At 70.9% G+C, this 57,671-nt stretch carries 34 protein-coding genes and 1 pseudogene (2 of these 35 running past the window's edge); 13 read left to right on the top strand and 22 right to left on the bottom strand.

From position 1 onward, the window contains the following. On the bottom strand, positions 1-1,805 hold the 5' portion of the coding sequence (locus AB0F29_RS27755; protein WP_361877255.1) for an amino acid adenylation domain-containing protein. Its footprint begins 8,674 nt before the window's first position; 1,805 of the gene's 10,479 nt are visible here — the first part of the coding sequence; the start codon lies at positions 1,803-1,805; the stop codon falls past the left edge of the window. A gap of 425 nt (positions 1,806-2,230) precedes the next feature. Between AB0F29_RS27755 and AB0F29_RS27750 the strand changes: the two genes are divergently transcribed. After that, the gene (locus tag AB0F29_RS27750; RefSeq protein WP_018961674.1) at positions 2,231-2,539 is read left to right on the top strand and encodes a hypothetical protein; all 309 of its coding nucleotides are present in this window, start codon (positions 2,231-2,233) and stop codon (positions 2,537-2,539) included. Between the two features lie 157 nt (positions 2,540-2,696). Here the strand turns inward: AB0F29_RS27750 and AB0F29_RS27745 are convergent, their stop codons facing one another. From AB0F29_RS27745 to AB0F29_RS27700, 10 genes are all read right to left on the bottom strand, one after another. After that, positions 2,697-3,353, bottom strand: a complete 657-nt coding sequence (locus AB0F29_RS27745) for a fasciclin domain-containing protein (RefSeq protein WP_361877252.1) — start codon at positions 3,351-3,353, stop codon at positions 2,697-2,699. Between the two features lie 534 nt (positions 3,354-3,887). Then, the gene (locus AB0F29_RS27740) at positions 3,888-4,412 is read right to left on the bottom strand and encodes a class F sortase (protein ID WP_361877249.1); all 525 of its coding nucleotides are present in this window, start codon (positions 4,410-4,412) and stop codon (positions 3,888-3,890) included. Between the two features lie 200 nt (positions 4,413-4,612). Next, a complete protein-coding gene (locus AB0F29_RS27735) occupies positions 4,613-6,262 on the bottom strand; it encodes a DUF4331 domain-containing protein (RefSeq protein WP_361877246.1) in 1,650 nt (549 codons plus the stop codon). 275 nt (positions 6,263-6,537) lie between these two features. Continuing rightward, complete coding sequence (locus AB0F29_RS27730; protein ID WP_361877243.1) at positions 6,538-6,984, bottom strand: hypothetical protein; 447 nt, start codon at positions 6,982-6,984, stop codon at positions 6,538-6,540. Between the two features lie 169 nt (positions 6,985-7,153). Beyond that, a complete protein-coding gene (locus tag AB0F29_RS27725; protein ID WP_361877240.1) occupies positions 7,154-7,492 on the bottom strand; it encodes a hypothetical protein in 339 nt (112 codons plus the stop codon). Further along, positions 7,474-8,454, bottom strand: a complete 981-nt coding sequence (locus AB0F29_RS27720) for a hypothetical protein (RefSeq protein ID WP_361877237.1) — start codon at positions 8,452-8,454, stop codon at positions 7,474-7,476. The genes AB0F29_RS27725 and AB0F29_RS27720 overlap by 19 nt, the downstream gene beginning before the upstream one ends. Before the next feature lie 279 nt (positions 8,455-8,733). Next, complete coding sequence (locus tag AB0F29_RS27715) at positions 8,734-10,470, bottom strand: nickel transporter (RefSeq protein ID WP_361877234.1); 1,737 nt, start codon at positions 10,468-10,470, stop codon at positions 8,734-8,736. Then, positions 10,467-11,822, bottom strand: a complete 1,356-nt coding sequence (locus tag AB0F29_RS27710; RefSeq protein ID WP_361877231.1) for a tetratricopeptide repeat protein — start codon at positions 11,820-11,822, stop codon at positions 10,467-10,469. Before AB0F29_RS27710 ends, AB0F29_RS27715 begins: the two co-directional genes overlap by 4 nt. 106 nt (positions 11,823-11,928) lie before the next feature. Beyond that, positions 11,929-13,539 (bottom strand): DUF4331 domain-containing protein, encoded by a 1,611-nt coding sequence (locus AB0F29_RS27705; protein ID WP_361877228.1) that lies wholly within the window; start codon positions 13,537-13,539, stop codon positions 11,929-11,931. A 509-nt stretch (positions 13,540-14,048) separates the two neighbouring features. Next, on the bottom strand, positions 14,049-14,240 hold the full coding sequence (locus AB0F29_RS27700) for a hypothetical protein (protein ID WP_361877225.1): 192 nt from the start codon (positions 14,238-14,240) through the stop codon (positions 14,049-14,051). Positions 14,241-14,566: 326 nt separating this feature from the next. Between AB0F29_RS27700 and AB0F29_RS27695 the strand changes: the two genes are divergently transcribed. The 4 genes from AB0F29_RS27695 to AB0F29_RS27680 all read left to right on the top strand — a co-directional run bounded on the left by AB0F29_RS27695 (position 14,567) and on the right by AB0F29_RS27680 (position 26,802). After that, positions 14,567-22,069, top strand: coding sequence for an amino acid adenylation domain-containing protein (locus tag AB0F29_RS27695; RefSeq protein WP_361877222.1), 7,503 nt, complete (start codon positions 14,567-14,569; stop codon positions 22,067-22,069). 258 nt (positions 22,070-22,327) lie between these two features. Next, positions 22,328-24,658 (top strand): ATP-binding cassette domain-containing protein, encoded by a 2,331-nt coding sequence (locus tag AB0F29_RS27690; protein WP_361877219.1) that lies wholly within the window; start codon positions 22,328-22,330, stop codon positions 24,656-24,658. Between the two features lie 349 nt (positions 24,659-25,007). Then, the gene (locus AB0F29_RS27685) at positions 25,008-25,232 is read left to right on the top strand and encodes an MbtH family protein (RefSeq protein WP_361877216.1); all 225 of its coding nucleotides are present in this window, start codon (positions 25,008-25,010) and stop codon (positions 25,230-25,232) included. A gap of 451 nt (positions 25,233-25,683) precedes the next feature. Continuing rightward, positions 25,684-26,802: an acyl-CoA dehydrogenase gene (locus tag AB0F29_RS27680; protein WP_361877213.1), complete on the top strand. Its 1,119-nt coding sequence runs from the start codon at positions 25,684-25,686 to the stop codon at positions 26,800-26,802. Between the two features lie 193 nt (positions 26,803-26,995). Here the strand turns inward: AB0F29_RS27680 and AB0F29_RS27675 are convergent, their stop codons facing one another. Continuing rightward, positions 26,996-27,175 (bottom strand): hypothetical protein, encoded by a 180-nt coding sequence (locus AB0F29_RS27675; RefSeq protein WP_361877210.1) that lies wholly within the window; start codon positions 27,173-27,175, stop codon positions 26,996-26,998. 278 nt (positions 27,176-27,453) lie between these two features. Here AB0F29_RS27675 and AB0F29_RS27670 point away from each other — a divergent pair, with 278 nt between their 5' ends. Next, positions 27,454-27,684, top strand: coding sequence for a DUF5132 domain-containing protein (locus tag AB0F29_RS27670; RefSeq protein ID WP_361877276.1), 231 nt, complete (start codon positions 27,454-27,456; stop codon positions 27,682-27,684). Between the two features lie 12 nt (positions 27,685-27,696). Here AB0F29_RS27670 and AB0F29_RS27665 read toward each other — a convergent pair. After that, positions 27,697-27,807, bottom strand: a pseudogene (locus AB0F29_RS27665) (IS5/IS1182 family transposase); the annotation flags it as partial. A gap of 256 nt (positions 27,808-28,063) precedes the next feature. Between AB0F29_RS27665 and AB0F29_RS27660 the strand changes: the two are divergent. Then, entirely contained in the window at positions 28,064-29,893 is a 1,830-nt protein-coding gene (locus AB0F29_RS27660; protein ID WP_361877208.1) for an alkyl sulfatase dimerization domain-containing protein, read from the top strand. Beyond that, positions 29,890-30,747, top strand: a complete 858-nt coding sequence (locus AB0F29_RS27655) for a TRIC cation channel family protein (RefSeq protein ID WP_361877205.1) — start codon at positions 29,890-29,892, stop codon at positions 30,745-30,747. The genes AB0F29_RS27660 and AB0F29_RS27655 overlap by 4 nt, the downstream gene beginning before the upstream one ends. 88 nt (positions 30,748-30,835) lie before the next feature. Here the strand turns inward: AB0F29_RS27655 and AB0F29_RS27650 are convergent, their stop codons facing one another. From AB0F29_RS27650 to AB0F29_RS27625, 6 genes are all read right to left on the bottom strand, one after another. Continuing rightward, complete coding sequence (locus AB0F29_RS27650; RefSeq protein ID WP_361877202.1) at positions 30,836-31,513, bottom strand: GAP family protein; 678 nt, start codon at positions 31,511-31,513, stop codon at positions 30,836-30,838. Positions 31,514-31,515: 2 nt separating this feature from the next. Further along, positions 31,516-32,835, bottom strand: a complete 1,320-nt coding sequence (locus AB0F29_RS27645) for a DUF1254 domain-containing protein (protein ID WP_361877200.1) — start codon at positions 32,833-32,835, stop codon at positions 31,516-31,518. A 318-nt stretch (positions 32,836-33,153) separates the two neighbouring features. Next, on the bottom strand, positions 33,154-34,296 hold the full coding sequence (locus AB0F29_RS27640; protein WP_361877197.1) for a glycine amidinotransferase: 1,143 nt from the start codon (positions 34,294-34,296) through the stop codon (positions 33,154-33,156). 45 nt (positions 34,297-34,341) lie between these two features. Further along, positions 34,342-34,551, bottom strand: a complete 210-nt coding sequence (locus AB0F29_RS27635) for an MbtH family protein (RefSeq protein ID WP_361877195.1) — start codon at positions 34,549-34,551, stop codon at positions 34,342-34,344. Positions 34,552-34,614: 63 nt separating this feature from the next. Further along, positions 34,615-40,938, bottom strand: a complete 6,324-nt coding sequence (locus AB0F29_RS27630; protein WP_361877193.1) for an amino acid adenylation domain-containing protein — start codon at positions 40,936-40,938, stop codon at positions 34,615-34,617. A 155-nt stretch (positions 40,939-41,093) separates the two neighbouring features. Next, complete coding sequence (locus tag AB0F29_RS27625) at positions 41,094-41,894, bottom strand: alpha/beta fold hydrolase (protein ID WP_361877190.1); 801 nt, start codon at positions 41,892-41,894, stop codon at positions 41,094-41,096. 214 nt (positions 41,895-42,108) lie between these two features. On the opposite strand from AB0F29_RS27625, the gene AB0F29_RS27620 reads away from it, so the two are divergent. Further along, positions 42,109-43,176: a diiron oxygenase gene (locus tag AB0F29_RS27620; protein WP_361877187.1), complete on the top strand. Its 1,068-nt coding sequence runs from the start codon at positions 42,109-42,111 to the stop codon at positions 43,174-43,176. Between the two features lie 90 nt (positions 43,177-43,266). Here the strand turns inward: AB0F29_RS27620 and AB0F29_RS27615 are convergent, their stop codons facing one another. The 3 genes from AB0F29_RS27615 to AB0F29_RS27605 are packed head-to-tail and all read right to left on the bottom strand — an operon-like array spanning position 43,267 to position 46,313. Beyond that, complete coding sequence (locus AB0F29_RS27615; RefSeq protein WP_361877184.1) at positions 43,267-44,205, bottom strand: hypothetical protein; 939 nt, start codon at positions 44,203-44,205, stop codon at positions 43,267-43,269. Continuing rightward, a complete protein-coding gene (locus tag AB0F29_RS27610) occupies positions 44,202-44,540 on the bottom strand; it encodes a PadR family transcriptional regulator (protein ID WP_018961692.1) in 339 nt (112 codons plus the stop codon). Before AB0F29_RS27610 ends, AB0F29_RS27615 begins: the two co-directional genes overlap by 4 nt. A gap of 60 nt (positions 44,541-44,600) precedes the next feature. Then, on the bottom strand, positions 44,601-46,313 hold the full coding sequence (locus tag AB0F29_RS27605) for an AMP-binding protein (RefSeq protein WP_361877181.1): 1,713 nt from the start codon (positions 46,311-46,313) through the stop codon (positions 44,601-44,603). 264 nt (positions 46,314-46,577) lie between these two features. On the opposite strand from AB0F29_RS27605, the gene AB0F29_RS27600 reads away from it, so the two are divergent. The 4 genes from AB0F29_RS27600 to AB0F29_RS27585 form a co-directional block, all read left to right on the top strand. Further along, positions 46,578-49,811, top strand: coding sequence for an amino acid adenylation domain-containing protein (locus tag AB0F29_RS27600; protein ID WP_361877179.1), 3,234 nt, complete (start codon positions 46,578-46,580; stop codon positions 49,809-49,811). Beyond that, positions 49,808-56,314 carry an amino acid adenylation domain-containing protein gene (locus tag AB0F29_RS27595; RefSeq protein WP_361877176.1) on the top strand — a complete coding sequence of 2,169 codons (6,507 nt, stop codon included), beginning with the start codon at positions 49,808-49,810 and terminating at the stop codon, positions 56,312-56,314. The genes AB0F29_RS27600 and AB0F29_RS27595 overlap by 4 nt, the downstream gene beginning before the upstream one ends. 198 nt (positions 56,315-56,512) lie before the next feature. Next, positions 56,513-57,601 carry a guanitoxin biosynthesis L-enduracididine beta-hydroxylase GntD gene (gene gntD, locus AB0F29_RS27590; protein WP_361877173.1) on the top strand — a complete coding sequence of 363 codons (1,089 nt, stop codon included), beginning with the start codon at positions 56,513-56,515 and terminating at the stop codon, positions 57,599-57,601. A 32-nt stretch (positions 57,602-57,633) separates the two neighbouring features. Further along, a protein-coding gene (locus tag AB0F29_RS27585; protein WP_018961899.1) for an SDR family oxidoreductase crosses the window boundary here: on the top strand, positions 57,634-57,671 show its start. 733 nt of this gene lie beyond the right edge of the window; the window shows 38 of its 771 coding nt (coding positions 1-38); its start codon is at positions 57,634-57,636; its stop codon lies beyond the right edge, outside the window.

The raw sequence follows: 57,671 nt of genomic DNA, 5'->3' as shown, positions 1-57,671 counted from the left end.
GCCGTCGAGGGGTCGATGCGCGGGACCGTACCCCGAGGGTCGATGCGCGGGACCGTACCCCGAGGGTCGATCGTGCCCGCCGATGACGCGGTCGCCACCAGGACCACTGGCCGGGAGTCGTCGATCATGAAGGCGAGCCGGTCCGCCGGGTAGGACGGGTCGAGCGGCAGATACGCGGCCCCCGTCCGCATCACGGCGAGCATCGCCACCACCAGGTCCGTGGAGCGTGGCAGTCCCACCGCGACGCGGGTGCCGGGCCGGGCGCCCCGCGAGGCGAGCAGGGTCGTCAGGCGGCTCACCCGGTGGCCGAGTTCCTCGAAGGTGAGGGTCGTGCCGTCGCAGACAACGGCAGTGTGGTGGGGGGTGGTTCGCGCCTGCCGGGCGAACTGCTCGGTCAAGGGGGACGGTTCCGGGGCGTCACTTCCCGGCGGCTGAGCGGCGCCGAGGCCGAGCACTCGCCGTTGTTCGTCCTCGGCGACGGGGCTCAGCGCTCCGACCGTCCGCTCCGGGTCCTCCACGAACGCGTCGAGAACCCGGCACAGGCGTTCATGCGGCCCCACGAGGTCCTGCTGACCGTAGCGCGCGGCGTTGCCCAGCAGATCGACGTGCATACCACCGTCGCCGAAGGAGGCGTGCACGGCCACAGCCAGGTCCTCCACCGGGCCGATCGACAGGTTGTGCAGGGTCGCCGGGTGAGGGCCGAACCGCAGGGCGTCGTCGAAGGCGAGGATATTGACGGACGGTCCGGTCAGCGCCGTCGTCGTCCCGGTCAACCCCAGCTGGTGGCGGAGCACCTCGGCCGGCCGACGCTGGTGACGCAGTACGGAACGGGCTTCGGCGGAGGCCCGGCGCGCCAGATCGGCCACCCGGTCGGCGGGGGAGACGGCGAGTCGCATCGGCAGGATCGAGCTGAGCATGGCGGGCGTCGAACGTGCCGCGGGAGTGCGCCGACCGGTGACCGGCAGGCCCAGCACGACCTCGCCGAGGCCCTTCTCCCGGTGCAGGCACAGCGCCAGCGCCGCCATGACGAACGTCGGCCAGCCGGTTCCGGCCCGCTTGGCGGCGGCCTTCAGCCGTGCCGTCTCCGCCCGGCTGTAGACCCGTCGCACCGACTCCGTCCCGTACTTCCTCCTCGTACCTGAGGGTGCGGGGGCTTCGGGCGTCACGGCGCCGACGAGGTGCCCGGCCCAGAACCTCTCGTCCCGGGCGCCCTGTTCGGACGCGAGGTAAGCGTCCTCCTCCTCGATGAGCGCGGCGAGAGAACCCGCGGGACGCGGCTCGGGAAGGACATCCGGGGCGTGGACGAGAGCGGTGTAGACCTCGGCGATACGGGAGAGAGCCAGGGCCGCCGCGTAGCCGTCGAGCGCCAGGTGGTGCACCTGCTGGTGGAAGAGGTGGCGCGAGGGAGAGAGCCGGTAGAGGGTGACACGGACCAGCGGCCCGGCCGACAGGTCGGCCGGCTCGGCCAGACACACCCGCATCCGCCGCAGAGCCTCCGCGTGCGGGTCGACCTCGTCGGAGAGGTCCACCCGCGGCATGGATATGGACGCACCCTCCTGCACGCGCTGGAAGGGAACCCCGTCCCGCTCACCGAAGACGGTGCGCAGAGCCTCCATCTCGGACGCGGTGTGGCCGACCGCGCGGCGCAGCAGTTCCGGTTCCACAGGGCCCTGGATATCGGCGTACTCCGCGATGTTGTACGCCGGATCCGCCGGGTCGAGCCGCTGCGCGAACCAGACTCCCTGCTGAGCGGCGGTCAGGCGCAGGGTGGTCGTCGGGGTTCCGGTGTGCGGTACGTCGGTCACGCGAATTCACCTCGGTGGGGGAGACCTGCGGCATGGGCCGGGGCGCGCATGTGCGGCAGGGCGGAGCGGGACGGGTCGGGGCCGGTCGCGGGAACTGCCGGTCCCGGTCGAGCGCGTACACATCGCGATCGCGAAGCGTCCGCTTCTTCAGGCCGGTGCACGTTGACAGCCTCCGTTGCGCTGACGTCGCCCCAACGGGGCCTTCACACCAGTCGTTCGGAGTCACATCAGCCTCGGATTGCTCATGTGGCGCACGGCACATCAGTGGGCCGATCTTTTGCAGTTAGCTGGCGCGTATCAGCCAATCGGCAGGCGGCTTCACGCCAGACACCCATCCGTGGAGGGCTCCGTACCGAAGTGGTGATGTCCGGACGTTCGTTCGGACACTGCGTTTCCACGTCCCGGAATGCGAAAAGGAGAACATGATGAAGATGCCTGTTCCCGCTCTGCGGTGGCAGCTCGTCGGAGCCCTCGTCGGCACCGTGCTGCTGGCGTCCGCACCCACGGCCTCGGCCGCCGCCTCTTCGGAGGTCGCGCCCCGCCAGGCGCCTACCGCGCGCGAGGGCGGGACTTCTCCCGGCCCGTTCGCCCGCTACCGGGGAATACAGGGCGGAAATCTCTGCCTGCTGGCCCGGTGCACCGTCGGCGAATCCGGACCCGGCGGCCACACGGGTCCCAGCAACACCCAGGGATTCAACCTCTGCCTTCTCGCCCTGTGCACTGTGCGTCCGTGAACGCAGCTGGACCTGGAGCGTCGTTGCTCCAGGTCCAGAGGTGACCGGTGATTCCGAGGCCGGAAGGGTCCGCTTGCCGGCAACCTTGGTCGGCCTGCGCCGAGCCCCGAGTCCGTTGGAGGCGACTCGGGGCTCGGCGTGCAGGCCGCGGGAGTGGTCAGGCCTTGGGCATCAGAACGGTGTCGACGATGTGGACGGTGGCGTTGGCGGTGGGCACGTTGCCGCAGACGACCTTGGACGTGTCGTTGACGGTGTAGTTCTCGCCGGAGCCCTTGGTGGCGAGGGCGGACTTCTGGAGGGTGTCGTAGGTTCCGCTTTCCAGCTGCTCGGGGGAGAGCTTCTCGCCGACGACGTGGTAGGTGAGGATGTTGGTGAGCATCTCCTTGTCGGCCAGGACCTTGTCGAGGTCGGCCTTGGGGATCTTGGCGAAGGCATCGTTGGTCGGCGCGAACACGGTGATGTTCTGTGCGTTGTTCAGGGTGTCGACGAGGCCGGCCTTCTTGACCGCGGTGACCAGCGTGGACAGGTCCGGGTTGTTGGAGGCGGCGGTGGCGACCGGGTCCTGGGCCATGCCGTCGAAGGAGCCCGCGCCGTCCTGGGGGACGGACGCGCAGGCCGGCCCGAACGGGCCGTCCGCGGCGGCGGCGCCGTCAGCCGCCGGGCTCGACTTCTCGTCGGCGGGGGCGGAGCTGCTCGCCTTGTCGGCGGCCGTGTCGGAGGAACTGTCGTCCCCGCCACAGGCGGTCAGCGTGAGGGGCAGGACGGCGGCGGCGGTGACGGCGATGGCGGCGCGGCGGAAGCGGAAGGCGTTCACGGACGTTCTCCTGTGTGCTCGGTCGGTTGCGCTGGGTGTCGACAAGGGGCGTGGGTGAGGCATGGCTCGGGCGTGGTGAGGCATGGCTCGGGCGTGGCTCGGGCGTGGCGAGCGCTGACGTCAGGTCAGGCGTCGGGACACAGAGACGACGGTCAACGCAGTCGACCGTGCAGTGCGCCGAAGGTGGTGCTCGCGCCGCGCCGGTGCCGCCTTGATCGTCATGTCTGCTATTCGGGGCTGCCGCGACAGCGGATTGGTCCGAGGGCGAGAAAGTCCGAGCCCGGGACATCCATTGAGCCGTCCGGGTGCAGTGCGCGGGACGACCAATCCGGCGCGCGGGCGGTGGCGAATGCCCCATGTGAGCGGCTGTTCGGAGGAAGCACCGCACACGTCGAGGCATCCATCGGGGATGGACGCCTCATCCGTTCCCCACGGTGGAAGGCCCGTGGAGGACAGCTGTCGCGGGGCGCTACTCTCCTGGGCGCCCCGCGACGGACCTCACCGCGAGCAGATGGCCGGGGCGGCGGGGAGAGATCAACCGGAGAGGCTCGCGTCGTCGAGCGTGGCGTAGACGACGAGGTTGTCCCGGTACTCCCGGCGGCTGCGGTCGTAGGTGCCCGAGCAGGTGATCAGGTGCAGGGCGGGTGGTCCGCCGGTCGTGTAGACCTCGCTGTCGGGGAAGGCGTCCTTCCCGTACTGGCGAAGCGCCCGGACGGTGAAGGCGATGGTGGACCGGTCCTCCTGGACCATGGTCACCTCGTCGCCCGGGTCGAGCGTGGAGAGTCCGTGAAAGGCCCCTGGGCCGGTGGCCGAGTCGACGTGGCCGACGACGATCGTCGCGCCGGGGCCACCGGGGCGGGGGCCGTCGCTCCACCACCCCACGTCTCCCGGTTCGCCGGGAACGCCGAGACGGCCGTCCTGCTGGACGCGCAGGCTGATCAGGGGCTGGTCGAGCGAGATGGCGGGTATGCGTATGTGGGTCGGCGCCGCGGGCGTCCGGCTCTCGGAGGACGCCGGTCGACCGGAACCGGAGTGAACCGGCAGGCTGCCTCGGTCCATGCGTGTCGGCGTCCCCCCGGGGCCCGTTCCCAGCGCTGAGACACCGACCCAGGCCAGGGCCGTCCCGACGGCGACGGCGGCGAACCCCGCGGCATGACGCCGACCGGGTATGCGTCGTGGCCGGCGGCCGGCGGCCGTGCCGTGGCCCGGTCGTCCGGCCCGCCACCGGCGGGCCGGACGACCGGGGAGGAACGGGCTGCTCATGCCTGGTCGGCGCCGCGTCGTCGGCGCAGTGCCAGCACCCCGGCCACGGCCAGGAGCGCCCCGCCGCCCAGGGCGGCGGCGGGCGCGACGGGGAATCCGTCGCCCGAGGCGAGGCCGCCGAGGCCGGCGCCGACGCCACCGTCGGGGTGGAGCGAGTCGGCCTGGTTGACGGCCGCGGTGTTGGGGAGCGCGACGTAGGGGAAGCTGTCGCCCGGCTCGCGGTAGGGGGTGTCGACGGCGTCGCCGGCTGCCAGGGCGGGCACGATCTTCCCGGTCTGCGCGGCGCCTTCGAGTGCCTGGATCTCGATGTCGACGACGTCGTCGTTGAGCCGGCGGCCGTTGGGGAAGCCCGCCAGGTCCTTGCCGAGGACGCTGAGGCGGTTGGGCTTGGCGGCCGGCGGGACGGACATGTTCAGGCGCAGCGTTTCCGCGGGGACGACCGCGGACTTGTCGACGTCCTGGTTGAGACGCTGCGAGTTGAGGTCCGCCTTGATGGGGCCGCACTCCTTGCAGATCCCGGTGAGGAAGATCTCGACGAGGTCGTTGCGCGGCGTGGCGGGGGCGGGGACCTTGTAGATGCCCTCGATGAGCTTGGGGACCATGGGGTCCTTGACCTTGTCGACGACCGGCGTGACCGTGGCGTCCTTCTCCGGGCTGAGCGCGTTGAAGGCGTCCTTGAACTTCAGCGGCACGACGACCTCGTTGACGAGCGGGTTGCCCAGACGGGACACCTGCCGCCACTCGTCGGTGTTTCCGTCCTTGGCCCGCGCACCCCGGGCCCCGGTCGCCTTCGCGTCCTCGCTGTCCTTGCCGTCGGCGCCCGTGACGTCGGCTCCTCTACGGTCCGTGGTGGACCACACGCCGATGACGGGGTTGCGCTTGGCGTCGCCCTTGAGCGCCAGCGTCGACTTGGGCACCTGGATGGCGAGGGTGTTGATGTTGTAGCCCGCCAGCGTGTTCTGGCCGGTCTCCGAGAGGTCGCCCCCGTACAGGAGGTCGAAGATCCGCAGGTCCAGGAAGAACGGGTCGGACGCCTGGCCGGCGAAGGTCGTCCCGCCGCCCGGCAGCGGAACCACGGCCTCCTTGCGCAGGGAGGCGTAGTCGGGCATCGAGGCCTTGCCGACGTTCGAGGGCGCTACCGGGGAGTCCTTGAGGAGCGTCTTGGTGGTCCCGCTGCTGTCGGTGACCTTCAGGCTGTAGGTCTGGCGGAAGTTCAGGGTCTCGTCGTTCACCGACTTCACGACACCGGTGTTGTAGAGGAACTGGTCGGCGTCGTCGCGGACGTGGTCGGTGAACTCCCACGTGTACGTCGTGTCCGGCTTGCCGTCGCCGTCCGCGTCGATCTTGATGTTGTGGCGGGCGTCCTCGGCGAACGGGTAGAAGTTCGGTCCGCCGTTGGGCTCCTGGAACGGGAGCCAGTTCGCCACCAGGGTGACGGTGTCGGGCTTGTCCGGGCTGGTGAAGGCGTAGACGTCGGTGTTGTCCGCCCTCGGGTCCCCGGCGATCAGCGGCGCCTCGCGGTGACTGGAGGCCGAGCTGGAGGCGGGAGCGAGGCCGGTGGCCGCCGCCGCGGTCAGCAGGGCCAGTGCGCCGGTGGCGGCGAGGGTGCGTTCGGCCCGACGGGACGCGGGGCGGCGTCGGAGCATGCGGGGAGCGTGCATGGGGGTCCGTTTCCGGTGAGAGCCGCTTGCCCTCCGGTAAGTCCAGGTGGGGCGGCTGGGAGCTGAAGCTTCCGAGCGCCGTATGGGCCCGCGTGAGCTCGTCCTGAGCAACGAGGAGAGCGCCGCCGAAGTCCCATGATGTGACGCTGGGCTGCCCTCAGGTCACCATGCGTGTGTTGCGCCCGCAACGACGGCTGAGCTGAACGGGCGCGCCCCGGTCAGGGCCCGGCCCGGCCGGATGGAATCGCTGCGGCGGAGGCTCAGGCGTGCGCCATCTCTCCCGCGGTTGCCAGGGGCAGGGAGCGCAAGGCGTGCACCAGGTCGGGCCAGGCGGAGATGTGGGCGGCGATGACAGGATCGCCGGCTACGAGAAAGGCGAGATGACGAACGGCGTGCGCTACGACGTGGCCGACTTCCAGGTCCGGTGGGGACGGATGGCCCGGCCTCGGGGAGCGGGCGATCCGGTGCGGGTCCGGGAGCGGGGTGCCGGGCCGGTCCGGAGCGGGGTCCGGGTGGACGAGGTAGGTCAGCGTGACGCCGCCCTCGGGAGTGGCGCGCCAGCTGGTGGAGTGCACCATATGCGTCTCGTCGTGTTCGCCGAGGAGCGCGAGACCCCTTGCGGCACGGTCCGGGCTCACTCCCCTGCCGAGCGCCGTGATCAGCCGGCGATAGGCGAAGCCCTCGCTCGGGTCGTGCCGCAGCAGCACCACTTCGACGGCGACGGGCGGCGCATCAGGCGCTTCGTGGGGGGGCGAGCGGCATCGTGCACGGCTCCAACATCGGCGGGATGGTCCGGAGGGCAGGGACCCTCTGCCGATCTTATTGCAAAGACTATGTAAGTGCGCAAATCGTCCTAAAAGGGCTCGATGGTGGTCTCTATGCCTGCGGACGTGAGCCGGTCTGCTGGTCGTCGGTCTCTTCCTCCCACCGCCATTCGCTGCCCTCCGCGGTGTCGTGCAGCCGGACGTCGCCGTCCGCCACGGCTTCGCGCACGTCGTCCGCCAGGTCGTAGGCGCCGTCCGCACGCAGCCTCCTGCGTAGGTCGAGAAGGGGAACCAGGATCCGCCCGAGGGTGCGCTCCGGCTCACTCAGACCGCGTCCGGCGGCCCGGGCGAGACGGCGGATCAGGCCGTGCAGGACCGTGCGGGCCCACTCTCCGCCCTGGTCCTCCTCCATGTCGGCGCTCCACGCGGCGATCACCGACTCGAGCTCCACCGCCACCTCGGCCATGGCCCCGGCGTCCCGCGCCCCCTGCGCCGAGTCGAACCGCGACTCCGCTGCCGCGACGGCCTCCCGCAGTGTCGCCGCACCCCCGGCGCCGGCCGTGGTGGCGCGGCGCCGACACCGCCATCGCTATCGGTATCGGTATCGGTATCGGCAGGACGGCGAGGCAAGGGGACCACCGCGGGTTCCGTTCCTGTCACCAGGTCGCGCAGTTGCTCCGGGGGCAGCGTGGTGCCGCCGGGCACCAGGAGGCCGGCTCCCCGCCGCCGGATCGTCATGACACCTCGGCCCCACACACGTACCAGCGACGTACTGAGATCGAGGATGACAGCCGTGTGCTCATCGATCCCGAGGACGGCGCTCTCTTCGGGGAGTTCCTGCTCCAGGGCGGCGAGGCGGGGTTCGCCCAGGTAGCAGAAGCGGGTGTCGTGCGTGCCTCCCTCGGCGTTGTCGTAGTGCGGGATCACCGCGACCGGCAGGCCGAGCGCCCCGAGCAGATCCAGCCCGGTGAGCCATGCGGGAGGATGTCCGGCCTTGTACACCTCGTAGACGGGCAGCGCCGCGAACCCCACGGTGCACGCCGCCGCGGAGGCCATCACCGTCACGCCGTACCCGCGTGCCACCCGCTCGCGCAGGATCTCGCCCAGACGCAGGGTGTGCCAGCGGTTCAGTGCGTACGACGGGCTGCCGGGCCCCGAGAACACCCAGTCCGCCCTGCGCACCAGGTCGCGTACCTTGTCCGCATCGTCGGCGCCCGGCGCACCGATCGAAGGGGCGTCTGCGCTCGTGTCCGGAGCGACCACTGTCGCGAGGCCCACGGAGCGTCGGAAGTATTCGCGGGCACGGATGGAGATGTCGTCGCGGTTGACCTGAAATCCGTACGGTGTCTCCAGGATCACCGCATCGGCGTCTTTGCCCAAGTGGCCGACGAGTTCCCTGTGCAGGGTGACCATGGTCGGGCTGGTCTCGCCGGAGCCCATCAGTACCAGAAGTCCGTTCCCAGCGTTCACGCTCACCCCGCCGCCTCCGCTCGGGGTGAGCGGACCTCCTATGCGTACCCGGGGCGCATCCGCCGCATGCCGCCGCCCGGTTCGCGGACGGTCGGCTGTCGCCGCATACGAGGAGGGAGCCTCATGGACGCGCTGCGGATGCGTCGCGCGGGCTCCTCGCGGTGGTGGAAGAGGGGCTGCCTCCTCGGTATGTGGCTTCTCCCGCGAGACGGTCGGCGGCGGCTAGCCGTTCCCGGTTGCCGCCCGCAGGGTCAGGCCGAGGCCGACGGCGACGACGAGGAGCGAGGTGATGACGGGTCCGGTCCGGACCAGCTTCCGGAGCAGGGGGTTCTGGCGGAGGGTCCGGGCGCGGTCATGGCTCTCGATGCGCTCGCGCAGGCGTACGAGGAGGAGTCCGGCGAGGGTGAGGGTGGCGGCCATTCCGAGCCCGTAGCCGATGACGAGGAGGACGCCGAAGGCGGTGCGTCCCAGGGCGACGGCGCCGAGGAGCACGACGAGGGCGGAGGGGCTGGGGACCAGCCCGCCGGCGATACCCATGCCGATGAGGCCGGGGCGGCTCGTGCGACGAACTTTTCGGGGAGCCGTCGATGTGTCGGCCGAGTGGTGTTCGTGGTCCGGCGGGGCGAGTGTCGCGACCGCGGAAGTCGCATGAGGTTCCCCGGTCGACGCGCTGTCACGTTCGAGGGCCGGGGCGACGGGCCCGTGGTGATGAGAGCTGTCGGCCCCATCGTCGTGAGCGTGGCCATGGCCGTGGCTGTGACCGTGCTCGTGGTCGGTGTGGCCGTGGCCATGGCCGTGCTCGTGGTCGGTGTGGCTGTGACCGTGACCGTGCTCGTGGTCGGCATGGCTGTGGCTGTGGCTGTGGCCCGGGCCGTGATGATGGTGGTTGTGCTGCGGCCTGCCCCGGAGGGCTCCCGTGAGGAGCCAGAGACCGATGCCGGTGACGAGGAGTCCGCTGGCGGCTCCGAGCCACATCAGGACGGCCTCTCCGGCCAGGTGGGTGGAGACGGGCAGGGCGAGTCCGAGGACGAGCACGCCGGCCGTGTGCGTCAGCGTGACGGTGGCCCCTACGGTGAGAGCGTCCCGCCTGGTGCCGCGGCGGCCCGCGAGGTAGGCGGCCATGATGGTCTTGCCGTGGCCGGGCATCGCCGCGTGGGACGCCCCGAGGACCAGCGCCAGGAACAGAGCCAGGAGCCCCACCGGCAAGGTGATCTCGCGGGCGCCGACGAGCGAGTCGAAGGCCCCGGTGACCTTGGCGAGCACCCCGCTGATCACATCCGCGCCGGGGAGGTCCGCCACCACGGCCGGGACGACGCCCGTGCCCTGCCCGGGTTCGCTGCGCAGCGATGCCGTGCGCTGGTCGAGCGGGGAGGCGAGGGGGTCCTGCGGGTACTGGCGCAGTTCGCGGGTGGCGGAGGCCGCTGGTACGTCGGTGCGGGTGATCCTGACGCCCTGGCCGCTGGCGGTCATCTCGTGCCAGCCGATGCGGGTGGTGTCGTAGTCCGTCTCGGCTCGGATGCCGGTGGGCTCGGTGAGAGCGGCCCGAGTGGTCAGCTCGCAGGTGAGGCGGCTGGTCTTCAGACCCGCTTCCCCGTTCTCGTACACCAGGGCGGCCGAGGACTGCTTCCAGTCCGCCCGGATACCGTCCAGGCTCAGGTGGAGCTGTCTCCTCAGACCGGAACACGCTTCCTCGGCGTAGGCGCGCGACTCACCGTCGCTGACGGCGTCGTCGTGGTCGGAGTCGACGACGGGACGCTCCTGGAGCGCCGCGATCTCCGCGCGGTCGACGACGATCAGGGCGTCGATCCGGTCGGGTCGAAGGACGAGCCCCGTGTGGTAGTTGACGCTGAAGTTGCCCAAGGGGTGGGCAGCAGCCGCGGGGGCCGCCGCCACGCTCGCGACGGCGGCGAGGATGGCGGCGGTCAGCGTGGTGACGGCTTGGCGCAGGGTGTGGTTCATGGCGTGGTGTCGATTCGCTGGAGCAGGTCACGGGCGGCGGTGGCGTGCAGGGGGTGGAAGGCAGGCTCACGGAGTGCTTCGGTCAGGTCCCGGCGGGCGGCTTCGGTATGGCCCAGTGCGTGATGGACGACGGCGCGGTGGTAGTGGAAGAGCGCGCTGCGCATCCCCGTGGCCAGGGCCTTGCCGGCTTGGACGAGTGCTTCGGTGTCCCGGCCGGCCAGGTGCAAGGACCAGGCGTACGCGTCGTGGACGGCGACGAAGGGCCGGGTGCGCAGCGTCTGTTCGGCCATGGTGACGGCGCGTCGTGGATCGCCGTGATCCGCTTCGAAGAGGATGGCGTCCGTGTCGGCCGGGTCGCCCGCGGCTTGTCGGATGCGGTCCTGTGCGCGCAGGAGGGTGTACTGCGATTCGGCCTGTTCGCGGTGGCCCAGGGACTGTTCGAGTTCGCCCAGGCCCAGCAGGTAATGCGGCAGGGGCGCGACGGCGACGGCCGCCCGGTAGTCGGCGAGGGCTTTGGCGGTGTCGCCCAGGGCCAGGTGAGCGCGCGCCCGGGTCTCCAGGAGCGCCGAATCGCCCGGGGCGGCCCTGAGCCCGGTCCGCGTCCGGGGCAGGGCGGCTCGTGGGTCGGCGTCCTGGAGGTCCAGGGTGGCCAGGACGTTGTGGGCGAACGAGGTGTCGGCCCGGCTCGCCGCTGCCGCCAGGGACCGGCGCATGAGGGCGCGGGCCCGGTCGGTCTGCCCCTTCAGCTCGAAGGCGTAGGAGGCGCGGGCCAGGGAAGCGGCGTCCGGGCGCAGGTCCGTCATCTTCTGGACGGCCTCGTCGGCTTCGTCGTAGCGGCCCAGCTGGGTGTACGCGTCGGCCAGGACTCCGTAGGCGGAGGAGCTGTACGGGCCACTGGCGGTGGCCTTGCGTGCCCAGCGCAACGCGGCGGGGAAGTCGTGGCGCGCCGCGGCCAGGGCGCCCATGCCGGTCTCGGCGTCCGTGTTGTCTTCGGCCTGCACCGTGAACGAGGTACGCAGCGCCTTCTCGGCCCGGTCGTAGGTGGCCGGGTCGGCGGTGGCACGGGCCTGCTGGACGTAAGCCATTCCCAGGGCGGCCCAGCCCCCCGGATCCTTCGGCAGGCGGGTGACCCGGGCCTGGAGCGCCTCGATCGACCCACGGGGTGGAGAAGCCCCGGGCCGGCCTTGGCCCGACGTACGGGAAGCAGTGGTCTGATCGAGCGCCGGCATGACCGCTCCGGCGGCGAACATCGCCGCGCCCAGGGCCAGGGTGACCACGATGTTCCGCAGCCGCCTGCCGCCGTGCGAGGCGGGTGGCGGCCGGCGCGGGGGTTCGGTGTGGTCCGGGTGCACGAGTTCCCTCCCGAAGGTTCGATACCGCTGGAGCCGCGGTGCCCGGGCCGGGCGGCGTTCTTCGGCCCGGCCCGGGCACCGTGTCAGATGTCCGTCGCCCGCCGGGTCAGCTGTCCTTGCCCCGACGGCGGAGGCGGAAGCCGCCGACGCCGAGAAGGAGCGCGCCGGCTCCGGCGAGCGCCGCGGCCTGGGTGGTCTTCGTGACGGGGGTCGCCGCGGTGTTCTCCATCGAGGACTGCTCGGCGGTGCGGCCTGCGGCGCCGGGGCCGCGGTTGACGTTCTTGGTGTGCGGCAGCGCGACGTAGGGGAACGAGGCGCCGAACGGGACCTCGTTGGCGTTCACCTTGTCGCCCTCCGCGAGTTCGGGGACGAGAACGCCGGTCTGGGCGGCGCCCTCGACGGCCTGGAGCGAGATATCGATGACGTCGTCGGCGAGGCGGCGCCCGTTCGGGAAGCCGGCCAGGTCGCCCGCGAGGACACCGAGGCGCTGAGGCTTGGCGGTGGGCGGCACCGTCATGTTCAGGCGCAGCTCCTCCGCCGGGACGATCTTCCTGAGCGGCGCGTCCTTGTTGAGGCGGTGAGCGTTGAGGTCGGCCTTGATCGGACCGCAGACCTTGCAGATGCCGGTCAGGTAGATCTCGGCGAGGTCGTTGCGGGGCGTCGCGGGCGCGGGGATGCCGTAGACCTGCTGGATGAGCTTGGGCAGGATCGGGTCGTACACCTTGTCGACGACGGGCTGGACGGTGCGGTCCTGGCTGGGGTTGAGGGTGTTGAAGGCGTCCTTGAACTTGATCGGGACGACGACCTCGTTGACCAGCGGGTTCCCGAGGCGGGAGACCTGCTTCCACTGCTTCGCGCCGCCCTTGCCCTTCTTGTCGCGGGAGTCGGCGACGGTGACGCCCGCGCGGTCGGTGGTCGACCACACGCCGATCACCGGGTTGCGGGAGGAGTTGCCCTTGAGGGCGAGCTGCTTCTTGGGGACCTGGATGGCGATGGTGTTGACGTTGTAGCCGGCCAGGGTGTCCTGCCCCCGCTCGCTCAGGTCGCCGCCGTAGAGGAGGTCGAAGACGCGCAGGTCGGCGAAGAACGGGTCCTCGGCCTGCCCCGTGTACGTCTTGCCGCCGCCCGGCAGACCGAAGGTCGCCTGCTTGCGCAGGGCCGTGTAGTCGGGCATCGACGCCTTGCCCGTGCGGGACGGGGCCGCGGGCACGCCCGACAGGAGCGTCCGGCTCTTTCCTCCGGTCGTGACGACCAGGTCGTAGACCTGGCGGAAGTTCAGGTCCGGGTCGCTCAGCGAGGTGACCTGGCCGGTGTTGTAGAGGAACTGGTTCGCGTCATCGCGGTAGCTGCCGCGGAAGCGCCAGCTGTAGGTGACGTCGGCGACACCGTCACCGCTGTTGTCGATCTTGATGTTGTAGCGCAAGTCGTCGCCGAACGCGTAGAAGTTCGGGCCGCCGTTGGGCTCCTCCATCGGGATCCAGTTCGCCACCATCGTGACGGTGTCGGCCTTGTCGGGGCTGGTGAACGCGTACACGTCGGTGTTGTCCGCCCGCGGGTCACCTGCGATCAGGGGCGCCTCACGGTGGCTGGAGGCCGCGCTGAGACCCGGGGCGAGGGCCATCGCCCCCAGTCCTGCGGCCAGGGTGGTGGCACCGAGCACGAGCAGGGACTGGTCCAGGACCCTCCGCGAACGGGGCCTGTCCTGTGAAACCTTCACGGCGTACCTTCTGTCTGCTGAACCCCTGCCGGGCATGCGTCGAGGCATGCGAAAGCGAGGGGTGGGCTGATGGGGATGGCGTTCGGTACCGCGGCGGGAGATTGCGAACCGAGCGGTCAGGCAGGAAGGGACGATCGACGGGGCGGCTCGAAACGCGGGCCCGTCTGCACCCAAAGACTGCGCAGCCGTAGACAAGCACGCCAAAACCCCGGCCCGTGCACACTCCGACCGGATTCCCAGGCCGGGCACGCGGTCCACGGAGGGTGAACAGGCCGGTGGGAGCGGTGATTCAGCCCAGCGGCATCCCAGGAAAATCAGCGACGACACAGTCGCCGACCACTGGGCCGAAAGGGACACACCCGCCTTATTGCAAGCCTCTCGCAATAAGGCCGACGGGGGAATTCACTCGTCCGGCGCACCGTGCTCATCAGGAAAGCGCCCGCCGCAGAGATTTCCGGGCACGATGGGTTCGCTTGCTACTGGCCGTGGCCGCCGGGCAGATCGGTCGTTCACCGGTTCTCCTCCCGGGAGGCACAAGAGCGCTTCGCAGAAGTTCTGTCGCAGCCGCTCATGGCCCCGTCCATGATCGCGGAGTCGACCACCACGGCTGCGAGGGCCGGCCTGATGCCGGCATCGGCGTCAGTGACCGCCTGGACCGCGTGGCCGAGGAGATCGGCCCACCGGGTCACCTGCACGCGCACGCTCGCAGAAGCGCATGATGCCTCAACCGAACCCCAAACTGATCACCATGTCATTCCTTCGGGTGGCGTAATCCCCGAGGGCACCGGGGCACGCCCCGGTAGCTGGCACGATGAGTCACGGCAAAGGATTTGATCACGCAGGTGCTCAGCCCTGCTCGATCGCACGCGTTACTACGCCGCCCCCCAGTGGTCCGCGGACGTCTTCTCTTCGTCGTGAGTAAGTAAGTGATGGGTACTCAGCGGCCGTGATCAGGGGTTCCCGGCCCCTTGCAGGAGGTTCCTCGTTGTCTCATCGTCAGTCAGCCGCTCGGCACGGTGGTGGGCCTGTGCTGCACCCCGACGGGGCGACGGATTCGCCGGTCGAGGTCCTGCCGGTCACGGCGGCACAGCGTGAGATCTGGCTCGCGGAGCAGCGCTCCCCGGACACCCGTCAGGCACTGCGTCTGGGGGAGTACCTGGAGATCTGCGGACCGGTCGATCCGGCGACTTTCGAGGCGGCACTGCGCCAAGTGGTGGCTGAGGCGGACGCGTTGCGGGTACGCCTGGTGCCCGGTGAGGACGGTCCTGTTCAGCTCCTGGAGCGTGAGCTGCCCTGGACCCTCTCGTTCGTCGACGTCAGCGACGAACCCGACCCGGGGGCCGCCGCACGCGCATGGGTCTCAGCCGACATGGCCAGCCCCATGGACCTCGCCTCCGGCCCGTTGTTCAGCTACGCCCTTCTGCAACTGGCGCCGGACCGGTTCTGGTGGTACCACACCTACCACCACGGGGCCGTGGACGCTTTCGGCTACGCCCTCGTGGCACGGCGGGTCGCCGACGTCTATACGGCGCTGACGGAGGGACGGCAGACCGGCCCCAGTCCCTTCGGCCCGTTGTCGGCACTGGTCCGGGCCGACCAGGACTACCGCGTGTCCGAGGAGCATGCGGCCGACCGTGCCCACTGGGCGCGGCAACTGTCCGGATGGACGAGGACCGCCGCGCCTACGCCCGGCCCCAGGCGCACGGCAGCCGTTCCCGGCCCGGTGAGGCAGGGGCGGTCCTCGGGAAGCCCGGCCCCCGCGCCCATCCCGAGAACGGAGTTGCGTCCGCTCCTGCGTCCGCAGGCGCTGAAGGCAGCGGCTTCGCGCGCCGAGGTCTCCCGTTTCCGTTTCGTGTTCGCCGCCATGGCGCTGTACACGCATCATCTGACGGGCGGGCGGGACGTGGTGGTCGGGCTGACCGTGGCCGGCCGGATGGACGAGGTATCCCGCACGACGCCCGGCATGCTTGCCAACAGTGTTCCCGTACGCCTGACGATCCGGCCCGACATGCCGCTGAGGGACCTGCTGGCCCAGGTCGACGACCGGATGCGCGAAGCGGTGGAACACCAGCGTTACCGAGGCGAGGACCTGTACCGCGACCTCGGACTGTCACGGGACTCCGGCGCGATGATCTCGCCGACGGTCAACCTCATCGGGTTCGACTACAACATCGCCTTCGCCGGCCACCGGTGCATCGCGCACAACCTCTCCTTCCCCCTGGGCAGCGATCTGATGATCATGGTGTGGGACCGCCGGGACGGCACCGGCCCGCACATGAGACTGCACGCGGCGCCCGGAGCGTACGGCGAATCCGACCTCGTGGATTCCCAGCGGCGTCTCCTGCACTTCCTGGCGAACCTGGCGGACTTTGACCCCGGTCTCCCGGTCGGTCTGCTCGACGTGCTGTCGGACGACGAGCGAAAGAGCCTGCTGGACCAGGGGGACGCCTCCGCGGCAGGCGTTCCCGCCGTTCCCCTGCCGACGATGTTCGAGGACCAAGTGCGGCGCACGCCGGATGCCGACGCGGTGGTGGCCGGCGACACGACGCTGTCGTACGGGGAGTTGAACGCGCGCGCGAACCGGCTCGCGCACGCCCTGACCGCTCGGGGCATCGGGGCCGAGGACGTCGTCGCCCTCGCTCTGCCGCGTTCGATCGACCTCGTGGTGGCTGTGCTCGCCGTGCTCAAGGCCGGGGCCGCCTACTTGCCCGTGGATCCGGCGTATCCGGCGGCGCGGAGGGAGTACATGCTCGCCGACGCCCGCCCGGCCCTGGTGATCGACGGTCCGCGGGCCGTGGCCGAGCTGTCGGAGGGGCGGCCGGTCACCGACCCGGGAATCGCCGTGGACCCGCGGCACCCGGCGTACGTGATCTATACCTCGGGTTCGACCGGGCGGCCCAAGGGGGTGGTGGTGACCCACACGGGCATCTCCTCCTTGGTGATGTGCCAGACGAAGTGCCTGGAGATCACCTCCGACAGCAGGGTGCTGCAGTTCGCCTCGCCCAGCTTCGACGCCTCGACGTGGGATCTGTGCGCCGCCCTGTTGACCGGGGCCGCGCTGGTTCTCGCCCCTGTGGTCGACCCCGTGTCGGCACTCACCGACCCCGGTACGCGCCTCACACATGCGGTCGTGCCGCCGTCGGCACTGGCCGTGGTGTCGGAGAAGGACGTGCGTGTTCCGACGTTGCTGGTGGCTGGAGAGTCATGCCCGCCGGGGCTGGTGGCGCGGTGGGCGCCGCATCGGCGCATGCTGAACGCCTACGGGCCGACGGAAACCACCATCATGGCCTCCCTGAGCAAGCCGCTGGTGCCGTCGGACTCGGCACCGCCGATCGGTCAGTCCGTCCCCGGCAGCCGCGTCTACGTCCTGAACAACATGCTGCACCCGGTGCCGTCGGGGACCGCCGGGGAGCTGTATGTCGCCGGCGCCTCTCTGGCGCGCGGCTATCTGCGCCGCCCGGCCCTGACGGCCGAGCGGTTCGTGGCCGACCCGTACGGTCCTCCGGGAACACGGATGTACCGGACGGGCGACGTGGTGCGGTGGTCGGCGGACGGCGAGTTGGAGTACCTCGGACGCACCGACCACCAGGTCAAGGTCCGCGGGTTCCGCATCGAGCTCGGAGAGGTGGAGGGCGCGCTGACCGCGTGCCCCGGTGTGGAGCAGGCCGCGGTGCTCGCCCGCGAGGACCGGCAACGGGGTGAAGTCCGGCTCGTCGCCTATGTCGTGGCCGGTGAGGACGGGACACAGCCGCGGCTGCTGCGCGAGCGACTGCGCGAGCGACTGCCCGGTCACATGGTCCCCTCGGCGTTCGTGCTGCTCGATGAGCTGCCGCTGACCTCGAACGGAAAACTGGACCGAGACGCCCTGCCGGAGCCCGGCGACGAGCCCGGCACGTCCGTCGTACGGCCACCGCGCACCCCTCGTGAACAGCTGCTGTGCGAGCTGTTCGCCGAGGTGCTCGGTCTGCGGCAGGTCGGCATGGACGCGGACTTCTTCGAAGCGGGCGGGCACTCGCTGCTGGCGATCCGCCTGGCCTCCAGGATCCGTGCCGTGCTCGGCGTCGACCTGAGCCTGAGCGTGTTGTTCGAAGCGCCCACGGTGGCCCGCTTGGTGGCTCGGCTGGACCGTGCGGACCGGCAGGAACGCCCGGCCCTGACCGCCCGGGAACGACCGGACCCCGCCCCGCTGTCCTTCGCCCAGCAGCGGCTGTGGTTCCTGCACCGGGCGCTGGGTCCGAGTGCCACCTACAACATCTCCGTGGTGCACCGTCTGACCGGCGAGCTCGACCGGGGGGCGCTGGAGGAGGCGCTGAGCGATGTGGTGGGCCGGCACGAGAGCCTGCGCACGGTCTTCCCGAACGCCGGAGGCGAGCCCTTCCAACGGGTCGTCGACGCGTCCGCGGCGCGTCCGCTGCTGCCCGTCACCGAGGTGGAGGACGAGGAGTCGCTGCAGTCGCGGCTGCGGGAAGCCGCCCGTTACCTGTTCGACCTGTCGGTCGAGTCACCGCTGCGCGCGGACCTGTTCGCACGGGGCCCCGCCGACCACGTACTGGCCGTCGTGATCCACCACATCGCCGCCGACGGCTGGTCCATGGCGCCGCTGACCCGCGACCTGGCGACCGCCTACGCCGCCCGGTGCCAGGGCCGGGAGCCGGCCTGGGAGCCACTGCCCGTGCGGTACACCGACTACACCTTGTGGCAACGTCGCCTGCAAGGTGACCCCGACGACCCCGACGGGCTTCTGAACCGCCAGCTCGCCCACTGGTCATCGGTGTTGGCGGGTCTGCCCGTCGAACTCGAACTTCCCTACGACCGGCATCGCCCTGCCGTAGCGTCATACAGCGGGGCCCGTGTCCCCCTGCGCATCGACGCGGAACTGCACACGGCGCTGACAGAGCTGGCGCGCCGGTCCGGAGCGAGCCTCTTCATGGTGCTCCACGCGGGTTTGGCGACCCTCCTGACCAAGCTGGGGGCGGGAACCGACATTCCTGTCGGCAGTGCGATCGCCGGCCGCACCGACCAGGCCCTGGACGAGCTGGTGGGATTCTTCGTCAACACACTGGTGCTGCGTACCGACACCTCCGGCGACCCCGCCTTCACCGAGCTGCTGGCACGCGTGCGCCGTACCGCGCTGGCGGCCTACGCGCACCAGGAAGTGCCCTTCGAGCGGCTCGTGGAGACGCTGAACCCGACGCGGTCACCTGCCCGCCACCCGCTGTTCCAGATCGCGCTCTCCCTCGACGCCGACGAAGCCACGTCATTCGCTCTTCCGGGCCTGCGAACGACCAGGATCCCGGTGTCGACCGCGACCGCCAAGTTCGATCTGGACATCGGCGTCCACGAACAACGCTCCGAGACGGGCGAGTGCCTCGGTCTGCACGGAACCATCGACTACGCCACCGACCTGTTCGACCACGACACGGTCCAGGACCTGGCCGCGCGTTGGGTACGGCTGCTGGAAGCGGTCGTCCAGCACCCGGAACGCCGGGTCAGCCGCATCGATGTACTGTCCGACAGCGAGCGCCGCCTCCTCCTCGGGGACACCGCCCGGAGCACGACGGCACGCCTGCCCGCGGGCACGATCCACGAGGTGTTCCGCACGCAGGTGCGCGCCGCCCCGGACACGGTCGCCGTCGTGGCGGACGACGCGACCCTGACCTACGCCCAGCTGAACGCCCGGGCGAACCGACTCGCGCACGCGCTGACCGCTCGCGGCGTGGGTGTCGAGGACGTCGTCGCCCTCGCGCTGCCGCGTTCGGGGGACCTCGTCGTGGCTGTGCTCGCCGTACTCAAAGCCGGGGCTGCCTACCTGCCGCTGGACCCGGAGTACCCGGTACGGCGCATCGCGGCCATGTTCGCGGACGCACGGCCCGCGCTGCTGCTCACGGACACGACCACCGTCGCGGCCGGCGATCTCGGTACGGGTACTCCGCGTCTGCTGCTGGACGCACCGGAGACCGAGGCGCTGTTGCGGGGGCTGCCGGACGACGACCCGATGACGCAGGTGTCGCCCGACGACGCGGCGTACGTGATCTACACGTCGGGATCGACCGGTACACCCAAGGGAGTCGTCGCCCGCCACTCGAGCGTGGTCAACGTGGCCGCCCAGTACCGGAACCAGGTGTTCGGACCCGCGGCCGAGCGCGTCGGAGCCCGAAGTCTGCGGGTCGCCCTGACCGCTTCGGTCTCCTTCGACGCCTCCTGGGGCCAGTTGGCGGCACTGCTGGACGGCCACGAGCTCCATGTCCCCGACTCCGCCACCTGGGCCGACGCGGACCGGTGTGTGGCATGGCTGACCCGACACCGGATCGACACGGTCGACGCCACGCCCTCGTACATGCGCATCCTGTCCGACCGCGGCCTGTTCACCGACGAGCGGTGGCGGCCGAGCGTGGCCGTGCTCGGCGGGGAGGAGCTGCCGGACCAGCTGTGGGCAGAACTGCGGGCGGTGGACGGGCTGGCGGCCTACAACATGTACGGGCCGACCGAATGCACCGTCGACGCGGTACAGGCGAGGCTGGAGACCGCCGTGACCCCGGTGCTCGGACACTCGGTTCCCGGCACCCGCGCCTATGTACTGGACACCGCGTTGCGGCCGGTGCCGACCGGCGTGACCGGCGAGCTGTATGTGGCCGGTGCCGGCCTGGCGCGCGGTTATCTCCGCCGTCCGGGCTTGACGGCGCAGCGATTCGTGGCCGACCCGTACGGCCCGCCGGGAACACGGATGTACCGCACCGGCGACCTGGCCCGCCGACGCACCGACGGACAACTGGTCTTCGCCGGTCGGGTGGACGACCAGGTCAAGGTCCGTGGCCACCGCATCGAACCCGGTGAGGTCGAGGCCGTCCTCTCCTCCCACCCCCGCGTCGCCCACGCCGTGGTGACCGCCTGCGGCGACCGCCTCGGAGAGACCCGCCTGGTCGCCTACGCGGTGCCCGTCACCGGGTCCGCGATCGACCCGGCCGGCCTGCGCTCCTTCCTCCTGGAACGCCTTCCCGCCTACATGGTGCCGTCCGCGTTCGTGGTCCTGGACGCCCTGCCCCTGACGCCCAACGGCAAGCTCGACCGTGCTGCCCTGCCCGCGCCGGACTACGCCACGGCCGCCGGAAGTGCCCGTTCCGCGCGCACCCCCGAGGAGCAGGCCCTGTGCGAACTGTTCGCGGAGGTACTGGACGTGCCCGCAGTCGGCGTCGACGACGACTTCTTCGCCCTGGGCGGTCACTCCCTGCTCGCCACCCGACTGGCGAGCCGGATCGGTGAGGCCCTGGCCGTCCCCTTCAGACTGTCCGCGCTCCTCGAGGCACCGACGCCCGCTGGACTGGCCAGGCACCTGAGTGCGGACGACCCTCACACCGTCTCCTCATGGGTGCCGGATTCGGAAGCGGAACTGAGCCCTGCCCTGCGTTTCCCCTCCGTTGCGCAGCCGCCCGGCGACCCGCGCGAGGTTCTGCTGACCGGGGCCACCGGTTTCGTCGGAGCCTTCGTCCTGTCCGAGTTGCTGCACAGGACAGCGGCCCGGGTCCACTGCCTCGTCCGTGCGCGGACCGACGCCCAGGCGCGTCAGCGTCTGGCCGAGACCATGCGGACCTACGGCATCGAGGCAACGCCGGACGATCCGCGGCTGAACATCGTCCGAGGAGACCTGAGTGCCCCCGGTCTCGACGTCGAACCGGCACGCTGGGCACAGCTGCGCGAGACGATCGACACGATCGTGCACAGCGGCGCGCACGTACACCACCTCTCGCCGTACGCACGGCTGAAACCTGCCAACGTGGAGGGCACCCGAACCTTGCTGCGCCTGGCGGGCGAAGGGCGGCCGAAGACGTTCCACCACCTCTCGACCCTCGGAGTGTTCCGGCCCGGCCAGGATTCCTCCCGACTGGTCACGGAGGACTGTCCGATCGACGGTGAACGGCACCCGTTCGGGAGGGGGTACGCAGCAAGCAAGTGGGTCGCCGACCGACTGGTGGAGCGTGCGTTCGAGCGGGGAGTGAGCGGTGGCATCTACCGGCTCGGCCGCATCTGGGCCCACACCTCGACCGGCGCCGTCAGTCAGGACGATATGTTCTCCCGGCTGCTCACCAGCTGCGCGGCTCTCGGCTGCTATCCGTCGGAACCTCAGTTCCAGGAAGCCGTCCTTCCCGTCGATGTCCTCGCCGGCGCCCTCGTCGAGCTGCTGCGCGACGGCGACCGAGCCGACCTCGTACACCACCTTCACCACCCAGGCAGCGTGGGGCCGGGTGCCTTCATGGCCGGTTACGACCGGATGCACGGGACGCGCTCCGAAGAGGTCCCGCTGACCGTATGGCTGAAGCGCCTGCGCCGGGCGAGCGAACGAGGGCAGGACTTGCCGATCCTGCCCTACCAGGCGCATTTCGAGGAGCAAGCCAACGATGCGCGAGCCGGTCAGCAGCCGACCCTGAAGTTCGACAACACCAGGACCGTCCACCGGCTGCGGAGGCTGGGGATCGCGATCCCCGAGATCGACGACGCCGCGGTCTCCAACTTCTGGGGCTTCGTTGAACGGTGAGGCGAGCCACGGGGAGCCGGGCACGGCATCGCCGCGGCTGCCTCCGCGAAATCCATCAGTGCACGACGTCCACGGGCGGCGGCGGAGGCCCGAGTCACTGCCGTGCCGCCGCGCACCCACCGGCGCGTCCGTTGAAGCGACAGCACAGTACTCCGAGGGCGGCATGACCGCCCGGAACCAATGATTGTGGCGATGGCCTTGCGTGGAAGCCCACCCGCTGACCCCCCGATGACACACCGTGCCGGTACGAGAGTGAGCATGCGGCCGCGCTCGATCGTTCCCGGCCGCCAGCGATGGGAAGTCGACCATGTCCGCGGCAGACCCGCCGCGGCGCGCCTGGCCCAGACCGCACTCCTCCAGGCCCCGGGCATCGAGGAGGTGCACGTCAACCCGGTCACCGGCCGGGTGCTGGTGCGGCACGACCGCACCCTCGGTGCGCGGGAGGTCGCCCAGTTGCTGCGCCGGGCAGTCGAACGGACGCTGACAGCCCTGCGCAGCACCGCAGCAGACATGCGGGGCCGCGACTCAGCACGACAGCCGAAGGAGACCGATGGGACGGGAACGCGTCACAGGCGCACCGGCCCCCACAGCGGCTCCGGAGCAGGACACCGCGGCGACGGAGGCGGCGCCGGACGCTGGCTTCCGAGGATGCTCGGGGCCGGAGGTGTGGCAGCGGCGGCCGTCGCCGGCGGGCCTCTCCTCCTGACGCTGCTCAGTCGCCCGCTGATCACTCTCGGCCTGGCAGCCGCCGCGACGGCAGCCGTCGTCCGGCGAGCGTGGCGCAGATCGGACAGCGCACACCAGGAGTCGGACGAACCCGCTCCGGACCGTCACGCCCTACGGCGCATCATCGGCCCGCACAAACGGAGGTTTCGCTGGGCAGCGTTGCTGTCCGGGATCGCGCAGCTGGGGGAGATGGCGCTGTTCGCCCTGAGCCCTTCGATCGTGCTGTTGCTCGCCAAGGGCGGTAGCGCCACCCTGGCCGGGCTGGGCGTAGCCGGCGTCACCGCCCAGTTGTCCGTTCTCGTCGGCGTCGCCGGGGCGGCCTGCCTCGTGATGGCGGCTTCCGGCTACGGCGCGAGCGTCATCTGGCGCCAGTTGGCGCAGGACATCGAGGACGACTGGCGCACCCGCACGTACGAGCATGTCCAGCGGGTGGCGCCGGCCGACCTGGAGAACGAGCGCGTCAGCCGGGTCAACGCCGTCCTGTCCGAGGACATCGGTCAGATCGGTGCCTTCGTCGGTTCGAGCATGCACGACGTCGTCCAGATGGGTACGAGCATCGCGCTGCTGGTTCCGACCTTCCTGCTGCTCGCTCCGCAGATCGCCTGGATCGCCTTCGTGCCCATCCCGCTCATCGCGTGGCTGTCCTTCCGCTTTCACGAGCGTGCGGTCGCCAACCAGGCCACCTCCGACGAGCAGCGAGCACGGTTGAACAGCCGGGTGACCGAGAACCTCCATGCTCATACCACCATCAAATCCGCGGTCACCGAAGACCACGAGATCGCACGTATCGCCGACCTGAATCGAAAGTGCAGTGAGGCCAATCGCTCGACCGGACGTAGCGCGGCGATTCCGCCCCAGATCCTGCGACTGGCCGGTGGTTCGGCTCTGGTCGGCACGGTGTTCCTCGGCGGCCGGGCCGTTCTCCGGGGCACGCTGTCGACCGCGGCCTTCGGTCCGCTGATCGAAATGCCGGGGATCACCATGCTGCGGCTGTCCCGACTGGGCAGCACAACCGACCAGTATCAGCGCACCGTCACCGCCCTGCGCCGGGTGGAGCGTCTGCACGACCTGCCTGTCGAACCCGCCGACGAGGGCCGCCGGATGCCGACCCAACAGGTGAAGGGGGAGATCGAAGTCCGGAAGGTGTCCTTCGCCTACCCCGGTCGGCCACCGGCACTCCGCGGCACCTCCCTGGTCATCCCTCCCGGCCGTACCACCGGCATCGTCGGCACCAGCGGCGCAGGCAAGACCACCATCGCCAAGTTGCTCATGCGCTTCCACCATCCCGACCATGGACAGGTACTGCTCGACGGTGCCGACGTACGCACCCTCGCCCTCCCCGATCTGCGCCGCGCGATCGGATACGTCACGCAGGAACCGTTCCTGTTCGACGCGACGATCGCGGAGAACATCCGCTACGGCGCTTTCCGCACCACTGACGATCAACTGGTCGATGCCGCCCGCACCGCTGGGGCCGACGCCTTCATCGACACCCTGCCCGACGGCTACGCCACGCGGGTCGGTGAACGTGGCGCCGCGCTCTCCGGTGGGCAGAAGCAGCGCATCGCGCTGGCCCGTACCATCCTGAGCGATCCGCCGGTCATCATCCTCGACGAGGCCACCTCCGCCGTCGACAACGAGACCGAGGCCGTCATCCAGCAGGCCCTCCAGGTATTCGGGGCGGACCGCACGATGATCGTCATCGCCCACCGGCTGTCCACCGTCCAAAGCGCCGACCAGATCTATGTCATGGGGCCTGGCGGAGTGGTGGCCGAACAAGGTACGCACGAGGAGCTGGTGACGCGCGGCGGCACCTACACCACCTTGTGGAAGCTGCAGGCCGGCAAACCGGCCCTTGTGTGACGTGGAGGAACCGCATCTGCCGGTCTTCCAAGAAGCTTGTCATTCGTTCGGGTGGCTACGACTCACAACAGCTGGAGAACAGCTGCTGACTTGGAATGATGGATGTCTGAAGCAGGCCTGGCCGTGTAGTTCAACGCAGCGCCAACTCGTCCGTCCACGCGGGAAGGCCACGAACCATGGCTGTGCCGTCGAGTGTGCTGGGGGTCAGCCACGCCGAGTGTCGGTCGAGGCGCGGGATCCCCTGAACCGCGAGCCCGGACCCGCTCACGCACCCCGTCCGATCGCGCCGCCTGCCGCCTGCCAACGCCACGCTCACCGGGGCCCGGTGAGGAGAAACAGGAGAGCTGTCATGACGCACGCGACCAACCCGTTCGAGGACGATGAGGCCCGTTTTCTGGTGCTCGTCAATGACGAGGGCCAGCACTCGCTGTGGCCGGCCTTCGCCGATGTACCCGACGGCTGGATCGTTGCCCTTCGGGAGGAGACCCGGCAGGTGTGTCTCGAGTACATCGACAGGGCGTGGACCGACATGCGACCGCGCGGCCTTGTCGAGGCCACGGACGGTGGACGGTGAGGTGGTCGGCAACAACGGCCGGCGAGTAACGGTCGACGCACCACGCGCCGTTCGCCGACGCGAGGGCGACGAGCTCCCCGGCAGTCCGATACCTGGGCCCGCCCCTGCGTGCCGACTACCTCCTGCCCGGCTCTCCGGGCTCGCTGAGAAGCACGACAAGCTGAAGACCACGGGCGCTTGGCTGCCACCAACTGTGTGCGTTTCCGTGCCGTGAACGATTGGCGAGCCCCGGAGGGCCTTCGCCTCGGTTGTATCCGCTCATCCTCAAGTCGCCTAGGACACCGCCGTGTTTTTCTCAGAATCCGCTGTCGCTCTTTCCCGCCACCCCGGCCTGGAGGACTTCACTTCCCGAGTCGCCGCCTTTCTCGACACGAACCTGCCCGATCCCGTCACAGAGGAGACAGCTCGGCCACCATGGCTCGATCTGCGTAAGCGCGCCGCTCATGCCGGCTTGACGGGGTTCGATCTCGCGCGGACACCGGCCGTGCCGGACAACGGCCTTGGCCTGGCGGGCGGCCGGAACACGGACGCGATCGTTCCCCCCGGCCTCGGGCGAGTGGCCCAAGGACTGGCGATGTTCCTGGCCGGGCGGCGGGACTGCGACGCGCGGGAGATCTTCAGCTCGGGACACGGTGCCATGGCCCTGCGGTACGGCACACCCGTCGTCGTGCAGGAGGTCCGCGACCGCGTGGTGCACCGCGGCGAGCTGGCGGGCGTGGCGTCGAGCGAACCGCACTCCGGGTCGGACCTGCGCGGCTTGCGGACGGTAGCGGTCGACCATGGCGACCATCTGCTGCTCTCTGGTACGAAGGGCCTGGTCAGCCGAGTGGAAGAGGCCAGCGGCTTTGTCGTCTTCTGCAAGGTGGTCGGGGCGGGGGAGGCCGCCGCGCATGACACCGACAGCGCGTGGCTGCGCGAGGTGCCCCTGTCGGCGCTCTGGGTGCCGACAGCGACCGCCGGCATCTTCACCGACACCACCACCCCCTTGGGCCTGCGGGGTTGGAGCATGGGCCATCTGCACTTCAACCACGTACGCGTCGGCAAGGACCTCCTGCTCGGGGCCCCCGGCGACGGCCGCTGGATCTTCGACACGCACTTCTCCAACTGGCGTCTGATGATGGCACTGGTCTGCCTGGGCGCGGCGACCGCCGCGATCGAGGAGACGATGGCTCGTGCCTGCCGACGCAGTGTGGGCCGGACGTCCCTGGCGAACGTTCCCTCGGTCGCGTCCCGGCTCGGCACCGCGGCAGCCGAGGTCCAAGCAGCCATTGCGTGGTGCTTCTCCCTGCTGGAGCGGATGGGAAAGAACGGAGACGACGTTGACGTGGCGGCCTGCTCCGCCGCCAAGGCCCTCGCTACGGACGCTGCCTATCGCGCCGTCGACCTCGCACTCCAGCTGCACGGCAGCGAGGGGTACACCAGCTGCACCCCCATGGAGAAGCGCCTTCGGGACATCCGGGGGCTCCGCATCGCCGACGGGCCCAACGACGCCCTGTACAGCGTCCTGGCCCAGTCCCTGCTTGCGGACTCCCGACCTGCCGTGTCCCTGGTGGCTCAGCGCCAAGCATGAGCTGCGGCCCGCCCTGTCGATCAGAGCCCGCCGATGCGGGGTGCGCTGAGCCTGAACAACGGTCCTTGCCGGGTGCCCAGGCCGACTGGGCCCGCGCACCCGGCAAGGACCGCCGGCTCGCGCACCCGGTTGGCCTGAGATTGTTCCGAGGATCGAGCATGGCGCGGTCGAGTAGCAGGGGAGAGCGACCTGCTCAGGAAAGCTTATTCTTGAGCATCGCAAGATAAAATGGGAACTTCTTCACAGCCGCTTTCGGTACCACGTAAACCTCTTCGTTGCCGCGCGAGTGATCGTTGATGACCAACATGCATTTCCCTTTCGCGTGGCGCAATTCGGCGGAATAGAGAACTTCCTCGACTGTGGTTTCGTCCACCGTGGAGGACTCGCCGGGCGCGGATGCCTTCGTAAACAATTCTGCCCCAATCCGGACTTTGATATCTAGCAGGTTGCTCCATGTCGCACGCTAGGCCAGCCGGAGTTGGAAGAGATCACCCAAAGGCGAGGGTGCACCCGAAAGGGTGAACATCGTGGATCATCCTGGTGGGGCGTCCCATCGGAGCGTTAGGGTTGAGTTGTGAGGACACTGTCGGAAAAACCCGACAGACTACGAGAAGGGCTGCACCGACTATGCTTCCTTTGATTCCTGTTTTCTTGGTTGGAGCGGTATCAGCGCCTCTCATCAAGAAGATCGCGCGCGGGACTGTTAAGTCTTCCGTGAAATTGGTGCTGGACGCCAGGCGAGTCGCCCACGAGATCAACGAAGATCTGAGTGACATTGCCGCAGAGGCGACCGCCGAAGTGTTCGCCGCCGATCTGCAGGAAGGATCGGAGATGCCGCGTCAGACCGTAAAGAAGGCGCGCTCGAGTACCGCGACCGCCTAAATCCCGGCCCTTTGTGGTGAGTCGGACGAGTCGTTTGTAGCAGAAAAGGGCTGCGGCGAGTCCGGCAAAGGCCAGGTAGTCGCGAGGGCGTTCGTTGCGGTGGTGGAGTCTGCGGTAGTCGGTCGGTCAGCACAACGCGTTCTCCAGATTGTTCCTCTCCTTCATCCGCCGCGCTGAGCTGACCGGGGGCCCCGGTCGGAGGCTTCAGGAGAGCGAGCTGGAGTCGGCCGGCCGGGGGCTGCCCCGGTGATAGTGATACGGGAAGTCCTGGTGCGGACAGCTGCACGGACGTGCGGCAGGCCCTGTTCACGGGGTCGGCATCGAGAGACGCGCGATGTACGTCCGAGGCATATAGGAGTTTTTGGGTTATTTATTGCTTATGAGTGATCTCGACTACGGGGACAGGTCCGACTTCGACGACGCCGAGCGGGGCTTCGTCGCCGCCCTCTCACCGGCGGTGGTCCGGACGGAGGACGGCCGGGTGATCTGGGACGGGGAGGCGTACGCTTTCCTAAGCGAGGACTGCCCGCCCAGCGCGCACCCGAGCCTGTGGCGGCAGAGCCGGCTCTGCGCCAAGCAGGGCCTGTTCGAGGTGACGGAGGGGATCTACCAGGTCCGCAACCTGGACCTCTCGAACATGACGCTGGTCGAGGGCGACACCGGTGTCATCGTCATCGACCCGCTGATCTCGGCGGAGACCGCGGCCGCCGCCCTCGCGCTCTACCGCGAGCACCGCGGCGACCGCCCGGTCACCGGACTGATCTACACCCACTCCCACGGCGACCATTTCGGCGGCTCCCGCGGGGTCCTGCCGCACGGCCACGCCCCCGTACCGGTGATCGCCCCCGCCGGGTTCCTGGAACACGCCGTGGCCGAGAACGTGTACGCGGGCGGCGCGATGACCCGCCGCGCGGTCTACATGTACGGCGCCGAACTGAAGAAGGGGCCCGCCGGGCAGATCGGCGCCGGTCTCGGCATGACGACGTCCACGGGCACGATCACCCTGGTTCCGCCGACGCTGGACGTCACCCGCACCGGCCAGGAGGAGACCGTCGACGGGGTGCGGATCGTGTTCCAGATGACGCCGGACACCGAGGCGCCCTCGGAGATGAACTTCTTCTTCCCCGAGCGGCGTGCCCTGTGCATGGCGGAGAACGCGACGCACAACATGCACAACATCCTGACCCTGCGTGGGGCGGTGGTCCGCGACACCCGCATCTGGGCGCATTACCTGGACGAGGCGATCACGCTGTTCGGCGAGCGGGCCGAGGTCGCGTTCGCCTCGCACCACTGGCCCACCTGGGGCCAAGGCCGCATCGTCGAGCACCTGGCGGGCCAGCGTGACATGTGGGCGTACCTCCATGACCAGACCCTGCGCATGGCCAACCAGGGACTGACCGGACCGGAGATCGCCGAGCGGATCGAACTTCCGCCGGCGATCGCGAACCGGTGGGCGAACCGCGGCTACTACGGTTCCGTCAGCCACAACGCCAAGGCCATCTACCAGCGCTACATGGGCTGGTTCGACGGCAATCCGGCCCATCTGTGGGAGCACCCGCCCGTCGAGCAGGCCAAGCGGTTCGCCGCCGACTACGGCGGCGTGCCCGCGCTGGTCGCCAAGGGCGAGGAGTACGCCGCCTCCGGTGACCTGCGCTTCGCCGCGACGCTGCTGGGGCACGCGGTCTTCGCCGCCCCCGACGACTCGCTCGCCAAGCAGGCGCTGGCGTCGGTGTACGAGAAGCTCGGCTTCGGCGCGGAGAACGCCACCTGGCGCAACTTCTACCTGATGGGCGCCCAGGAACTGCGCGGCGCCATCGCGCACACCTCGCTGGAGACGACCAACCCCGAGATGGCGATGGCCCTGACCGTCGACATGCTCATCGACTCGCTCGCCATCCGCGTCGACGGCCCCCGAGCGTGGGACGAGGAGCTCACCATGACCTGGAACGTCACCGACGAGGGCCGCGCCTGGCACCTCCTGCTGTCCAACGGTGCCCTCACCCACCGCAGCACCGATACCGCCGCCGGGGCGAACGGGCCGGTACCGGCCGCCGACCTCACCTTGACGCTGACCAAATCGCAACTGCTCGGGATCCTCGCGGGCAAGGGACTCGACGGCGTGGGCGTCGAGGGTGACCCGCAGGTCTTCGCGACCCTCACCGGGCTGCTCGACACCCCCGACCCCGACTTCCCCATCGTCACGCCGTGACCATCGAGGCCTTGCACGATCCGGCCGCGGTGAATGCGGCGCAACTGGCGATCGGGGCCGTCGGTTTCGGGTCGTTCGAGTTCACCGGTGGCGGCACGTTCATCAACCTGGTCGCGGCGACCACCAACGCTCTGAACGGGGCGCTGCTGGCCCGCCGTCCCGACCACTACAAGAACTTCACGGTGGTCGGCATCCTGCTCATGGCGCTGCTCGGCGGCATCGGCGGCGGAGTCAGCCGCGACGTCATGGTCGGCCACGTACCGGCCGCGCTGACCAACTCCTCGTACGTCGTGCTGTGCCTGATCGCCGGATACATCGGACACCGCCTGGCGTACGCCGAGGGGCAGCTGTTCCGCGAGGGGCTCTTCCAGTTCGTCACGTCCTTCGCCCTGCCCTGGTACGCCATCGTCGGCGCCCAGACCGGGGTGGACGTCGGCCTGCCGGTCCTGGGCTCCCTCGTCCTCGCCGTCGTGGGCCCCACGGCGGGACGCTTCCTCATCGACGTCGCCTGCGGCGTCCCGCCCAAGCAGTTCGTCCGCGGCGAGTGGTTCGTCGCCATCGCCGCACTGACCGGCGCCGTATGGATCGCCCTCGACCAGGCGGGACTCCCACGCGCCGCGAGTGCTCCCCTCGCGTTCCTGGTCGGCTTCACCGTCCGCCTCACCGCCCTGTACCGGGGCTGGGAGGAGCCCCTGGCCGCCGAACCCGCCGGCGTCTACCGCCACGACGACGGCCGCCCCCTCCTCGGCAGAAAGATCGCCGGAAAATCCGTGCGAGAACTGCGCCTGCTCGGCCTGACCGTCGAACCCCACGAGCCCGGACCTCCGGCCGGAACAACGTCCAGAGCCTCCTGATCTCCGACCGCCCGTCGCCCGACCGGGCTGATCAACGCCGGGCCGGGCATGACGACTTCCACCACACCCTCACTCCTGCGAGCCCCGGTCAGGAGCTGAGACCTGAGATCGCGTCGCCGGCGTACTTGGCGCCCAGGAGCACCAGGACCACGGTCATGATCGCCGCGTTGTGGGCCGCCATCCAGCCCTTCCAGGACTCCAGGACGCGCGCCGACTTCTCGCCGCCGGTCAGGTAGACGCCGAGCGGCAGCAGCGCGCACAGCGAGCCGATCAGCACGAACAGCGCGACGGCGACGGTCTTTCCCCCCGCCGAGGCGGAACTGCCGGCGATGGAGACGGCGCCGCCCACGGCCAGCACCAGGTTCTTCGGGTTGAGCCCGGACAGGGCGACGGCCAGACCCGCCGCCCTGCCCGGGGAGAAGGTGTCGATGGCCTTCATCCAGCCGGGCAGCTCGGCCTCCTGCCCCGCGCGCGGACGGCCCTTCCACTGCTTCAGGCCCAGGAGCACGAAGAGAACACCGGCCAGCAGTTTCACCCAGTACACCCAGGAGGCCGTCTCCCCGTCCTCGTGTGCGTCGGCGCCGGAGCCGAGCAGGACGACGACCGTGCTCAGGGCCGCCAGGGTCACCACCCAGGCGGCCGTGAAGGCGGTGCCGTTCGCGCGCCCGCGCGGTGTCGCCAGCATCAGCACGACCGCGATGAGCGGCACCGGGCTGATGGCGATGCCGACGGCCGGAGTGAGCATCTGTCCGATGGCGTCACCCATGATCAGCCTGCCACGGTCAGGGTCGGCAGCTGCCAGGTGCCGTCGAGCACGGCGGCCTCCGGCCCGTAGACGCGGATGATGACGGAGAAGGGGCCGTCGGGGGCGGGGAGCCAGTTCGCGGCCTGCCGCGGGTCGGTGGGGCGGGTGTGCTGGACGTACAGGGTCAGGCCGCCGTCCTGGTCGTGGACCAGGCCCGGGGTGCGGTCGCCGATGGAGTACCGGTCGATCGGGTTGTCCACCAGGAGGCGCTCGGGGAGCCGGTAGAGGGTGGCCGACCAGAAGAACCGCGGCCTGGGGAGCTGGTCGGCGGTGAAGTGGACGGTGTAGTCGCGGTCCGAGGTGTTCGGCGGGCGGTTGCCCTCGCTGTCGACGACCCAGCCTCCGTACCAGGCTTCCGCCGGGGGAAGCCCGTACAGGCCCTTGTCCGCGCCGATCCCGCGGGCGAGGTAGTCCTCTCCCAGCTCCGCGCGCGTGCCGAAGATGCCGGCCGAGGTGGTCGCCCCGGCTTTGGCGGCCTCCAGTCGCTCGCGGCCCGCGCTGATGCCCTCCTCCATCGCGGAGCGCACTTCGGGCTCCAGAGCGGTCGGGTCGAAGGTGCCGTTGCCGTCCACGCCGAGTGCGGTCAGCCGCTCGCGCAGTTCCTTGCTCCCGGGAAGGACCGGGAAGAAGCCGAGCAGGAAGTCCAGCACGGTGAAGAACTCGATGTCCTGACCGGATTCCTCGCGCCACACCGGCCACACGGGGTCCGCGACAGGGGCCGGGGGGCCGGTTCCGGTGAAGGAGCTCAGGGGCCGCAGCGTGTACTGCTCCTGGATGGTGCGCAGTTCCTCGACGTCCGCGTCGGTCAGGCCGGTGAGGGTGGTGCGGCCCAGGCATCCCACGAGGTGGGTGTCGGCGCGCAGGACCCCGGTCACACCGTCGGGTACGTCGCCGGCCCACCCGGGACCCGCGATCAGGTGGTTCCCGGCGTCCTGGCCGGTGGTGCGGGCGCCCACGAAGCCGACGTAGGTGGTGTCCAGGTCGTGGAAGGGCAGCACGTAGTAGCGGTCCATCGCGGGCACCGACACGACCCACGGCTCCGCGCGCAGATCCAGCCAGCACCACGAGTACGGGGTGTCGTTGTTCGGCGTGACGATGTCGGTGTTCTCCGGCCGCGACGGCTGCGGATAGTGCCGGAACGTACCGAAGCCGCCCACGTACCGGGAATCGTCCGGGTCCACCGCCTGCGCGTACATGGTCCGGTAGTTCTCCAGCATGGGATGGCCATAGATCCAGCCCTCCGCCGCCGTCGCCCGCACCGTGTTCAGATCCATGCCGCTCATGCACCACCTTCAGGAAAATGTCACCTTATGTTCCTTCTCGTGATCGTAGAGGTGCATTCGAGGACATAAGGGGAGGGCGGGGCCGCAGGCCACCGCGGCGCACGTGCGCCGCCGCCGGAGCGCAGCGAGAGCGCGTCACCCGAAGCCGACGGCCCCGGCCAGTGGCCGGGGCCGCCTCTGCTGGTTCGGGAGAGCGGTTCGAGCGGGTCGACGCGGCTGGCGGAGGCGCTGCGACGGACGCGCTGTGTGCGCCCCTGTGCGAGGTGCTTCGGAACTCCGGCGGGCCTTGTGCCCCCTGTCCGCGTTCGGGTGGAACGGTCAGGACAGCGGCTCGTACGGGAGGGAGGGGAAATAGTCCTCCCTGTCGCCGTCGCGGTGGATGTCCCACGTGGCGCAGTGGAGGGAGCCGCCGTACTCGAAGACGTTGCGGAACGGGATCGGGAAGACCTCGAAACCGTGCGAGGAGAGAAGGTCCTGGAGGGGCTTCTCCTGCTCCTCGCAGATGACCTTGGTCGGCGAGATGCTCAGCACGTTCATCGAGAGCCACTTCGACGACTGGCAGTACATCGGCATCTCGTCGTTGGTCAGGACGGGCTGGGGTACATCGACCAGTTGCCAGTCGTTGTCGAGGAACATCTTCTCCTCGCCCTCGCGCAGCGGCCGTTCCGGGTTGGTGAGGATCAGGCCGGGACGCAGCGGTACGAAGGTGCAGTCGATGTGGGACGGGAAGAAGTCCAGCGGGAAGTGCACGGGGTGGACGCGGAAGCCGCGGGGTTCCAGGTGGCGCTTGAGCCAGTGGATGCCGGCCCGGTTGGTGGTCATCGACTCCTGGACCAGGATGTCGCGGCCCAGCCGGCTCATGTCGGCCGCGTCGAAGACCACCTCGTCCTGGTTGACGCAGAATTCGAACGAGTGCATCTTCGCGTGGCGCTCCTCCAGCGGCCACTCCCAGAAGTCCTCGCGGTACATGCCGTCCTTCATCGACGGCTTGGGCGCGGTCGTCCATCCCACCCGCGGGTCGGCGTTCCAGTACTCGTAGACCAGTTTCCGGTAGGGCTGGTACTCGAAGTAACGGGCCCGGCGCGACATGGTCGCCTCGATGATCTCGTTGCCCATGGTGATCATCACGTCGCGCGGGCAGACGGCGCAGTACTGGTTCTCGACCTCGAAGTCGGGGGTGGTGACCGGGGCGGAGAAGTCGTGCGTCTCGGGGCGGCGTACGGTCACGCCCTGGGATTCCAGGAGCGAGGCGAGACCGGCGAGTTCCTCGTTGGCCAGATCGATGGCCTCCTTGGACTTCGGGCCCGTCGGGAACGGCTGGTCGGGGGCGTTGCGGATCGCGGGCCGGCTGCCTGGTTCAGCCGGTTCGAAGCAGGCGTTGTCGGCGGAGCCGACCACCATTTCCCGGAGGGTGTCCCACTCGTTCCACGAGTTGACGACGGGGGGGAGGTTGTTCGGCATGTGCGGTCACCTGTCTCTGCCGGAGCGTTCGATGAGGGAAACGGGTCAGGCCGCGTCGGTCGCGGCGAGCGAGGCGGGCCGGAGGTCGGTCCAGTTCTTCTCGATGTGGTCGAGGCAGGTCTGCCGGGTGCTGTCCGACACCACCACGTTCCAGCCGGCCGGGACCTCGACGAACGCGGGCCACAGGGAGTGCTGGCGCTCCTCGTTGACGAGCACGTGGAAGACGCCGTCTTCGTTGTCGAAGGGGTTTGTCATGGTTTGAGTCTCTCTGTTCTCGGGGGTCGGCCCGGGCTGATTCCGGGCTTCGCGTGGGCGGCCTCAGGCGAGTGCGGTGCCGAGGGCGCGGGCGGTACGGCAGCGGAAGACGCTCTCCACGTCGACGGGCCGTCCCAGCTCCGTCTCGATCCGGCCCGCCAGGCGCAGGGCCGTCAGGGAGTCGCAGCCGAGCTCGAACACGTCCTCGTCGGCATGGACGAAGTCGCGGCCCAGCACCTCGGCGATCAGCTCGCACATCATCTGCTGCCCTGGTTCGGCAGGTGGTGCGGGAGTGTGTTCCAGGAACCGGCCCGTCGGGAGGGCCAGCGCTCCGGGCAGCTCGATCAGCAGTTCCCGTAGACGATCGGCCACCTGCTGCCCGAGTGGTGCGTCGAACAGGTCCGGGCGGTAGCTGATCTCCAGCTCCAGCTGCCGACCGGGTGCGGCCATCAGCTTGAGCGGATAGTGATAGGCGTCGTGGCCGACGACATCCGTCAGCCGCAAGCCGTTGTCCGGACCGCTCGGCAGGGTCTCGGCGGTCGGAAAGTTCTCGAAGACGACGCAACTGTCGAACAGGGTCCCCAGTCCCACCGCCCGCTGGATGTCGCTCAGCGGGAGGTAGTGGTGGTCGAGGAGTTCGGCGTGCTCTCCCTGGAGGCGTTCGAGCAGTTCGGCCACCGGCTCGGACGGGTCGAGACGCACTCGTACCGGCACGGTGTTGATGAAAACCCCCACCATCTCCTCGACGCCGGGGAGTTCGGCCACTCTGCCCGAGACCGTGGCCCCGAAGGTGATGTCCAGCTGCCCGGTCCGCCGGTGCAGGCACAGCGCCCAGGCGACCCGGACCAGGGTGTTGAGCGTGACACCGTGACGGCGCGAGATGTCGAGCAGCGCGGAGGTGTCCGCTTCGGAGAGGGCGACGACGGTCCGCTCCGGAAGAACGCGTATCCGCGCGGTGTCCGTGCCGGGACAGGCCAGCGTGGGCTCCTTCAGACCCGCCAGCGCCTCCAGCCAGGCCGTACGCGACTTCTCGCGGTCCTGTCCGGCCAGCCACCGCAGATAGTCGGGGTAGTGGCCGGGTGCGGGCAGCCCGCTCGCGGTGCCGTGGTCGTAGAGGGCGAGCAGGTCGCGCAGCAGCAGTGAGGTGGTCCAGCCGTCCACCAGCAGGTGGTGCATGGTCAGGACGATTCTCTGCCGCTCCTCGCCCAGGCCGACCAGGGTGCAGCGCATCAGCGGCGGCTCGGCGGGGTCGAAGCGCCGGCGCCGGTCGGCCGCCAGCACCGCCGCCAGCCGGTCGGCCTGTTCGTGCGGGTCGAGGCCGGTCAGGTCATGGACGTGCCACGGCATGGCCGTCCGCTCCGGGATCACCTGGACCGGCTCCCCGGACCGCTTCTGCAGGAAGGCCGCCCGCAGCATCGGGTGCCGTTCCAGGAGAGCGTCGCAGGCGCCCCGGAACCGCTCGGCGTGGAGCCGGCCCCGCACCTCCAGCGAGATCTGCACGTTGTAGACATCAAGGTCCCGGCTGTCGTACCGGGCGTGGAAGAGCAGCCCTTCCTGGAGCGGCGTCATCGGCAGGGCCTCGACGACGGGCAGACCGATACGGGCGCCGAGACCGGCGAGCTCGGTGTCGTGCCGGTCGAGCGGTTCTCCGCCCAGTGGCCCGCCCTCCCGCGGCAGGGCGGGCGGCATCGTCTGCCGCGGGACGATGGCCTCCGTGCTCGTCCCGTGCTCCACCAGCGCGCGCAGCGCCGCGAACCAGTGCCGGCCCAGCTCGGCGACGTCCTGGTCGGTCAGCAGCCGGCGGGCCCACAGCCAGTGGGTGACCAGGCGTGGCCCTTCCGCGCCGTCGCTGACCGCCGCGGTCAGTTCGACGACGTGCGCCATGGGCATACGGGGGTCGGCCCCGAGGGGCAGCACGTCCGACTCGGGGGCCACGCTCCAGTCGGTGGTCCCCGCGCCGCCCTGTCTCCCGAGGTAGTTGTACCCGATCTGGGGTGCGGGGCGGGCCGCCAGCTCGGCGGCTGTCTCCTGGTTCAGGTAGCGCAGCAGACCGAAGCCGGTGCCGCGCCGGGGGATGGCCTCGACCTGGGCCGTGACCCGGCGCACGGCCTCGCCGAGGCGGGCTCCGGCCGGATCGTCGTCCGGCGCCCAGTCGGCGATCCTGGCGTCGACGCGGACCGGGTACAGCGTGGTCAGCCAGCCGACGGTGCCGGACAGGTCGACGTCCTCGGACAGCTGTTCACGGCCGTGGCCCTCGACGTCGATCAGTACGGCCGTGCTGTCGCCCTCGTCGGGCGAGCGGTCACGACGCCAGGCGGCGACGGCCACCGCGAGGGCGGTGAGCAGTACCTCGTTCGTGTGGGTGCCGAAGACGGCGGGCACGGTCGTGAGCAGCGGGGCGGTCAGCTCCGGCGGAAGGGTGAGGGAGAGTTCACCGGCCGTCGCGTAGACGTCGTGCGACGGGGAGAGCTCCACGTCGGCGAGCCTGCCGTCACCCGGCCCCCGTCCTCTGCCGAGAGTCCGCCGCCAGTGGGGCAGTTCGTCCCGCAGGGCGGGTGCCTCCGCCTCGGCGCGGAGCAGCAGGCTCCACTCCCGCATCGAGAACGGCACCGGACCCGTCTCCGGGACGGCACCCGCTGCCAGGTCCTGCCAGATGCCGTACAGGTCGGTCAGCAGGATGTGCCAGGAGACCGCGTCGACGGCCAGGTGGTGGACGGTGACGAGCAACCTGCCCTGGGCGCCCTCCCCGGCGTCGAACCAGGTCACCCGCAGCATGGCGCCGGCGCGTGGGGCGAGGGAGTCGGCGTCCTCGCGGGCGCACGCGGCGATCCGCAGACGGACGCCATCCGGCGCGAGACCCACGACATCCACCCGGCGTACCGAGTTGCGCGACTTCACCGGGTCCGCCGGGTCCGCCGACTTCACCGGGTCCGCCGGGTCCAGCGTCAGCGCCCCGTCCTCCTGGAGACGTGCGCGCAGCGACTGATGCCGCTCGGCGAGAGCCTGAACGGCGGTGGCCAGCAGGTCGGCGTCGAGTGCGGCCGGCACCCGGAGCAGGGTCGACTGGTGGTACGCGTCGGTCGTTCCGCCCTGCTCCCGCAGCCAGAGCATGATCGGCGTCGCGGGGATCACGTCCGCCGGCCACCGCGCCCCCGGGTCGGCCGCGCCCGAGCCGCCGCCCGAGGCGTTTACCGCGTCCGTCGGGCTCGCCATGAGGAAGGCGGCGAGAGCGCTCGCGGTGCGGTGGGTGAAGACGTGCTTCGGGGTCAGGTGGAAGCCCGCGGCGCGGGCGCGGACGACGAGTTGGATGGCGGTGATGGAGTCGCCGCCGAGGGCGAAGAAGTCGTCCGCCGCCACGGCGCCGTCCACACCGAGCACCTGGACGAACAGTCCGACGAGAACGGTCTCGACGCTCTCGTCCCGCGCCCGGTCCGCCCGCTGCCGCTGCCCGGACTCGCGCGCCTCGTCCGGGGCCGGCAGCGCGGCCCGGTCCACCTTGCCGTTCGGGCTCATCGGCAGTGCGGGCAGGGTGACGAACGCCGAGGGAACCATGTTCGCGGGCAGCCGCGCCCCGATCCGGTCCGCCAGCGCGGCAAGGTCCGCGGCCGGGTCGGCCGCCGGTACGACATAGGCCACCAACCGCTCGTTCCCGTGCCGGTCCTTCCGTACGGCCGCCGCGGCCAGGGCGACGGCGGGATCGGCCGCGACGACGGTCTCCACCTCGCCCAGTTCGATCCGGAAGCCGCGGACCTTGACCTGGTCGTCGGACCGGCCTCGGTAGACCAGGATGCCGTCGGGCCGCCGGCACGCGATGTCACCGGTGCGGTACATCCGGGAACCGGGTGGGCCGAAGGGGTCGGCGACGAAGCGGGACGCGGAGAGCCCGGGCCGGTTGACGTAGCCGCGGGCGAGCACGTCACCGCCGATGTACAGCTCGGCGGGCAGGCCCGCGGGGACGGGACGCAGGAAACGGTCCAGGAGGTAGACACGGGCGTCGGGGACCGGACGGCCGATCGGCACCGCGCCCCCCGGCAGCGGATCGCCGGGTTCCAGGCGGTACTCCATGCATCCCACGGTGGCCTCCGTGGGTCCGTACTCGTTCACGACGGTCACGCCCGGGTGGGCCGCACGCCAGGGGGCCAGCGCCTCGCCGTTGAGTTGTTCACCGCCCAGGACCAGTTCCCCGGTCGGTGAGTACCAGCCGGACGACGCGGTCAGCACCGGCAGGTGGCTGGGCGTGGCTTTGACGAAGGTGGGCGGCGGGGTGGCGTCGGCCGGGGCGTCGAAGTCCTCCAGGTCGACGATGCGCACCAGACCGCCGGAGGTCAGCGGGCCGAAGACGCCGGTGACCGTGAGGTCGAAGGAGGGCGGTGAGTGCACCAGCGCCTGTCCGGCGAGGCCGGGGTAGGCGGCGCGGGCGAAGGCGAGGTAGCTGTCGACCGTACGGTGCTCGACGGCGACGCCCTTGGGCCGGCCGGTCGACCCCGAGGTGTAGATGACGTACGCGGCGTCCGCGGGCCGCGGCGGCGCGCCGCGTTCGCCGTCCTCCACGGGGTGCGAGGGCAGCAGTGCCAGCTCCTCCCGCACGGCGGCGGCGGCGAGCGGGACGACCGACGGATGCGTGATGCGCGCCGGGCGGGTGGCGCCGGCGCAGACGACGACGGACGGGGAGGCGTCGTCGAGCATGAACGAGACGCGCTCGGCGGGATAGGAGGGATCGATCGGCAGGTATCCGGCTCCCGCCTTCAGCGTGCCGAGCAGCGCCACGATCAGGTCCGTACCGCGCGGCAGCGCCACGGCGACGAGGCCGCCGGGCTGCACCCCACGGGCCAGCAGCAGCCGTGCCAGCCGGTTCGCCTCCGCGTCGAGCCGGAGGTAGCTGAGCGACCGCTCCCCGTCCGCCACGGCCGGGGCGTCGGGTGTGGCGCGCACCTGGGCCTCGAACCGCTCGGTGAGTGTCGCCGGTACGCGGTCGGGAACGTGCCCGGACTCCGCTCGACGGCCTCCCCGGTCGCCGATCACCTGCTCCCGTTCCTCGCGGGTCAGCAGCGGAACGGCGGCGACCGGCGTCGTGGGCTGTTCGGCGAACGTCTTGAGCAGCAACCTCAGACGGGAGCCGATCAGTTCGACACGTTCGGCGTCGAACAGATCGGTGCGGTAGTTGAGTTCGAGCCGCAGGCTGGGGCCGGGGACGGCGAAGACACTCAGGGGGTAGTGGGTCGATCCGGTGATCTCCTGCTGTCCGGCCGCATCCTTGTCCCCCTCCAGCAGCGTCACTCGCAGGCCGGCCGGACCGTCCTGGACGGCCTCCCAGTCGAAGGGCGCGTTGCCGAAGCCGGTGGAGGTGTCGAAGAGAGCGCCGAGCCCGGCCAGCCGCTGCACCTCGGCCAGTCCCAGGTGGTGGTGCGGGGCGAGCGCGGCCTGCTCGTCCTGGATCCGGGCGAAGAGGGCGGCCATCGCGTCCTCGGGGGCGATCCGTACCCGTACCGGGATCGCGTTCATGAGCAGGCCCACGACCGAGTCGACCCCGGGGAGCTGTGGCGGGCGGCCGTGCACGGTCTGGCCGAAGACCACGTCGTCGCGCCCTGTCAGCAGCGAGAGGAGCAGCGACCAGGCGCCCTGGACGACGGTGTTGAGCGTGAGGCCGTACTCCCGGGCGGTCGCGGTCAGCGCTTTGGTCGCCTGCTCGGACAGCGTCACGAAGGCCAGCCCGGGCATCGCCTCCGCGAAGGGCGCGCCGGGGGCGACGAGTGTCGGTTCGTCCAGACCGTGCAGGGCGTCGCGCCATGCCTGTTCCGCGGCGGGCCGGTCCTGGCGGGAGAGCCACCTGAGGAAGTCCGAGAAGGAGGTGAGGGGGCCAGGTCCGGCGTCGTCGCCGTCGCTCCGGTAGAACGCCAGCAGGTCCTGGAGGACGAGTGGCAGGGACCACCCGTCCAGCAGAATGTGATGGTAGGTCATGACGAAGGCATGGTGGTCGGGCGCCAAGCGGATCAGCGCGAACCGCATCAACGGTGGCGCCCCCATCTCGAAGCGGCGCAGCCGCTCCTCCTCCAGGAAGGCCAGCAGCCTCGACCGCCGTCCGGACTCGGACTCCGCCGACAGGTCGAGTTCCGTCCACGGCGTCTCCACGACGCGGCGGACCAACTGCACGGGTTTCCCGTTGGCGCGCAGCCGGAAACCGGCCCGCAGGGCGGCATGGCGGCGGAGCGTGGCGGAGCAGGCCGCGCGCAGACGCTCCGCCGAGATCTCCCCGGTCAGTTCGAAGCCGGCCTGGATGTTGTAGACGTCCACCGTCTCGGAGTCGTACAGCGCGTGGAAGAGCATGCCCTCCTGCAGTGGCGTGAGGGGCAGCGCCATCTCGATCGGCGACTCGGTCGCTTCGTTCACTGTGAGGTCATCCCCGTGAGCGGTCGGTGGTGGCGGTGACAAGGCGGCGGGCGGTGTGCGGAGGACGCCGACGCGGCCGACAGCGCGATGCTGCCGCACGGTTCGCGTGCGGGGACAGGCAGTGGACCGGCAGCTTCCCCGCCCGGCTCCCGCCCTCAGCGCAGCGTCGTTTTGAGGGCGTCGAGCGTCGCGGGCGCGCCGGTGAAGAGGTAGTCGTGCCCGCCGGGCAGCAGCCGGAGGGAGAACTCGCCCGCCGCGCAGTCCCGCCAGCGCTCCAACTGCTCCCCGCTGATCAGCGGGTCGTCCGTACCGCCGAGGACATGCAGCGGGCAGTCGACCCGCTCCGGGCCGGGGGCCAGGTAGGCCTCCGTGAGGGCGAGGTCGCGGCGGACGGTGCGCAGCGCGTGCCGCAAGTACGCCGGATAGCGTGACAGTTCCGAAGGAATGCCGCCGAAGCTGTTCAGCCAGGCGAGCAGCCCGGCGTCGTCCCGGTCCGATACGCGGCGGCGCACCGGGGTGTGCGGCGGCCGTGCCGCGGACACCAGCAGGGCGCGCGGCGGGGTCAGGCCGCGACGCGCGATCCGGACGGCGATCTCGTAGCCGAGCAGCGCGCCGAAACTGTGGCCGAAGATCGCGTACGGCAGGTCGAACTCGTCCGCGATGCCGTCGATCACCGCGTCGGCCAGTTCCTCCATGGTCTCCGGCAGCGGATCCGTGCCGCGTACGCCCCGGCCCGGCAGCTCCACCGTCGCGAGCTCCATGCCGGAGGGCGGGGCGAGACGCCACGGGGCGAACGAGGCCGCGCTGCCGCCCGCCTGCGGCAGACAGAACAGCCGCGTCCGGGGCCGTGACGCGCGGACCCGGCCCACGATCCAGGGACAGTCGTCATCGGGAGCCGGTGCGCCTCGCGAACCGGACGGGTTCCCTGAGCGGGTGGGTGGTGCGACGGCGGTCATGCGCGTCCCGCCCCTTCGGTCGGCCGACGGTCGTGCGGGGCGGCAGCCCCTCCGGGGCATCATGGTTCGGCGGGTGGCGGCGGGGCCAGGCAGGGGACCGGCAACCGGTCTGCCGCCAAGTTGCCCCACGGGGTGCCTGGAGAGCTGTTCCGGGGCGCGTCAGACTCCACGAGCGTCAGTCCTGTTCCGTGCCCGAGGGGTGGACCGTAATCCAATGACCACAGTTCCGGACTCGGTGACCGGCTCGGCGGCCGCTCCCGGCGGGTCTGCCGCCACGACCGGCTCGGCCGAATCGACCTTCTTCACACTGGACACCGTCACCGCGGACCTCATGGAGGTCGACGCGATGTTCAAGGCCATCCTGAACTGGGACTACGGCCAGCGCGACAGCCGGGTGTGGAACCTCTACGAGAAGAACAAGGTCTCGCAGTGGAACGCCACCACCGACATCGACTGGGACCACGAGATCCACTTCGGGTCGGAGTTGTCGGAGGAGAGCGGGGGGAGACTCGCGTCCTTCGTCGTCGGCGAGGGAAGCCCCGTGCCCCGCGAACTGCTGACGCAGTTCCGCTGGCAGTACCAGTCGTGGATGTGCAGCCAGTTCCTGCACGGCGAGCAGGGCGCGCTGGTGACCACCGCCCGGCTGGTGGAGACGGTGCCGGACATGGATGCCAAGACCTACGCGGCCTCGCAGGTCGCCGACGAGGCGAGGCACGTCGAGGCGTTCGCCCGCTATGTCGACGAGAAGCTGGGCGATTCCTACCCGATCAATCCCGGGCTCAAGACGTTGCTGCACGACCTGCTGTCGGAATCCCGGTGGGACATCGTCTACCTCGGCATGCAGGTGGTGGTGGAGGGGCTGGCGATCACCGCGCTGCGGCTCGCGAGCAGCGGCTTCGGGGACCCGATCATCCGGCAGATCACCAAGATGGTCGCGAGCGACGAGGCCCGGCACATCGCCTTCGGGGTCACCGCGCTCACCGGCATGTACGGGCAGGTGACCGCCGCCGAGCTGCGTGAGCGCGAGGACTTCCTGCTGGAGGCCATCCAGCTGATGTCGCGCCGGTTCATGCTGCGCGAGGTCTGGGAGCGGATGGACCTCGACGTGGAGAAGGGGCTGCTGTTCGCCCGGACGAACCCGATGATGGCCACCTACCGGCAGATGCTGTTCCAGCAGGTCATCCATGTCCTGCGGCAGTTGGGCATGCTCTCGGACCGGGTCAAGAGCCTGCTGCTGGCGGAGAACCTGGTGCGTCCCGAGATCATGGCGGTGACGCGCTGACTCCGGGCTCCTCCACCGTCGCGCCGGTGCCGATGTCACCTCGGGTGACATCGGCACCGGCGTTCCCGCTTCCCTCGCCTTCCTCCCGTCCTACTTCTTCGCCGCGCGGAAGCCGTTGACGACCGCGATCAGGCTCGCGACCAGGACGATCAGCGCCACTCCGGTGTAGACCTCGGACGTCGTGTTGTCGGTGACGTCCGCCAGGAAGTCCGGGTTGAAGATCTGCCGCTGCTGGAGGACCCAGGCCAGCGGCAGCACGAACACCGCCTGGGCGACGGCGTGCAGGACGGCCAGCCGGCTGGTCCAGCCGTGCGTGACCACACGGACCAGAGCGAGCACGAAGAGGCCGGCGAGCCCGATGAGGATCGGCCACATCCACCCCGACCACAGGTCCGGGTCGAGTACGGCGATCCGCTCCCCGCCGTCGGTCCCGTAGGGCTCGGAGAGCTGCTGCCAGACGGTCAGGCCGAGCAGCAGCGCGTACCAGACCGCCGTCAGGACGGCACCGGTGCCGGCCTTCTGGGGCTCACGGGTCTCGGGCAGGTCGTCGGGGGTCCAGTCGGTGGTACGGATGAGAGTCCCCTTCCGATGGCCGACGCGCTCGGCGACGGCGAACAGCACGGTGAGTACGGTGACCATCTGGGCGCCCACGGTGAACACCGTCTCGACGCCGGCGCCCACGGCCGCCCCGAGGCCGTTGTCGTCCACGATCTCCAGCAGCACGAACACGGCGGTGAGCACCGGCAGCACGGTGGTCAGCAGGAAGACCAGCAGCCGGATGTAGGTCGGGTAGAGATCGGGGCCGATCAGGGCGAGCGGCCGGTCGGTGTAGCGCGCGGCGTGCCGGATCGGATCGCCCATCTCGCTCAGCACCTCGCGTTCGACCGCCTCGGGACGGGCCGGGTCGCGTGCTTCGATGGTGTCGGCGATGGTGGTGCGCAGCTCGTCGGCGATGTCGTCGCGCTGATCCGCGGGCAGTCGTCGGACGACCTCGTGCACGTAGCGCTCGGTGAGCGTGTTCGTGCTCATCCATTCTCCTTGGTAAGCCGTGAGATCGAGGCGACGAGGTCCTGCCATTCGCGCACCAGTGAGGTGCGTACCCGGGAGCCCTCGGGGCTCACCCGGTAGAACTTCCGTGGCCGGGACTCGTCGGTGTTCCATTCGCTGGTGAGCAGGCCTTGCTTCTCGAGTCGGCGCAGCAAGGGGTAGAGGGTGTTGCCGTCGACGGTGACACCCGCGTCGTTGAGTGTCTCCAGCAGCGCGTAGCCGTACTGCGGCTTGCGGAGCAGCGCGAGGCAGGCCAGGACGACCGTGCCGCGCCGCAGCTCCTGGGCCTGGCCAAGAGCGATCTCTTCTGTAGCCATGCGCCGCACTATACTGTGCGGCACACACTATTGTCACGCGTACGGTTCGCCCGGGACGGATCAGTCCGCCGCGACCTGCGCCTTCTCCCTCTCCGCCGCCGCGTCCTTCTCCTTCACCTTTTCCGCCTCCGCGTCCTCCTCCACCTCCGCCGTCAGCGGCCGGGTCGTCGCGTCGAACTCGCCCGCGCAGAGCGCCTTCCAGATGACCCTCCGGCGCGGCTTTCCGCTCGACGTGACCGAGACACCGCCACGGGGCAGCTCGACCATGTGGAGCTCCGCGTCGCCGAGCCATGCGGAGAGAACCTCGTGGGCGGCCTCCCGCCAGCCGGGCCGCACGCCGCCGAACACCGCCACGCCGGTCGGCACCCCGTCGCGTACCCCCAGCAGGACGGCGACGCGCCGCTCGGGAATGCCCCGGTGGTGCAGCAGGGCCTCCAGACTCTCGGCGAAGACCATCTTCCCGTTCACCTTCAGCCCGTCGCCGAGCCGGCCGATCACGAAGAGCTGGCCGTCCCGCAGGAACCCCGCGTCACCGGTGGCGAGGCCCCCGTCACCGACGCTGGTACCGGAGGCGGACCCGGTGGCACCGATGTACCCGCTCGCGATCGACACCCCGGTGACGACGATCTCGCCGACCCGCCCGTCCGGCAGTTCCTTACCCTCCTCGGACAGGATCCGCACCGTCCTGCCCTCCAGCGGACGGCCGCAGCCGACCACCGCCGCTCCGGCGAGGGACGCCGCGTCCCCGGCGTCCGGCGCCTGCGCCGACCAGCCCTCCCCGGGGGCCAGACCGGTCACCGCGAGGGTCGCCTCGGCGCTGCCGTAGGCGGGGAGCAGCGCGCCGCGGTCGAGACCGTGCGGCCCCAGCAGGGCGTGGAAGTCATCGAGCACCTGCCGGTCGACCCGCTCCGCGCCGATGATCACGCACCGGACCGAGTCGAAGCGCAGCTCCCGCAGGTCGGCCGGTCTCACCCGGCGAAGGATGTACGCCAGTCCGAAGTTGGGCATGGCCGTCATGACGGCGCCCTGGTCGCTGATGCAGCGCAGATACCGCAGCGGCGAGCGGATGAAGTCGTCCGGCTGCATCATCCAGCCGTCGAAGCCGGTGACGACGACGTTCAGCAGGAAGCCGACGAGGCCCATGTCGTGGTGGACCGGCAGCCAGCTGATCGCCGGGTACTGGGGCGCGCAGCCCAGCCACTGCCCCATTCCGGCGAGGTTGGTCCGCAGGGCGTCGGCGGAGATCAGCACGCCGCGTGAGAAGCCGCTCGACCCGGAGGTGAACTGGATCAGCGCGGTCTCCGGCAGCGGCATCGGCCGCTCCAACGGCTGCGCGCCGAGGACGAGTTCGTCGAAGGCGACCGGCTCCTTCAGCCCCAGCCCACTCGCGATCTTACGGATCTGCTCCAGCGACTCGTCGTCGCAGATGGTGAACCGGGGCGCGGCCGTCCCGAACAGATGGCTCGCGTGCCTCTCGTACTCGTCGGCGTGCTGGAAGGCGAAGGGCGGAGGGATGGAGCACGGCGTCGCACCGGCCGCCAGCGCGCCGAAGAAACCGGCGACGAAACCCGGACTGGAGCGCAGCACCAGGGCGACGACGTCGCCCTGCCCGACCCCCTGGGCCCGCAGGGCGGCGGCGGTTCTCAGCACCAGCGCGGCCAGATCGCGGTAGGACCAGAAATCCCATCCGTCGGCGGAGTCCGCGTAGTACAGGCCGCGCTCGGTGGACGGCTGGTCCAGCCAATCGAGCAGGCCTCGGTCCCGGTCTCCCAACGTCCCTGTCCTCTCCAGAAGTTCGTGGCACGTCCGGCACACGCGAGGCGTGGCGCCGTGCCCGGCTCGCCGCAGCATCACCCGCCTCCCGTACGAGAACCAGGCAAGCGGCCGGTAACTCGGCGCGGACCGGGCGGCATTTCGAACAGCGCCGCTGATTGCCGGTTCGGTTGCCTGGTTTCCGCACCGGCGGGCGATGCAGCATCGTCGCGAGATCCGGGCCTCCAGGCTCGCGGGGATGCACGAGAGAGCGGTTACGACCCGATGACTTCACGCGCCGAGAACGGTCTGCTGCCGCTGACGGCGGCCCAGCGGGGGGTGTTCTTCGCCCAACGGCTCGACCCCGCCAACCCGGCCTACAACACCATGGTCGCCATGGAGGTACGCGGGCCGCTGGACGGCGGGCTGCTCCAGCGCGCCATCCGCCGGGCCGAGGGGGAGAGCGGAAGCTTCGACGTCGAACTGGTGGAGCGGCCGGACGGCACGTACCAGCGGCCGGTCCCGCCCGGCTGTTCGACGTGGCAGGAGTACGACCTCAGCGGCGAGCCGGACCCTCTCGCCGCCGCGCGGACGCTGATCGACCGTGACCGCGCCAACCCGCTCGACCTGGAGAAGGACGCGCTGTCGGCGCACATCCTCATACGGGTCGGAGCCGATCACCACGTCTGGTACCAGCGCAGCCACCACATCCTGTCCGACGCCTTCGGGTCGGTGCTGCACTCGCGCCGGATCTCCGCGTGCTACGAGGCGCTGGCCGCCGGGACGGAACCCGACGGTGAACCGCTGGGCCGGCTCCAGGACCTGCTGGCGGACGAGAGCGCCTACCGCGCGTCCGCGGACTACACCGCGGACCGGGCGTACTGGGCCGGCGTCTTCGCCGACCGGCCCGAGACGGCCGCTCTGGCGCCGGGAGCACCGACGGCCGCGGCGGGCATGGCGATCGCCACGACGACGATGCTTCCGCCGGCCGGACTGCGGGCGCTGCACACCGCCGGGCGCGACGCCCGCACTCCCTGGACGGTGCCGATGCTGGCGGCGGTCGCCGCCTATCTGCACGGGATGACGGGTGCCCAGGACCTGACGATCGGGGTGCCCACCACCGCGCGGCTCGGGGCGAGGTCCCAGAACGTGCCCGGCATGCTGTCGAACACGCTTCCGCTGCGGATCACCGTCGACCCGTCGGCCGACCGCGCCCAGCTGGTGCGGCAGGTCGCGCGGCGTCTGGGGGAACTGCTCACCCACCAGCGCTACCCGTACGACGAACTCCGGCGTGACCTGCGCATGCTCGGCACCAACGAGCAGCTCTTCGGGGTGCTCGTGAACATCATGCCGTCGGGGTCCGAGACCGCGTTCACCGGCCGCGAGGCCGAGGTGATGGCGCTGTCCGGGGGACCCGTCACCGACCTCAACATCACCTGCCACCCCGATCCGGGCGGCCGGGGCATGCGCATCGAGTTCGAGGCCAACCCCGACCGGTACGACATCGCCGAACTCCACACCCACCAGGACCGGTTCACGGACTTCCTCGCCCGCTTCCTGGCCACTCCCGCGGATGTGCCGCTCGCCCGCGTCGAGGTCCTGACCGCGGCGGAACGCGCGCGGACCCTCGCCGCGGGCAGCCCCCGGCCGTACGCGGAACCCGTCGTCCCGCGCACCTTCCCGCAGCTGTTCGAGGAGCAGGCCGGGCGGACCCCGCACGCGTGCGCCGTGCTCTCCCCGTCCGAGTCCCTCGACTACGCGGCGCTCAACACCCGCGCCAACCGACTGGCGAGGGTGCTGGTCGAGCACGGTGCCGGCCCCGAGAGGCTGGTGGCGGTCGCCCTGCCGCGCGGCAGCACCGCCCTGACCGCCACGGTGGCCGTGCTGAAGTCGGGCGCGGCCTGTCTCCCGGTCGACCTCGACTACCCGCGGTCCCGGGTCACCGCCATGCTCGACGACACCGCACCGCTGCTGCTGCTGACGGCCCGCGCCGCCGACGACCCCACGCTCGCCCCCACGGTGCCGCGCCTTTACCTGGACGAGGCGGCCGCTCCCGTCGGCCACCCGCCGACGGGCGGCGACACCGACGGCGACGATCTCGACGACCGGGACCGCCGCACGCCTCTGCGCCCGACGCACCCGGCGTACGTCATCTACACCTCCGGGTCGACCGGCAGGCCCAAGGGCGTCGTCGTCACGCACACCGGACTCGCCGCGCTGACACGCCACCAGAGCGACCTGCTGCGCCTGACGCCCGGGACCCGCGTCCTCCAGTTCTCCTCGCCCAGCTTCGACGCCTCCGTATGGGAGCTGTGCACGGCGCTCCTCACCGGCGCCGCCGCGGTGGTCGCCCCGGCCGAACGGCTCACGCCCGGGCCGCCCCTGGCCGAGCTCGTCGCCGAACTCGGCGTCGACTGTCTGCTGCTGGCCCCGTCCACGCTGGCGGCCCTGCCGGCCGGGGGGCTCCCGGACGGGATCAACCTGGTCGTCGGCGCCGAGGCGTGCCCACCGGACCTGGTCGCCCGCTGGTCGCCCGGCCGGCACATGGTCAACGCCTACGGCCCCACCGAGTCCACGGTCATCGCGACCCAGACCGGCGCCCTGTCCGGGCGGACCGTCCCGCCCATGGGCCGCGCTGTCCCCGGCACCCGCGTCCGGCTGCTCGACGACGCGCTGCGGCCGGTGCCGCCCGGAGTGGCGGGCGAGGTGTACCTGAGCGGTGACGGGCTCGCCCGCGGCTACCTCGGCCGACCCGGAACCACCGCGGAACGGTTCGTCGCCGACCCCTTCGGCGCGCCCGGCACCCGGATGTACCGGACGGGAGACGTGGCACGCCGGTCGGAGAGCGGCGAGCTGTCCTACCTGGGCCGCGCCGACAGCCAGGTCAAGATACGGGGCTTCCGCATCGAACTCGGCGAGGTGGAGAGCGTTCTCGCCGAGGCACCCGGAGCCGACCGGGCCGTGGCGGCCGTCCGAGAGGACCGGCCGGGCCACCGGCACCTGGTGGCCTACGTGACCCCGGCCGCCTCCGGTGGGCGGCCGGACGTGGGCGCGTTGCGTGAGTTCGTGGCGGGGCGGTTGCCGGAGTACATGGTGCCGGCGGTGGTGATGGTGGTGGAGTCGTTCGCTCTGACGCCGAACGGGAAGGTGGACCGGGGGGCGTTGCCGGTGCCGGAGTTCCGGGCGGCGGGGGCGTACCGGGCTCCGGTCACCGAGCGGGAGCTGGTGTTGCACGAGGTGTTCGCGGAGGTGCTGGGGCAGTCGCGTATCGGCGTCGACGACAGCTTCTTCGACCTCGGCGGCGACTCCATCATCGCCGTACGGGTGGCGTCCGGGGCCCATCGGGCCGGACTCGCCATCGCCGTCAAGGACGTCTTCGTCCACAAGACCATCGCCAAGCTCGCCGAGACGGCCGAGGACGTCGGCGAGCGGTCCGCGACCGCCCGTACCGGGGACCTGGTGCGGATCGACGCGGAAGAACTCGACGAGCTCGAAGCCCAGTGGGGGACAGCACCGTGAGACAGACATCCCTGGAAGCGGTCCTGCCGCTCTCGCCGTTGCAGCAGGGCATTCTCTTCCACGCCCTCTACGAGGAGGGACGAGCCGACAGCCGGAGCGTCGACTTCTACAACGTCCAGACGCCGCTGGAGCTGACCGGGGCGCTCGACACCGACCTGCTGCGTGCCTCCTGCGGCGCGCTGGTCGGCCGGCACGCGAGCCTGCGGGCGGGATTCCTGCGCCGCCGCTCCGGCGAGGCCGTCCAGGCCGTCGCGCGGGCGGTCGAGCCGCCGTGGGAGGAGATCGACCTCTCCGGCTTCGGCCAGGAGGAACGGAAGCCACGCCTCTCCCGGCTGCTCACCGAGGAGCGCGCGAGGCGCTTCGACATGGCGAAGCCGCCGCTGCTCCGGTTCACGCTGATACGGCTCGCCCCCGACCGGCACATCCTGCTGATCACCAACCACCACATCCTGCTGGACGGCTGGTCGTTGCCCCTGATCCTGGGCGATCTGTTCCGCATCTACGGGGCCGGCGGCACGGCCGAGCGGCTGGAGCCGACGGTGCCCTTCCAGGACTATCTCGGCTGGGTCGGCGAGCAGGACAGGGAACAGGCCGAGCGGGCCTGGAAGGGCGTGCTCTCGGGGGTCGACGGCGCCACGCTCGTCGCGGACGGCGCCGGCACTGGCTCCTCGGACCGGGGACAGCGTCGCGTCGTGACGGAGCTGTCCGACCGGGCGGCGGCGGAACTCGCCACCCTGGCCCGGAGCCGCGAACTCACCATCAACACCCTGGTCCAGGGCGCCTGGGCGCTGCTGCTGACCGAGCTGACCGGACGCCAGGACGTCGTCTACGGGAACACCGTCGCGGGCCGCCCGCCGGAGCTGCCCGGCAGCGACCGCATGGTGGGCCTGATGATGAACACCGTGCCCGCCCGGGTACGGGTCGATCCGGCGGAGCCGGTGGCGGAGCTGCTGGCCCGCATCCAGCACGACCACACGACCGTGATGGGCCACGAATACCTCGGCCTCGCCGAGATCCACCGCGCCGTCGGCGCCACCGAACTCTTCGACACCACCGTCGCCTTCGAGAACGTTCCCGTGGAACAGGCCGTCCAGGGCGCCTCGGTGCCCGGGCTCGACGTCGGCCTCCTGCGGGACGCCGTCGACGAGGCGTTCGAGGGCACCCACTACCCGCTGAGCCTGGCCGTCCACCCCGGCAGCCGGCTCCGCTTCGAACTCAACTACCGCGAGGACGTCTACAGCGCCGACGCCGCGAGCGGACTGCTGCGGCGGCTGACCGGTCTGCTGGAGGACATCGCCGCCCGGCCCGACGAGCAGGCCGGCAGGCTCCCCTCGCGGACGGACGCCGAGCGGCGCGAGATCCTGCGCGAGGCGAGCGGACACGCCGTCGAGCGGCCGGCCGGCACGCTGCCCGGTCTCTTCGAGGCACAGGTCCGTGCGACGCCCGACGCGGTGGCCGTCACGGACGGCACGACCAGCCTCACCTTCGCTCTGCTCAACGCCGACGCCAACCGCCTGGCCCGGCTGCTCGCAGCCCGTGGCGTGGGGCCGGGCGACCTCGTCGGCGTCGCCGTGCCGCGCTCCACGGACGCCGTGGTGGCGATCCTGGCAGTCCTCAAGTCGGGCGCGGCGTACCTGCCGATCGACGTCGACCACCCCGCGGAGCGCATCGCGGCGATCTGCGCGGAGGCCGGGCCGGCCCTCGTCCTGGCCTCCGTCGCCACGGCGGGCGACGTACCCGAATCGGTGCCGGCGCTGCTGCTCGACGAGGCCATTCCGCCCGCGGACGGGACGGACCTCGACGACGACGACCGTACCGGTGCGCTGCTGCCCGCCCACCTCGCGTACGTCATCTACACCTCGGGCTCCACGGGGCGCCCCAAGGGTGTGGCCGTGGAACACCGCAACCTGGCCAACATGTTCCACAGCCACCGGGCGAACTTCTTCGAACCCGAGCGGGCGAGGGCGGCCGGCCGGCCGCTGCGTGCCGCGCTCACCAACTCGCTCGGCTTCGACGCCTCCTGGAGCCAGCTCCTGTGGATGGTGGCCGGACACGAACTGCACATCGTCGGCGACACCGTGCGCAAGGATTCCCTGGCACTCGTCCGCCACGCGGCAAAAGCACGGATCGACGTCATCGACACCACACCCTCCGTCGCCCGGCAGATGCTCGACGCGGGCATGTTCGAGGCGGCGGGGGAGCGGCACCGCGTGCGTGTCCTCGCGCTCGGCGGCGAGGAGGTGGGCGACGACCTGTGGACCGAACTCCGCGGCGTGCCCGGCCTGTCGGTCTACAACCTCTACGGTCCCGCCGAGTGCACGGTCGACGCGATGCTCTGGCACCCCGGCGGCTCACCCGGTGCGGCGGCGGACCCGCCCGCCATCGGTGTCCCCGCCGACAACACCCGGGTCTACCTCCTGGACGCGTTCCTGCGGCCGGTGCCGGCCGGGGTCGTCGGCGAGCTGTACATCGCCGGTGACGGGGTCGCCCGCGGTTACCTGGGCCGCCCCGGCCTGTCGGCGGAGCGCTTCGTGGCCGACGTGTTCGGCCCGGCGGGCGCCCGGATGTACCGCACCGGCGACCTCGGGCGCCGCCGGCCCGACGGTGTCGTGGAGTACCGCGGCCGGTCCGACTTCCAGGTCAAGGTGCGCGGCCACCGCATCGAACTCGGCGAGATCCAGGCCGTTCTGGCCGACCACCCCTCGGTGGGCCAGGCGGTCGCGGCGGTGTCCGCCGACGCCGAGGGCGCCCGCCGGATCGTCGGTTACGTACGGGCCGCCTCCGGTGGGCGGCCGGACGTGGGCGCGTTGCGTGAGTTCGTGGCGGGGCGGTTGCCGGAGTACATGGTGCCGGCGGTGGTGATGGTGGTGGAGTCGTTCGCTCTGACGCCGAACGGGAAGGTGGACCGGGGGGCGTTGCCGGTGCCGGAGTTCCGGGCGGCGGGGGCGTACCGGGCTCCGGTCACCGAGCGGGAGCTGGTGTTGCACGAGGTGTTCGCGGAGGTGCTGGGGCAGTCGCGTATCGGCGTCGACGACAGCTTCTTCGACCTCGGCGGCGACTCCATCATCTCGATGCAGCTCGCGGCCCGCGCCCACCGGGCCGGACTCGCCATCGCCGTCAGGGACGTCTTCGTCCACAAGACCATCGCCAAGCTCGCCGAGGCGGCCGAGGACATCGAGGGGAAGGCCCCCACGGCGGCGGCGGGCTCCGGCACCGGGCCGCTGCTGTCGCTGAACGACGCCGAGCTGGCGGAGATCACCGCCGACGGACACGAGCCGGCCGACGTACTGCCTCTCACCCCGCTCCAGCAGGGCATGCACTTCCACGCCCTGCTGGCCGCCGACGGCATCGACGTCTACACCGCCCAGGCGCCCGCACGGCTGGAGGGGCCACTGACGTCCGCCGTGCTGCGCAAGGCGTTCGACGCGGCACTCGCCCGCCACACCGGGCTGCGCGTCTCGTTCCGGCTCCTGGCCTCGGGCCGTTCCGTCCAGGTGGTGCACGAGGGGCTGCGCGTCCCGTGGCGGGAGATCGACCTCTCCGGTCACGGTGAGGACGAACGCCGCCGGCGACTGGCGGAGCTGGTCGACGAGGACCGCGTCACCCGCTTCGACCTCACCGCCCCTCCGCTGATGCGGGTCACCCTGGTCCGGCTCGGGGCCGACGACCACGCCCTGCTGACCACCTACCACCACGCCCTGCTCGACGGATGGTCGCTGCCGCTGTTCTTCCGTGACGTCTTCTCCCTCTACGCCCGCGGCGGAGCCGACCGGGGCCGGCCCGTGGCCCAGTTCACCGACTTCCTCGGCTGGCTCGGCCGGCAGGAGGACGAGCGGGCGACGCTGGCCTGGAGCGAGGCCCTGGCCGGCATCGACGAACCGACGCTGGTCGCCCCGGGCGCCGAGGCGGCCACCGCGACCGTGCCCCACCTGGTGACGGAGGTCCTGGACGCGGCGGGGACGGACGCGCTCACCGCCGCGGCGCGCGGCGCGGGCCTGACGCTCAACACGGTCGTCCAAGGAGCCTGGGCGGTGGCGCTCGGACACCGACTGGGGCGCGACGACATCGTGTTCGGCGCGACGACTGCCGGGCGCCCCCCGGAGCTGGCCGGCGTCGAGGAGATCGTCGGCCTCTTCATGAACACCGTAGCCGTACGGGTACGGCTGGACCCCGCGCGATCGCTCGACCACGTCCTGACCGACCTCCAGTCGCACCAGGCCGAGCTGCGCCCGCACCACCATGTCGGGCTCCCCGACGTGCAGCGGGCTCTGGGACTGGGGGATCTCTTCGACACCGTCATCGGGTTCGAGAACACCCCCTTCGACGGGGCGGCCATCCAGGAGCAGGTCCCGGGCCTGCGGATCTCCCTCGACGAGGAGCCCGTATCCGGCGCCTCGCACTATCCGCTCAGCCTGGTCGTCATGCCCGACGAGCGGCTCAGCCTCGAACTCAGCTACCGCGCCGACCTGTTCACGGCCGAGGCGGCCGGTGCGCTGCTCGCCCGGGTGCGCAAGGTCCTCGACTCCTTCGTGCGCGACCGGACCGTACCCCTGGGCCGGATCGACCTGCTCACGGACCGGGAGCGCGGTCAGCTCCTGGCCGCGGCGCAAGGGGCGGCCCACGAGCGGACGGCGACCTTCCCCGAACTCTTCGAGGAGCGGGTACGGGCCGCACCCGACGCCGTCGCGGTGTACGACCACGAACTGGCCCTCACCTACGGGGACCTCGATGTCCAGGCCAACCGGCTCGCCCGCGCGCTGGTGGACCGGGGCATCGGTCCGGAGTGTGTCGTGGCGATCGCCATGCCGAAGTCGGCGCGGTCCGTCCTGGCGGTCCTGGCGGTCCTCAAGGCCGGCGCGGCCTATCTTCCGCTGGACCTCGGCTACCCGCCGGACCGGCTCCGCTACCTGATCGATGACGCGCGGCCGGATCTCGTCCTCACCACCGGTGAGGGCGCGGCGGTCATGGCCGAGGCCGGTGCGGGGGAGGTGCTGTGCCTGGACGGGCCCGGGCCGGATGCCGAAAACGCCACCCAACTCCTGAACGCAGAAGAGGAGTTGACTGCCGGCCTCTCCGGGGCGACTCTCACCGACGCCGACCGGGTATCGCCGCTGCGGCCCGCGAACGCCGCCTATCTGATCTACACCTCCGGGTCGACCGGCCGCCCCAAGGGCGTGGTGGTGTCCCACCTCGGGATCGCCGCCCTGATCGCCCAGCAGCGCGACGGGCTCGCCCTCCGTGCGCGGGAACGGGTGCTGCTGTTCGCCTCGCCGAGCTTCGACGCGTCCGTATGGGAACTGGCCACGGCGCTCCTGACCGGGGCGAGCGCGGTGACCGCGGACCCCGACGAGCTGCTCCCCGGACCGGCCCTCGCGCGGACCGTGGCGCGCCACGGTGTGACCGCGCTCCTGCTGCCGCCGTCCTCGCTCGCCGTGCTGCCCGAGGACGCCCTGCCCTCCGGGGTCACCCTCGTCGTGGGCGGCGAGGCGTGCCCGCCGGACCTGGTCGCACGCTGGTCGGCCGGGCGCCGCATGGTCAACGCGTACGGTCCCACCGAGGCGACCGTCATGGCGACGATGAGCCGCCCGCTGTCCGGGCGGACCGCTCCGCCGATGGGCGGCCCGGTCGTCGGCGCCCGGGTCCAGGTGCTGGACGACTCCCTGCGGCCGACGCCCGTCGGGGTGGCGGGTGAGCTCTACCTGGCGGGCGAGGGCCTCGCCCGCGGCTATCTGCGGCGGTCCGGGCTCACCGCGGAGCGCTTCGTGGCCGACCCGTACGGCCCGCCGGGCGCGCGGATGTACCGTTCGGGCGACCTGGCGCGGCGCACGGCGGACGGGGGCCTGGAGTACCTGGGCCGCGTCGACGAGCAGGTCAAGGTACGGGGCTTCCGTATCGAGCCGGGCGAGATCGAGGCGGTGCTCGCCGCCGACCCCTCGGTGGGGCAGACCGTCGTGGTCGTACGGGAGGACACCCCCGGCTCACCACGCCTGGTGGCGTACGCGGCCCCGGTGACGGCCGGCCGGCTCGACCCGGCCGCGCTCCGTGAACGCGTCGCCGCCGTACTGCCGGAGCACATGGTGCCCGTGGCCGTCGTCGCCCTCGACCGCCTGCCGGTGACGCCGAGCGGCAAGCTCGACCGCGCCGCTCTGCCCGCCCCCGACCTCTCCGGAGCCGACGGCGGCCGGGCACCGCGGACCGAGCGCGAGAAGCTGCTGTGCGCGTTGTTCGAGAAGGCCCTCGGCACGGAGGGCGTCGGCATCGACGACAGCTTCTTCGACCTGGGCGGCGACTCGATCGTCTCCATCAAGCTCGTCACGATGGCCCACGCCGAGGGTCTGGACATCGCCCCGCGCGACGTGTTCGCCCACAAGACCGTGGCGGCGCTCGCCACCGCGGTCAAGGACCTGGTTCCGGCGGCGGACGCCGACGAGGCCGACTCGCAGGAACCGCTGATCACCCTGGACCAGAGCGAACTCGACGAGTTCGCCGAGGACTGGCGGTAGCCGCCCCATCGCAGAGGGGGCCGACGCACCACCGCACACGCACCACCGCACCGAGCGCCATCGCCGGACCACGAAAGGCCTGGACCCTGCCAGGCCGGCCCGGTGCGCACCACCACGCGGCCCGGCCACCCGGCGCGGACCGCACAGGACCGAACGACGGACGACCCGAGCGGTCACGACCAGGTGAGGACAACCGACATGACCACTAGCACCCCGACTGTTGACGTACCTTCCCCGGACGTGGCCGCGGTGGCCTCCCCGGGGAGCGACCGCGGCGACACACCCGCCGAATACCACCTGGACGCCACCGAAGTCACCCAGCTGGAGGAGGCCGCCGCACGGCTCCGTGCCGCCCACGGGGCGCCCGGCCTGCCGGACTTCTACGACCACGCCCCGACCGCCGAGGAACTGCTCCCCGCCGGCCTGCGCCGTTTCCTCCTCTCCTACCGCAGGACCGAGAGGTCCGCCGCATGCCTGGTGCACGGTTTCCCGGTGGACGACGCGCTGATCGGACCCACACCCGACCACTGGCGCCACGCCATCCGCTCCGACGCGGCCCGGTCCCAGGAGCTGTGGCTGGCGATGTGCGGCATGGCACTGGGCGACCCGTTCGGCTGGGAGACCCTCCAGGAGGGGCGCATCATCCAGAACATCCTGCCGATCCGGGGCGACGAGCAGCGGCAGAGCGGCTACGGCAGCGAGAGCCTGCTGGAGTTCCACACCGAGGACGGCTTCCACCCCGACCGCTGTGACTACCTCCTGCTCTTCGGACTGCGCAACCCCGGCCCGGTGCCGACCATCGTCGCCTCCGTCCGTGACGTCCGGCTGAGCGAGCACGACCGCGCGGTACTCGCCGAGCCCCGCTTCCGGATCATGCCGGACACCGAGCACATACGGCAGCTGGAGGCCCTGGACCCCGCACATCCCGCGCTGGAGAAGCTGTACGGGATGATCCACGGCGCCGATCCGACCCCCGTTCTGTCGGGCGACCGTTTCCATCCCTACCTGCGCATCGACCGGCCGTTCATGGAGGTCGCACCGGGGGACACCGAGGCCGAGGGCGCGCTCGACCGGCTGATGGCCGAGCTGCACCGGGTGCGGCGGGACGTCGCCGTGGGCCCCGGCTCGCTGCTCATCGTGGACAACTACCGGGCCGTCCACGGCCGCCGGTCGTTCACGGCCCGGTACGACGGCACCGACCGCTGGCTGAAGAAGCTCACCGTCAGCCGCAATCTGCGCCGCAACGTCAGCGGATACGTACGCGGCAACCACCGCGTCATCGTCTGAGCCGGTCGGGCGGAAGGATCAGGAGAGGCATCATGCGCACAGTCATCGTGTCCGGCGCGTCCAGCGGTAT

This window comes from Streptomyces sp. NPDC026589 (assembly GCF_040638385.1).
Lineage (GTDB): Bacteria > Actinomycetota > Actinomycetes > Streptomycetales > Streptomycetaceae > Streptomyces.
This window is presented reverse-complemented; position numbering and strand designations above follow the sequence as displayed.

Bases quoted from the DNA above. Each gene is read 5' to 3' on its own strand.
- AB0F29_RS27690 (WP_361877219.1), top strand. From the start codon at position 22,328: ATGCGGCCGCGCTCGATCGTTCCCGGCCGCCAGCGATGGGAAGTCGAC.
- AB0F29_RS27685 (WP_361877216.1), top strand. From the start codon at position 25,008: ATGACGCACGCGACCAACCCGTTCGAGGACGATGAGGCCCGTTTTCTG.
- AB0F29_RS27750 (WP_018961674.1), top strand. From the start codon at position 2,231: ATGAAGATGCCTGTTCCCGCTCTGCGGTGGCAGCTCGTCGGAGCCCTC.
- AB0F29_RS27740 (WP_361877249.1), bottom strand. From the start codon at position 4,412: ATGGACCGAGGCAGCCTGCCGGTTCACTCCGGTTCCGGTCGACCGGCG.
- AB0F29_RS27650 (WP_361877202.1), bottom strand. From the start codon at position 31,513: ATGGGTGACGCCATCGGACAGATGCTCACTCCGGCCGTCGGCATCGCC.
- AB0F29_RS27645 (WP_361877200.1), bottom strand. From the start codon at position 32,835: ATGAGCGGCATGGATCTGAACACGGTGCGGGCGACGGCGGCGGAGGGC.
- AB0F29_RS27600 (WP_361877179.1), top strand. From the start codon at position 46,578: ATGACTTCACGCGCCGAGAACGGTCTGCTGCCGCTGACGGCGGCCCAG.
- gntD (WP_361877173.1), top strand. From the start codon at position 56,513: ATGACCACTAGCACCCCGACTGTTGACGTACCTTCCCCGGACGTGGCC.
- AB0F29_RS27640 (WP_361877197.1), bottom strand. From the start codon at position 34,296: ATGCCGAACAACCTCCCCCCCGTCGTCAACTCGTGGAACGAGTGGGAC.
- AB0F29_RS27635 (WP_361877195.1), bottom strand. From the start codon at position 34,551: ATGACAAACCCCTTCGACAACGAAGACGGCGTCTTCCACGTGCTCGTC.
- AB0F29_RS27610 (WP_018961692.1), bottom strand. From the start codon at position 44,540: ATGGCTACAGAAGAGATCGCTCTTGGCCAGGCCCAGGAGCTGCGGCGC.
- AB0F29_RS27660 (WP_361877208.1), top strand. From the start codon at position 28,064: ATGAGTGATCTCGACTACGGGGACAGGTCCGACTTCGACGACGCCGAG.
- AB0F29_RS27720 (WP_361877237.1), bottom strand. From the start codon at position 8,454: ATGGTCACCCTGCACAGGGAACTCGTCGGCCACTTGGGCAAAGACGCC.
- AB0F29_RS27735 (WP_361877246.1), bottom strand. From the start codon at position 6,262: ATGCTCCGACGCCGCCCCGCGTCCCGTCGGGCCGAACGCACCCTCGCC.
- AB0F29_RS27625 (WP_361877190.1), bottom strand. From the start codon at position 41,894: ATGACCGCCGTCGCACCACCCACCCGCTCAGGGAACCCGTCCGGTTCG.
- AB0F29_RS27615 (WP_361877184.1), bottom strand. From the start codon at position 44,205: ATGAGCACGAACACGCTCACCGAGCGCTACGTGCACGAGGTCGTCCGA.
- AB0F29_RS27620 (WP_361877187.1), top strand. From the start codon at position 42,109: ATGACCACAGTTCCGGACTCGGTGACCGGCTCGGCGGCCGCTCCCGGC.
- AB0F29_RS27715 (WP_361877234.1), bottom strand. From the start codon at position 10,470: ATGAACCACACCCTGCGCCAAGCCGTCACCACGCTGACCGCCGCCATC.